This window comes from Polyangiaceae bacterium (assembly GCA_015075635.1).
Taxonomy (GTDB): Bacteria; Myxococcota_A; Polyangia; order Polyangiales; family Polyangiaceae; genus JADJKB01.
Genome location: JABTUA010000001.1, coordinates 3,084,167 through 3,139,539, shown reverse-complemented (window position 1 = coordinate 3,139,539; position 55,373 = coordinate 3,084,167). Strand labels below are relative to the sequence as shown.

General features: G+C 70.4%; 57 protein-coding genes (2 of these 57 running past the window's edge). 28 read left to right on the top strand and 29 right to left on the bottom strand.

The annotated features are described in order from the left end of the window. Both HS104_14225 and HS104_14220 read left to right on the top strand, forming a co-directional pair. Positions 1-331, top strand: the 3' portion of a protein-coding gene (locus HS104_14225) for a hypothetical protein (protein MBE7481128.1). The gene continues 104 nt to the left of window position 1, outside the view; only the last 331 of its 435 coding nucleotides appear in the window; its start codon lies beyond the left edge, outside the window; it ends in the stop codon at positions 329-331. Beyond that, complete coding sequence (locus tag HS104_14220) at positions 332-1,132, top strand: SDR family oxidoreductase (GenBank protein MBE7481127.1); 801 nt, start codon at positions 332-334, stop codon at positions 1,130-1,132. A gap of 3 nt (positions 1,133-1,135) precedes the next feature. Here HS104_14220 and HS104_14215 read toward each other — a convergent pair whose 3' ends face one another. Further along, entirely contained in the window at positions 1,136-1,762 is a 627-nt protein-coding gene (locus tag HS104_14215; protein MBE7481126.1) for a DUF502 domain-containing protein, read from the bottom strand. A 99-nt stretch (positions 1,763-1,861) separates the two neighbouring features. Here HS104_14215 and HS104_14210 point away from each other — a divergent pair, with 99 nt between their 5' ends. Then, positions 1,862-3,046, top strand: coding sequence for an MFS transporter (locus tag HS104_14210; GenBank protein ID MBE7481125.1), 1,185 nt, complete (start codon positions 1,862-1,864; stop codon positions 3,044-3,046). Here HS104_14210 and HS104_14205 read toward each other — a convergent pair. From HS104_14205 to HS104_14180, 6 genes are all read right to left on the bottom strand, one after another. Then, positions 3,027-4,157, bottom strand: a complete 1,131-nt coding sequence (locus HS104_14205; GenBank protein ID MBE7481124.1) for an amidohydrolase family protein — start codon at positions 4,155-4,157, stop codon at positions 3,027-3,029. The genes HS104_14210 and HS104_14205 overlap by 20 nt on opposite strands. Before the next feature lie 15 nt (positions 4,158-4,172). Further along, positions 4,173-5,021: an FHA domain-containing protein gene (locus HS104_14200; protein MBE7481123.1), complete on the bottom strand. Its 849-nt coding sequence runs from the start codon at positions 5,019-5,021 to the stop codon at positions 4,173-4,175. 119 nt (positions 5,022-5,140) lie between these two features. Next, the gene (locus HS104_14195) at positions 5,141-5,467 is read right to left on the bottom strand and encodes an SCP2 sterol-binding domain-containing protein (GenBank protein MBE7481122.1); all 327 of its coding nucleotides are present in this window, start codon (positions 5,465-5,467) and stop codon (positions 5,141-5,143) included. Between the two features lie 67 nt (positions 5,468-5,534). Next, positions 5,535-6,284, bottom strand: coding sequence for a FadR family transcriptional regulator (locus HS104_14190; protein MBE7481121.1), 750 nt, complete (start codon positions 6,282-6,284; stop codon positions 5,535-5,537). A 144-nt stretch (positions 6,285-6,428) separates the two neighbouring features. Beyond that, positions 6,429-6,704, bottom strand: coding sequence for a hypothetical protein (locus tag HS104_14185; protein MBE7481120.1), 276 nt, complete (start codon positions 6,702-6,704; stop codon positions 6,429-6,431). A gap of 97 nt (positions 6,705-6,801) precedes the next feature. Beyond that, on the bottom strand, positions 6,802-9,003 hold the full coding sequence (locus tag HS104_14180; GenBank protein ID MBE7481119.1) for a S9 family peptidase: 2,202 nt from the start codon (positions 9,001-9,003) through the stop codon (positions 6,802-6,804). Between the two features lie 74 nt (positions 9,004-9,077). Between HS104_14180 and HS104_14175 the strand changes: the two genes are divergently transcribed. Next, positions 9,078-10,205 (top strand): hypothetical protein, encoded by a 1,128-nt coding sequence (locus HS104_14175; GenBank protein MBE7481118.1) that lies wholly within the window; start codon positions 9,078-9,080, stop codon positions 10,203-10,205. Beyond that, positions 10,202-10,525 carry a gamma-glutamylcyclotransferase gene (locus HS104_14170; protein MBE7481117.1) on the top strand — a complete coding sequence of 108 codons (324 nt, stop codon included), beginning with the start codon at positions 10,202-10,204 and terminating at the stop codon, positions 10,523-10,525. The genes HS104_14175 and HS104_14170 overlap by 4 nt, the downstream gene beginning before the upstream one ends. On the opposite strand, the gene HS104_14165 is transcribed toward HS104_14170, so the two are convergent. Together HS104_14165 and HS104_14160 are read right to left on the bottom strand one after the other, a co-directional pair. Beyond that, positions 10,471-11,229 carry a hypothetical protein gene (locus tag HS104_14165; GenBank protein ID MBE7481116.1) on the bottom strand — a complete coding sequence of 253 codons (759 nt, stop codon included), beginning with the start codon at positions 11,227-11,229 and terminating at the stop codon, positions 10,471-10,473. The two genes, HS104_14170 and HS104_14165, sit on opposite strands and share 55 nt — an antisense overlap. A 6-nt stretch (positions 11,230-11,235) precedes the next feature. Next, complete coding sequence (locus tag HS104_14160; protein ID MBE7481115.1) at positions 11,236-12,558, bottom strand: citrate synthase; 1,323 nt, start codon at positions 12,556-12,558, stop codon at positions 11,236-11,238. Between the two features lie 119 nt (positions 12,559-12,677). Between HS104_14160 and HS104_14155 the strand changes: the two genes are divergently transcribed. Beyond that, positions 12,678-14,300, top strand: a complete 1,623-nt coding sequence (locus tag HS104_14155) for a L,D-transpeptidase (protein ID MBE7481114.1) — start codon at positions 12,678-12,680, stop codon at positions 14,298-14,300. 111 nt (positions 14,301-14,411) lie between these two features. Here the strand turns inward: HS104_14155 and HS104_14150 are convergent, their stop codons facing one another. Continuing rightward, positions 14,412-16,244 carry a zinc-ribbon domain-containing protein gene (locus HS104_14150; GenBank protein ID MBE7481113.1) on the bottom strand — a complete coding sequence of 611 codons (1,833 nt, stop codon included), beginning with the start codon at positions 16,242-16,244 and terminating at the stop codon, positions 14,412-14,414. A 110-nt stretch (positions 16,245-16,354) separates the two neighbouring features. Here HS104_14150 and HS104_14145 point away from each other — a divergent pair, with 110 nt between their 5' ends. Further along, on the top strand, positions 16,355-17,065 hold the full coding sequence (locus HS104_14145; protein ID MBE7481112.1) for a 1-acyl-sn-glycerol-3-phosphate acyltransferase: 711 nt from the start codon (positions 16,355-16,357) through the stop codon (positions 17,063-17,065). Positions 17,066-17,314: 249 nt separating this feature from the next. Here HS104_14145 and HS104_14140 read toward each other — a convergent pair whose 3' ends face one another. Further along, positions 17,315-18,331 (bottom strand): NAD(P)-dependent glycerol-3-phosphate dehydrogenase, encoded by a 1,017-nt coding sequence (locus HS104_14140; GenBank protein MBE7481111.1) that lies wholly within the window; start codon positions 18,329-18,331, stop codon positions 17,315-17,317. Continuing rightward, on the bottom strand, positions 18,328-19,959 hold the full coding sequence (locus HS104_14135; GenBank protein ID MBE7481110.1) for a 1-acyl-sn-glycerol-3-phosphate acyltransferase: 1,632 nt from the start codon (positions 19,957-19,959) through the stop codon (positions 18,328-18,330). The genes HS104_14140 and HS104_14135 overlap by 4 nt, the downstream gene beginning before the upstream one ends. An 85-nt stretch (positions 19,960-20,044) precedes the next feature. On the opposite strand from HS104_14135, the gene HS104_14130 reads away from it, so the two are divergent. The 4 genes from HS104_14130 to HS104_14115 all read left to right on the top strand — a co-directional run bounded on the left by HS104_14130 (position 20,045) and on the right by HS104_14115 (position 22,730). Then, positions 20,045-21,007 (top strand): sel1 repeat family protein, encoded by a 963-nt coding sequence (locus HS104_14130; GenBank protein ID MBE7481109.1) that lies wholly within the window; start codon positions 20,045-20,047, stop codon positions 21,005-21,007. A gap of 243 nt (positions 21,008-21,250) precedes the next feature. Beyond that, a complete protein-coding gene (locus HS104_14125) occupies positions 21,251-21,640 on the top strand; it encodes an acyltransferase (GenBank protein ID MBE7481108.1) in 390 nt (129 codons plus the stop codon). Positions 21,641-21,915: 275 nt separating this feature from the next. Then, on the top strand, positions 21,916-22,554 hold the full coding sequence (locus HS104_14120; protein ID MBE7481107.1) for a hemolysin III family protein: 639 nt from the start codon (positions 21,916-21,918) through the stop codon (positions 22,552-22,554). Then, positions 22,521-22,730 carry a CPXCG motif-containing cysteine-rich protein gene (locus HS104_14115; GenBank protein ID MBE7481106.1) on the top strand — a complete coding sequence of 70 codons (210 nt, stop codon included), beginning with the start codon at positions 22,521-22,523 and terminating at the stop codon, positions 22,728-22,730. The genes HS104_14120 and HS104_14115 overlap by 34 nt, the downstream gene beginning before the upstream one ends. A gap of 10 nt (positions 22,731-22,740) precedes the next feature. Here the strand turns inward: HS104_14115 and HS104_14110 are convergent, their stop codons facing one another. The 4 genes from HS104_14110 to gltB form a co-directional block, all read right to left on the bottom strand. Further along, positions 22,741-22,935, bottom strand: coding sequence for a hypothetical protein (locus HS104_14110; GenBank protein MBE7481105.1), 195 nt, complete (start codon positions 22,933-22,935; stop codon positions 22,741-22,743). 116 nt (positions 22,936-23,051) lie between these two features. Continuing rightward, positions 23,052-23,789, bottom strand: coding sequence for a hypothetical protein (locus HS104_14105; GenBank protein ID MBE7481104.1), 738 nt, complete (start codon positions 23,787-23,789; stop codon positions 23,052-23,054). 13 nt (positions 23,790-23,802) lie between these two features. Beyond that, positions 23,803-25,224, bottom strand: a complete 1,422-nt coding sequence (locus HS104_14100; GenBank protein ID MBE7481103.1) for a glutamate synthase subunit beta — start codon at positions 25,222-25,224, stop codon at positions 23,803-23,805. Then, on the bottom strand, positions 25,224-29,807 hold the full coding sequence (gene gltB / locus HS104_14095; protein ID MBE7481102.1) for a glutamate synthase large subunit: 4,584 nt from the start codon (positions 29,805-29,807) through the stop codon (positions 25,224-25,226). The genes HS104_14100 and gltB overlap by 1 nt, the downstream gene beginning before the upstream one ends. Positions 29,808-29,947: 140 nt before the next feature. Between gltB and HS104_14090 the strand changes: the two genes are divergently transcribed. After that, the gene (locus tag HS104_14090; protein MBE7481101.1) at positions 29,948-30,697 is read left to right on the top strand and encodes a hypothetical protein; all 750 of its coding nucleotides are present in this window, start codon (positions 29,948-29,950) and stop codon (positions 30,695-30,697) included. A 3-nt stretch (positions 30,698-30,700) separates the two neighbouring features. Here the strand turns inward: HS104_14090 and HS104_14085 are convergent, their stop codons facing one another. After that, positions 30,701-31,183, bottom strand: coding sequence for a hypothetical protein (locus HS104_14085; GenBank protein ID MBE7481100.1), 483 nt, complete (start codon positions 31,181-31,183; stop codon positions 30,701-30,703). On the opposite strand from HS104_14085, the gene HS104_14080 reads away from it, so the two are divergent. Together HS104_14080 and HS104_14075 are read left to right on the top strand one after the other, a co-directional pair. Beyond that, positions 31,182-31,367, top strand: coding sequence for a hypothetical protein (locus HS104_14080; GenBank protein ID MBE7481099.1), 186 nt, complete (start codon positions 31,182-31,184; stop codon positions 31,365-31,367). The genes HS104_14085 and HS104_14080 overlap by 2 nt on opposite strands. A 7-nt stretch (positions 31,368-31,374) precedes the next feature. Further along, positions 31,375-32,967, top strand: a complete 1,593-nt coding sequence (locus tag HS104_14075; GenBank protein MBE7481098.1) for a hypothetical protein — start codon at positions 31,375-31,377, stop codon at positions 32,965-32,967. Here HS104_14075 and HS104_14070 read toward each other — a convergent pair. Both HS104_14070 and HS104_14065 read right to left on the bottom strand, forming a co-directional pair. Next, complete coding sequence (locus HS104_14070) at positions 32,945-33,457, bottom strand: hypothetical protein (protein MBE7481097.1); 513 nt, start codon at positions 33,455-33,457, stop codon at positions 32,945-32,947. The genes HS104_14075 and HS104_14070 overlap by 23 nt on opposite strands. Before the next feature lie 53 nt (positions 33,458-33,510). After that, positions 33,511-34,119 (bottom strand): SRPBCC family protein, encoded by a 609-nt coding sequence (locus HS104_14065; GenBank protein ID MBE7481096.1) that lies wholly within the window; start codon positions 34,117-34,119, stop codon positions 33,511-33,513. 334 nt (positions 34,120-34,453) lie between these two features. Between HS104_14065 and HS104_14060 the strand changes: the two genes are divergently transcribed. The 4 genes from HS104_14060 to HS104_14045 all read left to right on the top strand — a co-directional run bounded on the left by HS104_14060 (position 34,454) and on the right by HS104_14045 (position 39,607). Continuing rightward, entirely contained in the window at positions 34,454-35,149 is a 696-nt protein-coding gene (locus HS104_14060; GenBank protein MBE7481095.1) for a hypothetical protein, read from the top strand. A gap of 100 nt (positions 35,150-35,249) precedes the next feature. After that, positions 35,250-37,010 (top strand): hypothetical protein, encoded by a 1,761-nt coding sequence (locus HS104_14055; GenBank protein MBE7481094.1) that lies wholly within the window; start codon positions 35,250-35,252, stop codon positions 37,008-37,010. 19 nt (positions 37,011-37,029) lie between these two features. Continuing rightward, positions 37,030-38,181: a diguanylate cyclase gene (locus HS104_14050; protein ID MBE7481093.1), complete on the top strand. Its 1,152-nt coding sequence runs from the start codon at positions 37,030-37,032 to the stop codon at positions 38,179-38,181. A gap of 37 nt (positions 38,182-38,218) precedes the next feature. Further along, positions 38,219-39,607 carry a TolC family protein gene (locus tag HS104_14045; GenBank protein MBE7481092.1) on the top strand — a complete coding sequence of 463 codons (1,389 nt, stop codon included), beginning with the start codon at positions 38,219-38,221 and terminating at the stop codon, positions 39,605-39,607. 22 nt (positions 39,608-39,629) lie between these two features. On the opposite strand, the gene HS104_14040 is transcribed toward HS104_14045, so the two are convergent. The 3 genes from HS104_14040 to HS104_14030 all read right to left on the bottom strand — a co-directional run bounded on the left by HS104_14040 (position 39,630) and on the right by HS104_14030 (position 42,720). Continuing rightward, positions 39,630-41,282 carry a Fic family protein gene (locus HS104_14040; GenBank protein MBE7481091.1) on the bottom strand — a complete coding sequence of 551 codons (1,653 nt, stop codon included), beginning with the start codon at positions 41,280-41,282 and terminating at the stop codon, positions 39,630-39,632. Between the two features lie 170 nt (positions 41,283-41,452). Further along, a complete protein-coding gene (map, locus tag HS104_14035; GenBank protein ID MBE7481090.1) occupies positions 41,453-42,265 on the bottom strand; it encodes a type I methionyl aminopeptidase in 813 nt (270 codons plus the stop codon). Between the two features lie 5 nt (positions 42,266-42,270). After that, positions 42,271-42,720: a hypothetical protein gene (locus tag HS104_14030; GenBank protein ID MBE7481089.1), complete on the bottom strand. Its 450-nt coding sequence runs from the start codon at positions 42,718-42,720 to the stop codon at positions 42,271-42,273. Between the two features lie 238 nt (positions 42,721-42,958). Here HS104_14030 and HS104_14025 point away from each other — a divergent pair, with 238 nt between their 5' ends. Then, positions 42,959-43,834, top strand: a complete 876-nt coding sequence (locus HS104_14025) for a hypothetical protein (protein MBE7481088.1) — start codon at positions 42,959-42,961, stop codon at positions 43,832-43,834. A 4-nt stretch (positions 43,835-43,838) separates the two neighbouring features. Here the strand turns inward: HS104_14025 and HS104_14020 are convergent, their stop codons facing one another. Further along, positions 43,839-44,105, bottom strand: a complete 267-nt coding sequence (locus tag HS104_14020) for a NifU family protein (protein MBE7481087.1) — start codon at positions 44,103-44,105, stop codon at positions 43,839-43,841. A gap of 173 nt (positions 44,106-44,278) precedes the next feature. Here HS104_14020 and rpsP point away from each other — a divergent pair, with 173 nt between their 5' ends. The 5 genes from rpsP (at position 44,279) to HS104_13995 (ending at position 46,618) form a co-directional block, all read left to right on the top strand. Then, positions 44,279-44,530 carry a 30S ribosomal protein S16 gene (gene rpsP / locus HS104_14015; protein MBE7481086.1) on the top strand — a complete coding sequence of 84 codons (252 nt, stop codon included), beginning with the start codon at positions 44,279-44,281 and terminating at the stop codon, positions 44,528-44,530. Positions 44,531-44,634: 104 nt separating this feature from the next. Beyond that, entirely contained in the window at positions 44,635-44,871 is a 237-nt protein-coding gene (locus HS104_14010; protein ID MBE7481085.1) for a KH domain-containing protein, read from the top strand. Continuing rightward, positions 44,868-45,368: a 16S rRNA processing protein RimM gene (rimM, locus tag HS104_14005; GenBank protein MBE7481084.1), complete on the top strand. Its 501-nt coding sequence runs from the start codon at positions 44,868-44,870 to the stop codon at positions 45,366-45,368. The genes HS104_14010 and rimM overlap by 4 nt, the downstream gene beginning before the upstream one ends. Before the next feature lie 3 nt (positions 45,369-45,371). Next, positions 45,372-46,070: a tRNA (guanosine(37)-N1)-methyltransferase TrmD gene (gene trmD / locus HS104_14000; protein MBE7481083.1), complete on the top strand. Its 699-nt coding sequence runs from the start codon at positions 45,372-45,374 to the stop codon at positions 46,068-46,070. Beyond that, positions 46,067-46,618, top strand: a complete 552-nt coding sequence (locus tag HS104_13995; protein MBE7481082.1) for an RNA methyltransferase — start codon at positions 46,067-46,069, stop codon at positions 46,616-46,618. The genes trmD and HS104_13995 overlap by 4 nt, the downstream gene beginning before the upstream one ends. On the opposite strand, the gene HS104_13990 is transcribed toward HS104_13995, so the two are convergent. Beyond that, the gene (locus tag HS104_13990) at positions 46,587-47,324 is read right to left on the bottom strand and encodes a methyltransferase (protein ID MBE7481081.1); all 738 of its coding nucleotides are present in this window, start codon (positions 47,322-47,324) and stop codon (positions 46,587-46,589) included. The two genes, HS104_13995 and HS104_13990, sit on opposite strands and share 32 nt — an antisense overlap. Then, complete coding sequence (locus HS104_13985) at positions 47,321-48,571, bottom strand: hypothetical protein (GenBank protein ID MBE7481080.1); 1,251 nt, start codon at positions 48,569-48,571, stop codon at positions 47,321-47,323. Before HS104_13985 ends, HS104_13990 begins: the two co-directional genes overlap by 4 nt. Positions 48,572-48,797: 226 nt before the next feature. Between HS104_13985 and HS104_13980 the strand changes: the two genes are divergently transcribed. Genes HS104_13980 through HS104_13965 form a run of 4 tightly spaced genes read left to right on the top strand, consistent with a single transcriptional unit; the run spans position 48,798 to position 52,762 of the window. Continuing rightward, positions 48,798-50,069 (top strand): tetratricopeptide repeat protein, encoded by a 1,272-nt coding sequence (locus HS104_13980; GenBank protein ID MBE7481079.1) that lies wholly within the window; start codon positions 48,798-48,800, stop codon positions 50,067-50,069. Between the two features lie 59 nt (positions 50,070-50,128). Beyond that, positions 50,129-50,950, top strand: coding sequence for a lysophospholipid acyltransferase family protein (locus tag HS104_13975; GenBank protein ID MBE7481078.1), 822 nt, complete (start codon positions 50,129-50,131; stop codon positions 50,948-50,950). Positions 50,951-50,996: 46 nt separating this feature from the next. Next, positions 50,997-51,794: a DUF72 domain-containing protein gene (locus tag HS104_13970; protein ID MBE7481077.1), complete on the top strand. Its 798-nt coding sequence runs from the start codon at positions 50,997-50,999 to the stop codon at positions 51,792-51,794. Next, positions 51,791-52,762, top strand: a complete 972-nt coding sequence (locus HS104_13965; GenBank protein ID MBE7481076.1) for a hypothetical protein — start codon at positions 51,791-51,793, stop codon at positions 52,760-52,762. The genes HS104_13970 and HS104_13965 overlap by 4 nt, the downstream gene beginning before the upstream one ends. A gap of 6 nt (positions 52,763-52,768) precedes the next feature. Here the strand turns inward: HS104_13965 and rpmB are convergent, their stop codons facing one another. From rpmB to HS104_13945, 4 genes are all read right to left on the bottom strand, one after another. After that, positions 52,769-52,996, bottom strand: coding sequence for a 50S ribosomal protein L28 (gene rpmB / locus HS104_13960; GenBank protein ID MBE7481075.1), 228 nt, complete (start codon positions 52,994-52,996; stop codon positions 52,769-52,771). A 35-nt stretch (positions 52,997-53,031) separates the two neighbouring features. Beyond that, entirely contained in the window at positions 53,032-53,871 is an 840-nt protein-coding gene (locus HS104_13955; protein ID MBE7481074.1) for a hypothetical protein, read from the bottom strand. A 99-nt stretch (positions 53,872-53,970) separates the two neighbouring features. Further along, positions 53,971-54,741 carry an N-formylglutamate amidohydrolase gene (locus HS104_13950; GenBank protein MBE7481073.1) on the bottom strand — a complete coding sequence of 257 codons (771 nt, stop codon included), beginning with the start codon at positions 54,739-54,741 and terminating at the stop codon, positions 53,971-53,973. Between the two features lie 69 nt (positions 54,742-54,810). Next, positions 54,811-55,373: the 3' portion of a tyrosine recombinase XerD gene (locus HS104_13945; protein ID MBE7481072.1), read on the bottom strand. The gene runs 334 nt beyond the window's last position; 563 of the gene's 897 nt are visible here — the last part of the coding sequence; its start codon lies beyond the right edge, outside the window — the gene reads right to left on this strand; the stop codon is at positions 54,811-54,813.

Genomic DNA, 55,373 nt, shown 5'->3' with positions numbered 1-55,373 from the left:
GACCGGCCCGAACCAATGGTCCGGGCGCGGGACCCTGGCGAGCTACGGCATGGTGCCCAAGGTGTTGGTGTCGATGCTGCCGATTCAGGGCGGCTTCTTCCTCGAGGTGAGGGTCATCGCGGACTTCGAGTCGAACGCCATCGTGATCTTGATCGTGCTCTGGTTCGTCTTCTTCCCGGTGGCGCTGATCCTCGCGCTCATGGGCTACCAGGAGTGGGAGCGGCGGCAGGTCCAGCTGTTCCAGGCCGTGTGGATGCCGCTCTCGAATCGCATCGCCGCGCCACCCGGTCCGCAGTTCGGGCCGCCGGGGCCGGGATATGGAGGCAGGTAGATGAGGGTCTTCGCCGAAGACTTGCTGGCGGGGCAGGTCGCTTTGATCACGGGTGGTGGCAGCGGCATCGGCGCCGGCGTGGCGCGGCGCCTGGCCGAACAAGGGGCCAAGGTCGCGCTGGTCGGCCGCAAGCTCGACAAGCTCGAGTCGAGCGCCGCGCGGATCCGCGACGCCGGCGGAACAGCGAGGTGCTTTGCCGCCGACGTGCGGGACTACGCGGCGCTCGAGGCGGCGGTCCGGAGCGTGGTCGCCGAGTGGGGTCGGCTCGACGTCTTGATCAACTCCGCGGCCGGCAATTTCCTGGCGCCGGCCGCTGGTCTCTCTGCCAACGGCTTCAAGAGCGTGATCGAGATCGATCTGGTCGGGACCTTCAACGCCTCCCGGGCCTGCTTCGAGCCGCTCGCGGTACGCGGAGGCAGCATCGTCAGCATCACCGCCACGCAGGCTTGGGTGCCAACTCCCTTGCAGTGCCACGCCGGCGCCGCCAAGGCCGGCATCGCCAAGCTCACCCAAGATCTCGCGCTCGAGTGGGGCGGCAGCAAGATCCGGGTGAACGCCGTGGCGCCAGGGCCCATCGCCGACACCGAGGGCATGCGTCGCCTCGCGCCGGCGGACTCCGAGGCGCAGAAGCGGCTCGAGGGCAGCATGCCCATCGGGCGCTGGGGCAGCGTCGCGGAGGTCGCCGACGCGGTCCTGTTCCTGGTCTCGCCGGCCGCCGGCTTCATCACCGGCACGACCTTGGTGGTGGACGGCGGGCAGTCGTTGCTCGGGGCGGGCAACCTCTTCTCGCTCGGAGGCTGATCGTCACTCCTTGGGCTTGTCCGGCGCGTGCATGATCAGCGTCTTGTCGGGGCCGCCACGGCCCGAGACCGGTGGTGGCTCGATGCCCAGGCCGGAGACGCCGCCGGAGACGATGAACGCCATCACGTCGCTGCTCGTAGCGCTCAGCGTCTCCACCTGTTCGCGCGGCACGAGCAGCACGTTGCCTGCGAAGTTGTAGGACTGCGGGAAGTAGACCGCGAGGTGCCCCTTCATCTCGATCTGCGCCAGCGACTCCCGGGTCACGAAGCCCAGCGCCTTGGCCTGGCTGCCCGGGACGAGCGCGACAGCCACCGGACGGTCGAACTTCTTCTTGTCGCCGACGAAGGCGCCGACCAGATCGCGGATCGAGGTGTAGAGCAGCTTGATCAAGGGGACCTTGGCCAGCCACTTCTCCGTCTCGCGCACCACCGCTCCGCCGATCACGTTGGAGGTCAGGAAGCCGACCAGCGTGATGAGCCCCAGGGTGAGGACGAAGCCGAGCCCGGGCACGCCCACCGGTAGGATGCGATCGACGGTGGTGAAGACGAGCCACGCGATGTAGACAGTGATGCTGACCGGAGCGAGCACCAGGCAACCACGCCAGAAGTAGCCGAGCAGGGTCTTCGTCATGGCCGACGGGATAGCGTATTTTTCGATCGGAACTAGCGTCGACTTCGTCGGCACGGCCGGGAGCGCGGCTTCGCTGGGGGTGGTGCGGGGTCGTCCCGAATGAGCCCAGCACCTGCCGCTCGGCCGGCCGAGCGCGTGATCACGCGGCGCTTCGCCCTGGCGACGCTGGCGAACCTGGTCTTCTTCGTGGGAGTCACCAGCTTCTTCTCGCTGCCGGTTCACCTGGAGGCGCTCGGTGCCAGCCGCGCCGAAGTCGGGCGGACGATGGGCGCCTTCGGCGTCGCGGCCCTGGTCGCCATCCCGCTCACGGGCACCCTCGCGGACCGCTACGGACGCCGGCGCTTCATGCTGGCCGGTGCGCTCGCCTGGTTCGGGCTCTCCCTCGCGTTCCTGTGGGTCGATCGCGTCGGCCCTCTGGTCTACGCGCTCCGGCTCGGTCAGGGCTTCGCTTTCTCTCTGGCGTTCGTCGCGACCAACGCAGTGATCGTCGATCTGGCTCCGCCAGCCTCGCTGGGTCGGGCCATCGCCTGGTTCGGCGCGACCACGCTGGTGTCGCACGCGGTCGGGCCTTCGCTCGGGGAGTGGGTCGCCCACGAGCTGGGATTCCACCGGCTGTTCCAGCTCTCGGCGGCGGTGTCGCTCTTGGCGCTGCCGCTCTACCTGGCGGTGCCCGACGTGGCACGGCCGGCGGCGCGCGACCTGGCCGGCGACATCGGCATGCGCGGCCTGGCGCTGCGGCGCGGCGCCATCGGCTCGCTCCTGTGCGCGCTCGGCACGGCCGTCACCTTCGGCACCGCGCTGAACTTCATGCCGGTGTTCGTGCGCGCGCGCGGCCTGCCGAGCCACGCGCCCTTCTTCGTGGCCTACGTGGCGGCGGCGATCTTGGTGCGGCTCACGGCGGGCGGGCTCGGCGACCGCGTGGGGCACCGTCCGGTGGGCGTCGCCGGCGCGCTGGGCTTCACGCTGGCGGCGCTCGGCTTCGCCTTCGTGCACGCGCCCTGGCAGCTCGTGGTGTTGGCCCTGTGTTTCGGCGTCTCGCACGGGCTGGCCTACCCGAGCATGAACGCCACGTTCGTCGAGGGCGCTCCGGCGTCCGCCCGCGGGCGCGCCATGGCGCTGTTCAACCTCTCGTTCAACGTGGGCGTGACGCTGAGCGCGTTCGTCGCCGGGGAGATCGCGCAGCGCTTCGACTACGGCGCGATGTGGGCGGTGTCGGGGCTGGTGTCCCTGGCAGGCGCGCTGGCCTTCGCGCTCGATCGCGCGCTCACTTCACATCCAGCTTGATCAGCCGGCGCGCGTTGTCGCCGTAGATCTTCCGCAGCACCTCGGGCGGCAGCCCGACCCCGCTGATTCTCCACTTGCCTTGGATCGGCGTGGGATGGTCGAAGTCCCGCTCAGTGGTCTCGAAGTAGCGGCGAGTCGCGGTGAAGAAGCGCTCTTCGTCTTTCGCCCCGGCCGGCTCCTTGCCTTCGGAGCCCAGGAAGAGCGGCTCGGGCTCGGCGCTCACTCCCAGGTCGCTGCCGTACAAAACGCGGTCCTGGAACTCGACGAAGAACGCCCGCATCTTCTCCGGCGGGTGCCGCCCCAGCTCGGGGACGCGCGCCGCGGTGTCCACGTAGAGGTTCGGGTACTTGCGCAGCCATTTGGCGACGCGCTCGGGGTCTTCCGCGCAGTTGCCGAAGTGCACCGAGATGAACGTGGTCTTGGGGTGGCGCGCCACGCGGCGCTCGAGCTGCTCGAGGATCTGATCGAAGCTCGGCACCTCCTGGCCGTGTTGGGACCAGCCCGGGTGGGCCTCGAGCTCGTCTTTGCGCTCGTTCTTTTCGTCGATGGGCAGCCAGAACGCACGCGGATCGCCGCTGTGGATGGAGACTGGCAAGCCGAGCTCAGCCGCGGCCTCGAACACGGGGTCGAGCCCGGGGTCGTCCACCGGCAGGAGGCGCCCGTCGGGGGCCGGCAAGCCGAGGCCCAGGAGCTTGGAGATCTTCAGCCCACGGGCGCCCATCGCGTGGGCGCGCCGCAGGCTCTGCGCCATGCGCGCGCCGTAGTCGGGGAAACGCACGTCGTTGAAGCTCAGCGTGGTGAACACGGTGACGCGCCCGCCCGAGGCGCGTGCGGCGGCGAGCTGCTCGGGTAGCCCGCGACCGGGGAGGCCCCCGGAGAGGTTGACGACGTGATCGAACTGCCAGCGCTGCATCAGGCGGCCCAGGCGCTCCACTCCGTCCGGAGCCAGGTGCACGTGAACGTCCACGACGTGGAAGCGCTCGCGTCCTCCGGAGCCCCGGTCGGGCGCGGCGGGCGGAGGCGGCGGAGCGCGGAAGGCGATCCAGCAGCCGACCGCGATGGCGAGCGCCCCGAGGACGAAGGTCAACCAGGGGTGCCGGCGCCGGGACACGGGCGCGATGCTACTTCAGCGTCCGCTGACGGCGCCCATCATTCTGGCCAGGGCTTGCAGGCGCTGGACCACGAAGCGCTCGCTCGGCCCGAGCCGCTGCTCGTCGAGCAGCGCAACGTAGCGGTGGAGCAATGGCAGGTCCAAACGCGGCGCCCGGCGCGCGACGTTGAACAGCTCGTCCACCGTCGCCAGTGGCAGCGGCGCCTGGAGCGCGAGGTAGAGCCGGATCGGGTACTCGACCCACTGGCTCTTCGAGGTCGCGCCGGCGAGGCGGACGGCGGCGCTCGCGGCCGCCTGGGCCACTTCGCGCGGGAGTTGGCGGGTGCGCTGCGCCTCGTCGAGCACGTCGGCCATCAGCGTCCCGAGCAGGCGCTCCGCCTCGTCCGCTTTGCCCATGGCGATGGCCTTGTCCACGACGCCGGCCATGAGCTGGAAGGCGTGGGTGCGCCGCGTGGTGGCGTCAGCCGGGCCCTCGTCGGCGGGGTCTCGGGTCGGAACGCGCTGGGTGGCGCGCACGGCGTCGCCGCTCTCCGAGCGCAGCAGGGTGAAGACCGCGTCAGCGACCGAGATACGCGCGCCTGGGCTCACCAGGAGCTTGCCCTGGACCGCCTCGCCGTCCACCCGCACACCGTTGACGCTGCCGAGATCTTCGACGAACACCGCGGCGTCCGTCACGGTGATCTTGGCGTGCCGGCGCGAGACCATGTGGTTGTCGACCACGACGTCGGCGTCCGCAGCGCGGCCGATCACGGTCTCGCCGAGACCGAGCGGGATGCGCTGCGCGCCGCGCTGGAGCACGTAGCGCTCGCGCGCCCCGGCGGGCTGCTCGAAGCGAGTCAGAGTTCTTGCCGGATCTTCGCCCAAGGAACGCCCCTCGAAGCCGAAACGATACGCGAGATCGCCGCCGGGGCAAATGGATGGAACACCAACGCCACGCGACCGCCCTTCGGGAGGAGCAGCCGCGTGGCGTGGCTCTCGGCTTCCTACTTCAGGACCTCGGTCAGCTTCTGCAGCTTCATGGCCAGGCCCATGTCGCCCTCGATCTTGAGCTTGCCCGAGAAGAACAGCTGCTGGCCGTTGGCGCGGCCCTCGAGCATGTCGACGTAGTCGCTGGCCGCCATCTTGATGGTGCAGGCCGCAGTACCGTCGCCCTCGGTCACGCCCGGAGCGTCCTTCAGGTTCATCACCCAAGTGCCGCCGCCGTCGCCGGCGAGCACGAACTTGTAGACGGCGCCGATCGCAGCAGCCTTGTCCTTGTGCTCGGCAATCTTGGTCGCGGCCTCGTCCATCTTCTCTTTTGCAGTCGCCATGCTCGTTCTCCTGTTTTCGTTTCGTTCTCTGCGAGTTCCCCGCCGGACGAGCCGACGGTGAGATCGTTCAAGGTCCTGGCGGGCGGCTCTTCCGGCCCACGGAGTCGACGAAGCGCTCGTGCCGGCTGCTCCAGATCCAGAGCAAGAGCGAGCGCGCTCGCTCCGCATCGCCCGAGCGCACCGCCTCCACGACGTGCTCGTAGCCTTCGGTGATGGTCCCCGGAGAGACCCACAGGGTCTCCAGGTAGGGCGTGTACTTCTTGAGCAGGCCGCGCACGCTGTTCATGAGCAGGCGGGGCACGACGTTCTTCGCGGCCCCAGCCAGCGCCCAGTTGAAGTCGAAGTCCAACCACAACAGGCGCGAGAGGTTCTTCTCGCTGCGCATCTCGGCCACGATGTGGTCGAGCGCGCGCAGGTCGTCGTCGTTGCGGCGCTTGGCGGCGAGCTCGGCGATGTCGGCGGACAGGATGCGGGCCACCTCGAGCAGGTTCTTCAGCACCTCGGTGTTCACCACGCCTTCGGGGGTGACGGCCAGGTACTCGATCACGTCCACGCTGGCGTGCTCGCTGTAGTCGAGCACCTCGGTGCCGACCCCGGCGCGCCGCTCGATCAGGCGTAGCTGCTCGAGCTGGTTCATGGCCTCGCGGACCGTGAAGCGATTGACCGCCAGATCCTCGGCCAGGGCGAGCTCGGGCGGCAGCATGTCGCCGGGGGCGTAGGCGCCGGACAGGATGCGCCGCTTGAGCAGCTCCGCCACCTGCGTTCCCAGCTTGGGGCTCGGGGCGAGGGTCTTCTTCTTGCGGACTGCGGCCACCACGCGGCGCAGGTCTTACCCCGCGTAATGTCCAACAATCAACAGCAAATGTTGAACAATTCCAGGGCGGCAACAAACCAATTGAAATCACAAAGCAAAAGCGAGGCCCCAAGGGAACCTCGCTCTTGCCTCGAAGCGAGGCGCGCTTCAGGTACCGCCGTCGGCGGCGGCGGGGTCCGCGGCCTTGGGCTGCTTCATCACCTTGCCGGCGGGGGCCGCCGTGGTCGTGGTGGTGGGCGCCGCCGTGGCCGTGGTGGTCGCCGTGGGCGCCGCCGTGTCGGTCGTGGCCGGGGCCGGCGTCGCGGTCGGGGCCGCCGTCGCCGTCGGGTTGGAGTCAGCCGGGCGGTTTTGGACCACGCAGCCGATGAACACGACCGCGAGGGTCCCGAGGATCGCAACACTCGAAAAAGCCTTGGACTTCATGAAGAACCTACCTTGTGGAGCGACGGGAGCTTACCGGAAACCCCGCGGCGTCGCGAGGTTTGACGTCCCGGGGCGGGAATCGAAGCACTGATTTCGCTCACTTCGCCCCCAGCTCCGAGAGCACGAAGGCGAACAGGTCCGCGTACTCGTCCGCGATCTTGCTGATCGGCTTGCCGGCGCCATGACCCGCGCGGATCTCGGTCCGGAGCAGGATGGGGTGTGGGGAGCTGGTCGCATGCTGGAGCGCGGCCGCGAGCTTGCGCGCGTGCATGGGATCGACCCGGGTGTCGCTCTCCGCGGTCATCAGCAGGACGGCGGGGTACGCCGTGCCCTTCTGCACGTGGTGATAGGGCGAGTAGGCGTGGAGCCACTCGAACTGCGTCGGGTCCTCCGCCGAGCCGTACTCGGGGATCCAGAGCTTGGCGATCTGGAAGTGGTGATAGCGGAGCATGTCGGTGAGCGGGACGCCGCTGACCGCGGCCCGAAACAGGTCGGGGCGCTGAACCAGCGTGGCCGCGACGAGCAACCCGCCGTTGGAGCGACCGTGGATCGCCAGGCGCTCCGGCCGGGTGACCTTGGTCTTCACCAGATCCTCCGCCACGGCGATGAAGTCGTCGAAGACGTTCTGCTTCTTCTCGAGCTGCCCCGCGCGGTGCCACTCCTCGCCGAACTCGCCACCGCCGCGCAGGTTGGCCTGCACGGAGACGCCGCCGCGCTCCAGGAACGCGTAGGTCGAGCGGGAGAAGCGTGGCAAGAGGCTCACGTTGAAGCCGCCGTACCCGTAGAGCAGCGTGGGATTGTCCGCGCTCCGGAGCGAGACGTCCTTCTTGTGCACCATCAGGTACGGCACCAGCGTGCCGTCCTTGCTCTTGGCTTTGCGCGCCGTCACCGTGAAGTCGCCGGTGGGGATGTTCGCCTTCACCTCCTTCCAGGTGCTCACCTGGCCGGTCTTCAGGTCGAGCCGGCGGATGCTGGGCGGAGTCACGAACGACTCGAAGTCGAAGAACGCCTGGTCGTCGTCGTGCAGCCCGGCGAAGCCGTTGCTGGTGCCGAGGGTTGGCAGGGCGACGGCGCCCTTGCTCTTGCCGCTCTGGTCGAAGCGCTCCAGCCGGCTCACCACCTCGTGGGTGTAGGCCAGCAAGAGCTCGCCGCCGATCACGTTGAAGTCGCCCAGCACGTCCGCGGCGTGCTCGGCGATCACGCGCTTCCAGCTCGCACGCTCCGGGCGCTTGGGATCGACCGCGTAGATGGCGTAGCGCGGCGCGCCTTCGTTGGTGCGGACCCAGAGCACGTCGTCGAGCGGCAACGGATCGTAGACGTGGTCCTTGCCCTCGGTGATTTCCTGCCAGTTGAGCTTCTTCTCGCGGGTATCGGCGATGAAGAGCGCGCTCTTGCTCCAGCCCTGGTGCACGCGCACCACCAGCCAGCGCCCGTTCGGCGAGATGGCGCAGCTCGGGAAGTCGGTCATCACCTTGGCCTTGAACACCACGGGGTCGGTGTCTGGCGAGCGCCCCAGCTGGTGCTCGAAGATGGTGCGGTGGTACTTCTCCTCGCCCTCCGGCACGCTGCCCTTCGCCGGGAAGCGCGAGTAGTAGAAGCGCTTGCCGCCGGGCAGCCAACACACCGACGAGTAGCGGGCGCGCGTGATCTGGTCGGGCAGCTCCTTGCCGGTCTGGACGTCGCGGATGCGCAGCGTGCTCTCCTCGCTGCCGCCTTCGCTGACGCCGTAGGCCAAGAGGTCCCCCTCGTTCGAAGGCTGGTACCAGTCGAGCGCGGTGGTGCCGTCCGCGCTCATCGCGTTGGGGTCCAAGAGGGCGCGATCGCTGCCCGAGAGGCCGTCGCGCACGTAGAGCACCGGCTGGTTCTGGCTGCCGTCGCGGCGGCTGTGGAAGTAGCGCAGCGTGCGCTTGCCGGTGCGGCGCACGGCGGGCAGGGACTCTTCCCCGATGGCGAGCAGCTCTTCGAGCCGAGTGCGGAGCGCCGCCCGCAGCGGCACCTTCTCGAGGTAGGCGCCGAGCTCGCGGTTCTGCGCCTCGACCCAGCGCGCCACCTCGGGGTCGTCCGAGCCTTCCAGCCAGCGATAGGGGTCGGCGATCTTCACCCCGTGTACGGTTTCAGTGAGATCCTGTCGGCGGGTCATGATTTTGGGTCTCTGAGCGCTGCTCTCGACGAAGATGGGGGTGACCTCTGCGGGGCCGGCGGGTGGGGGCGGGGGCTCGGCCGGCAGCGGCGTGGCCCCGCAGCCGAGCAGGAGCGCGAGGCCGAGGCCGAGGGCGAGGCGCGCTTCATACCCGAGCATTCGGCGGCAGAGTGTAGCCTGCCTCTCCCGGCAATTGGACGGATCGCGAGGGCTGGGGGAAGATTCTCGCTCGCGTGCGTCTCCTCGGCCTGTGCCTCGTCGCGTGCTCGGCGTCCCCGGTGGGCCCGCCTGCCAAGCCGGCCGAAGCGAGCCCGCCGCCGAGGCTCGCCGTCGCGTCCCCGATGCCGCCGTCCGCGGCAGCCGTCGCCGAGCCGGTGCGGGCGCCCGCGGAGCTCGGCTTCCTGAAAGGGCAGACCCACGTCCACACCAGCCGCTCCTACGACGCTCGCACGCCGCCCGAGGAGGTGGTGCGCTTCTACCGCGAGCGCGGCTACGACTTCCTGGCGCTGACCGATCACAATCGCGTCACGACGCTCCCCGCGCCAGACGGGATGCTGCTCTTCGCCGGGGTCGAGCTCAGCCAGAACTCGACTCAGTGCGAGCCTAGACCTTCGCCGGGATACCGCTGCCTGTTCCACCTGAGCGGCCTGTTCTTGGATCCGGCGCGTGACGCGCAGAAGGGTGAGCGCATTCCGCTCACGTTCCGTCCAGGGCGCCTCGACGCGTATCGCTCGCAGCTCGAGGTCGTGCGGAGCCTGGAAGGGGTCCCGGTGCTGAACCACCCGCTGTTCCACTTTGCCGCCGATGCCCGCCTGATCCGCGGGCTCGCCAGCGAGGGCGTGCACCACGTCGAGCTCTGGAACGCGAGCCTCGATCAGCAGCACCCGGGCAGCCGTAGGAGCGCCGAAGACCGCGCCGAGGCGCTCTGGGACGACGTGCTGAGCCAGGGCACGCGCGTGTTCGGAGTGGCCACCGACGACGCTCACCACTTCGCCGACGCCGCTCAGCGGGCCAGGCTGGGGAAGTCCGCCTACGTCGGCGATCGCGCCTGGATCATGGTGCGCGCGGACAAGACGCCGGAGTCGATCCGGTCGGCGTTCAACGCCGGGGATTTCTACGCCTCCACGGGGGTGACGCTGGCCGCGCTCGAGAGCCATTCGGGCGCGCTCGCGCTGTCCGTGGCGCCGGCGGCCGGGAGCACCACCATCCGCTTCGTGGGAAAGAACGGGCGCGAGCTCGGCCGCGTCTCGGGGCCGCGCGCCCGACGCGAGCTCGCCAAGGGCGAGGGCTACCTGCGAGCCGTGGTGGAGGACTCCGCGGGGCGCAAGGCATGGACCCAGCCGCTCTGGGAGAGCCCGTGATCTTGTGGGTGTACGGCTCGCTCAAGCGCGGCGAGCGGCACCACGACGAGCTGGGCGGCGCGGAGCTCTTGGGTCACGGACGCACGTTGCCGCGCTACGCGCTATCGCGCAGCGGAGAGTACCCAGCGCTGGTTGCCGGCTCCGAGGTCGTGTCCGGCGAGTTGTACCGCGTGACGCCGGAGCTGCTCGCGCGCCTCGACGTGTTCGAGGGCGCCGGGTACCAACGCGGCCGCGTGGTGCTCGAGGATGGGCGCGAGGTGCTGGCCTACGTCGCCTCGGGTTGGACTGGCTCGCCGAGCCCGACGCGCTCGAGCTCCTGATCGAAGCGCGCGTCGAAGGCGGCGATCTCCTGCAACACCCCCGGGCTCTCGAGCGCGTGCTCGACCCGTTCGGCGCCCTCGTTGACCGCGGCGCGATCCGCCTCCGGTAGCTCGCCCTGTCCCGCGTCGGCGCGCTTCTGGAACATGGCAGCCACGGCCCTCCCGGCGGCGCCGAGGCCGCGCTTCGACTGCCGGACGACGGCCGCGAGCGCGCTCTTCGAGATCGACAGCTGACTCTCGCCGAGCGCGCGATCGAAGGCGCCGCGGATCAGCTTGGCCTGACCCCCGAGGCCGCTGCCGCCCTCGGGCAAGAGCCCGCGTACGAGGCAGCGCTCCACGCTGCGCCCGAGCAGCAGGGCCGTCACCAGATCGCGGCTGATGCCGCGCACCGCGCCGATCCACGCCAGGAGCTTGCGGATGGGGAAGAGGATCAGCTTGGCCAGGAGCTTCGGTAGCGCCGTGAGGCAGCCGGCAAGACACCCCACTGGCTCGGAGTAGAGCGCCGCGACCTCCTTGGACGAGAACGTGCGGCCGTGCCGGTCCAGAGCCTGGCTGACGATCAGCCGCGCCACCGCGTTGCGGAAGATGTCGTCCGCGAACGGCAGCGGGACGAAGCGGCACGCGGAGTAGAGCAGCGCCGACAGGACGAGCGCACGCTCGAAGCTCGGCGCGCGCGCATGGGCGAGCGCGGTCGGTTCGCTCACGGTCCGTCAACCCCCCGGGGGCACCACGCTTTTTTCGCGCCGCTGTTCGATGGCGACGAATTCTCGCTCGCCGTAGCCGGTGTAGATCTGACGTGGGCGGGCGATCTTCTGCTCCTTGTCGAGCAGCATTTCTTCCCACTGCGCCAGCCAGCCGGCGGTGCGAGGGATCGCGAACAAGACCGGGAACATGTCGACCGGGATGCCCAGCGCCTCGTAGATCAGGCCCGAGTAGAAATCGACGTTCGGGTAGAGCTTGCGCTTGACGAAGTAGTCGTCGGAAAGCGCGATTTTCTCCAGCTCGAGCGCCACGGCGAGCAGCGGGTTCTTCTTGCCCACCACGTCGAACACCTGGTCGGCCAGGTGCTTGATCACCCGCGCCCGCGGGTCGTAGTTCTTGTACACGCGGTGACCGAAGCCCATCAGCCGGCCGCCGACGCCGCTCTTCACTTCCTTCACGAAGGCGGGGACGTGGCTGACGTCGCCGATCTCGCGCAGCATGCGCAGCACGGCCTCGTTGGCGCCGCCGTGGAGCGGCCCGTAGAGCGCAGCCGCCGCGCCGGCGACCGCCACGTAGGGGTCGGCCTGCGAGCTGCCGATGGAGCGCATCACGTTGGCGGAGCAGTTCTGCTCGTGGTCGGCGTGCAGAATGAAGAGCACGTCGAGCGCGCGGGCGATCTCCGGCTGGATCTCGAAGCGCGGCTCGGCGATGCGCTTCATCATCGCCAGGAAGTTCTCCGAGTAGCTGAGCTCGTTGTCGGGGTAGACGAACGGCATGCCGACGCTGTGCCGGTAGCTCCAGGCCGCGAGGGTCGGCATCTTGGCGATCAGCCGAACGATCTGCATGCGACGGATCTCGGCGTCCGAGACGTGCTTGGCCTCGGGGTAGAAGGTGCTGAGCGCGCCGACGGTGGCCACCAGCATGCCCATGGGGTGCGCGTCGTAGCGGAACCCGTCGATGAACGTGCGCACGTTCTCGTGCACGTAGGTGTGCGTGGTGATCTCGCGGGTGAACTCGCTGAGCTCGTGCTTGCTGGGCAGCTCGCCGTTGAGCAAGAGGTATGCGACCTCCAGGTAGCTGGCGCGCTCGGCCAGCTGGTCCACCGGGTAGCCGCGGTAGCGCAGGATGCCGCGGTCGCCGTCGATGAAGGTCACCGCCGACCGGCACGACGCCGTGTTCATGAAGGCCGGGTCGTAGGTCATCAGGCCGAAATCCTCGTCGTCGACGCGGATCTGCCGCAGGTCCATCGCGCGGATGGTCCCGTCCACGATTGGCAGCTCGTAGGTCTTGCCGGTGCGGTTGTCGGTGACAGTCAGCGTTTCTGCAGGCATGTTCGCTCCCTCCGCTCCTCGCCCACTCTTGTCGTCGGGCCGCGGCCCGAGGGCAAGGGAAGTCGGACCGGGACCGCCGTTTTCTGGGCCGGATGCGGTCGATTTGGCAAACCGGGAGCATGGCTCCCCGTCTGCCCGAGATCCTGCGCCCGGTCGCGGGCTTTTTTGGCGTGATTTCTCTGCTGAACGTCGCCGCCTGCGACGGCTTCTTCGGCAAGTCCGATCCCGGCGCCGCCAAGGTGAAGCCGGAGAACGGCGGCGTGAAGCTGGACGAGGACGACTGGTCCGGCGTGCCGGTCCCGCCCGAGGACGGTCCCAAGCTCGCCCCCGTCGCGATGGTGGTGCCCATCTACCCGAAGCCGAGCAAGCAGGCCGAGGTCATCGGCTACCTGCGAGTCGGCGCGCGGGTCTCGCGCTCGCCGGAGCCCGTCGATCGACGCGACTGCCCGGACGGCTGGTACGCCGTACGGCCGATGGGGTTCGTGTGCGCTGGCCCCGATGCCACCGTCAAGCTCGACCACCCCATCGCCAAGGCCATCAACCACGAGCCGCACCGCAACTGGGCCATGCCCTATCGCTACGCGTTCACCCGGGCCATCGCGCCGAACTACCTCCGTGTGCCGAGCAAGGACGAACAGTTCCAGTACGAGATGCGCCTCGAGCGCCACCTGCGCAACTGGGCCAAGCTGCGCGAGCGCTGGGACGAGCTCACCGTGGGCGCCAACGACGTGCCGCTGGACGAGGCCGGCTACGCCATCGGCAAGATCCCGGATCACGCCGAGCCGCTGGATCAGAGCGCGCGCTTCGGCGGCGACGGCAAGGACGAGGTGCCGTGGTGGTTGGTCGGCGAGCGCCGCATCCCGAACATCTCGAGCTTCCGTGCGCCGCCCTACGCCGTCATCGCCAACCGCGTGAAGCGTCACACCGGCGTCGCGCTGATCGGCACGTTCGTCGCCGGGCCCGAGGCCCAGAACCGTCGATTCGCCATCAGCACGGACGCGCGCCTCCTGCCCGCCGACAAGCTCAAGGCGGACAGCGGGTCGCCGTTCCACGGCTACTCGGTGCGCGACATCGGCCTGCCCGTCGCGTTCGCGCGCAAGGCCGGGGCCACCTGGTGGGACGTGAAGGACGGCAAGCTGGAGAAGGGGGAGCGGCTCGGCTGGCGCGAGTTCATCCCGCTCACCGGGACGGTCAAGATGATGCAAGGCGTGCGCATGGTGGAGGCCAAGAGCGGCCGCTGGCTGCGCAGCGAAGATCTGAAGACCGCGGCCAAGCCCAGCCAGCTGCCCTCCTGGGCCAAGAAGGGCACCAAGTGGATCGACCTCAGCATCGTGAGCCAGACGCTCACGCTCTGGGAGGGCGATCGGCCCGTCTACGTCACGCTGGTGTCGAGCGGAAAGGACGGCCTGGGCGAGCCGGGCAAGACGCTGAGCACCCCCCGCGGCACCTTCCGCATCTACCAGAAGCACATCACCACCACGATGGACTCGGACGTGGCCGATCACGAGTTCGAGCTGCGTGACGTGCCCTGGGTCATGTACTTCAAAGGCGGCTACGCCTTGCACGGCGCTTACTGGCACGACGACTTCGGCCGCGTGCGCTCCCACGGCTGCGTGAACCTGGCGCCCATCGACGCGCGCTTCGTGTTCATGTGGGCGAGCCCCGAGGTCCCCGCCCACTGGCACGCCGCGTACTCCACGCCGGCGACCGAACAGGGCACGATCGTGTACATCCACCCCTGACTCGAGCGTCACCGCTGTCGCGCGATCGACAGCAGCACCGCCAGCGCTAGGAACGCGGCCGCGACGAGGAGGACGTTTGCCATCGCTGCTCCGGCCGGGGAAGAGCTCGAGTCAGCGGCTGAGCCCCGGGATCTTGGGCATCCCGTCCGCGCCGTAGAGGCCGGGCGGTTGCTTCAGGACGAACGAGGCCGCGGCGCCGCCGCCGATGACGAGGAGCACGAACAAGAGCCCCAGCACGCAGCCGAGCCGAGACTTCTTCTGTGGCACGCCCCTCGCAGACAGCGACCCCGGGCCCGCCATCTGCGGAAGAGCGGCGGGATACCCGCCGGAGATCCCCGCCGGCGACGCCATCGGGTTCGACGCTTGCTGGATGCTGGTCGGCTCCCAGAGCGAGTCGAGCGGACGATCGCGTCCCGGCGGCGGCGGGGCGAGGTCGACTCCGGCGAACAAGTCCTGCGGCTGTCCCGGCGGTGCCTCCGGCGCCGGCCCGCCCATCAGGTTCTCCAGCGAGAACGACTCGCCGGTGGCGGGCGCGTGGCGCTCTGGGATCGTTCGATCCTCGCCGGTCATCAGGTCCGCGGTCGACAGCGGACGCGAGTCGGCTCGGAAGTCGTCCTGCATCGCCAGCGTGCGTTCGTCCATGTCCGACAGGAGATCGTCGACGTCATGCCCGCCGACGCTGGGCGGCGGTGCTTCTATCTCGTCCTGAAGTCGAGTCGGCACGTCGTCGAACTGCTCCGCGAGCAGCTCGGGCTTGGACTTCTGCGCCGGTCGTGCCGCGCCCGCGCCCCCGATCGACGCGAGCAGATCCTGGGCGCTCTTGCCGTCGAGCGATACGGTCACGTCCTCGAAGCCGACCTCGTTGTCGTCGCGTCCGGGCTCGTGCCAAACCCCGGACGGGATGCGGCCGCGGCTGGACGGCGCCATCAGCGAGTCGGCGGACGCGACGATGGTCGCGTCCTCTTCGGCCGGCTCGTCCATCGGATACTCCGAGTCCGATATGGCCGCTTTGGGCTTCAGGCCGCGAGCCGCGAGCGCCGCGGCGATCATCGGGATTTCCCAGGGCCGCTTCCAGTCCTCCATCCCGTCGGCCCAGATGAAGGTCTCCTGATCGATGCTGCCGCGGGCGTACAGCTGCACGACCTCCGCGGTTCGCATCTCCTCGTGTTGATCGTCGGTGAGCGCCACCGTCCACTCCGGCTCCGCTTCTTCCGGTTCCGGCGCGCTCGGTCGCGGCGCGGGCACGGCCGGACGCGCGGTGCCGAGCTTGTCGGTGGACGGCGGGGCTGGCGCTGCGCCTCGGGGCGCCTCGAGCCCGCCCAGCATCGTCTTCTTCGCGAACCCTCCGACCTTCGGTTGCTGAGCCCCGGCGGGACGCGGCACGCTGGACGATGGCGGCACCGCCGACGCCGGCTCTCGCCAGGTGCCCGTCTTTCCCTCGCCATCCGAGAGCGCGCTCCAGTCGTTGTCCTCCGCTGGCGGTTTGGCGGTCGCGGCAGGCCGCGGTGCAGCCGGCGCGGCGCCCGGTCTCGGAACCGGCGCGGGCGTCGCCGCCGGCTTGGGAGCGGCGGCCACGACCGCGGGTTTGGGAGCGGCGGCGGCTGCGGGCTTGGGAGCGGCGGCGGCTGCGGGCTTGGCTGCGGGCTTGGGAGCGGCGGCGGCGGGCTTGGGAGCGGCGGCGGCGGGTTTGGGAGCGCCGGCTGCGGGTATGGGAGCGGCGCCTGCGGGCTTGGGAGCGGCGGCTGCGGGTTTGGGAGCGGCGGCCGCGGGTTTGGGGGCGGCGGCGGCGGGGCCGGGTGCCGCGGCCGCAGCGCCGCCGAGCGCGGTGCCGTCCACGATGATGGGCGAGCCGCACCGCTTACACGCGATCCGCACCTTGCGGCCTCGGACTTTGTCGTCGGGGACGGCGAATCGCGCCGGGCAGCTCGTGCAGGAAACTTCCATCGATGGAGGCGAGTCGAGCCTATGCCAGGCGCCCCAGCGACGCCAGCCCATACCGCGGCAGTGCGTGCGGCCTTGGCGCGGGCGTGTTGTCCGTGGTTTTGTCGAGTCTCATGACGCTGTGGCACCTGAGCCGAGCCATCGCGGAAACGGCCTGGATCTCCGTTCCGACGGTCGTCGAAGGCGCGCTGGGACGGCTCACGCCGGAGACTTGTGATCGGCGTCTCGATTCTTGGTCACGCCGATTGCTCGAGCACGCACAGATCGAGGTCACGACCCATGGGCTCGAGAACGCGCCCGCGGGAGAGAGCTTCGTGATCATGAGCAACCACCAGTCGCTCTACGACATCCCGGTGCTGTTCCAGTCGCTCGAGCGGCGGCTGCGCATGGTGGCGAAGACGGAGCTGTTTCGGATCCCGGTTTGGTCCACCGCGATGCGCGCCGCGGGCTTCGTCGAGGTGGATCGCCAGAACCGCGAGCGGGCCATCGCCAGCCTGAACCGCGCGAAGCGTGCGCTGGCCGAAGGCACCAGCATCTGGATCGCGCCGGAAGGCACCCGCAGCGACACCGGCAAGCTCGGCCCGTTCAAGAAGGGCGGCTTCCACCTGGCCCTCGACACCGGTGCGCGCATCCTGCCCGTCACCGTGCTCGGCACCCGACAGGTGCTGGTGGCGCGAGGCGGGACGGTGAATCCGGGCGCGCGTGTGACGGTGACCGTGAGCGCTCCCATCGACGCCGAGCACTACGGCGAGGAGCGCAAGGAAGAGCTCATCGCGGCGGTGCGCGCGGCCATCGCGCAGCACATGCCGGAAGAGCTCAGATGACCTCGGGCTCGAGGCCGCTCGGTCGCACACCGAGCTAGTGTGCCGAGTCCGCAAATCGGGCCCAATGTGACCTCGGCACACTAGCGAATTCGCGGAGCGAATTCCGCGGGGTGAATCGCGCGAAGCGCGAGAGGGGCGCGCGGCGCCCCTCCGAGGAAAATAGTGTCCGCGCTGCGATAGCAGCGCCGCGCGGAGCGCGGTCCGCAATTCGGTTGCGAATTGCGGACTCACGACACTAGGGACACCCCCTTAGACCGTGAGCGCCGCGAACTCCGGGCCGGCGGGGATGCTCATCAGCTCCTTGAGCAGGAGCGGCACCTCGTGGTGCTCGTAGAGCAGGTGGTAGACGGCCGCGACGATGGGCAGGTCGATGCGCTTCTTCTTGGCGAAGTCGTGGGCGGCTTTCGCCATCTTCACGCCTTCGGCCACCATGCGCATGTCGCGCTGGATGTCCTCCAGCTTCTCGCCCCGGGCGAGCCGGGCGCCCACTTGGTGGTTGCGTGAGAGCGGCGACGAGCAGGTCGCGATCAGATCACCCATGCCGGCCATGCCGCCGAAGGTCATCACCTCCGCGCCCATGGCCACGCCGAAACGCGCCATCTCCGACAGGCCACGGGTCAGGAGCAGCGCCTTGGTGTTGTCCCCGAGCCCGAGGCCGGCGGCCACGCCGGCGGCCAACGCGATGATGTTCTTGAAGCCGCCGCCGATCTCCGCGCCGACGACGTCGCGGCCCTGATAGACGCGGAAGTAGTCGTTGTGCAGAGCAGCGTGGGTGCGCGTGAACACCTCGTCGTAGCGGCTGGCGACCAGCGTGCCCGTGGGCTGGCGCGCCGCCAGCTCCTTGGCCAGGTTGGGGCCGCTGATCACGCCGATCTTCCTGAGGCACGTCTCCTCGCGCAGCACCTCGCTCATGCGCTTGAAGCTGCCTTGCTCGATGCCCTTGGTGGCGTGAACGACCACGTGCTCGCCGTTCAGGTGGTTTCCGAGCTCCCGCGCGGTCTCGCGCATGGTGTGCGACGGTACCACGGCGATCAGGAGCGACGCGCTCTGGCAGATGTGCTTCAGGTCGTGCGTTGCCTCGACGCTCTCGGGCAGGGTGAAGCCGGGCAGATAAGCGGAGTTCTGGCGAGTCTCGTTGATCTCGCGGCACAGCTCCTCGCGCCGCGCCCAGAGCAAGGTGCGTTTGCCGTTCTCGCCGAGCACCTTGGCCAGCGTGGTGCCCCAGTTACCGGCGCCGATTACGCCGATACAGCTGTCGGTCGTCATGCTGCGGCTCCCTCGGCACCGGCCGTTGCGCTCGGCCCGAGCCGCGAGCGCGAGAGGTCGTAGCCGCGCAGGCGGTTGCCGTAATAGAGTAAGAGGTTGCGATCCTCGTGGAAGACCCGCTCGCCGCGGCGCACCGCGGCGGGATGCGCGTGGTAGCTGCCAAATGCGCGCAGCGCGTCGTCCACGACGAGCTCGGGGTCTCGGGAGAGCTCGTCCGCGAGCCGCGGGCCGCGCGTCGAGCGCCGGAGCGCGTCGATCACCCGCTCGGTCTCCCGCGCGAGGTCGGCCCGGGTGACGCTCGGGGATCTGCCGCCGGTCCTGAGCAGGCGGTAGAGGTCCATCTCGGGGTTGTCCCGCTGCAGCATGTCGAGCAGCGCGTACCCGACCACGTGGGTGCTCATCGCGACGTTGTCGCGCAGGAACTCCCGAGCGATGGCCGCGCTGAGCTCGTTCGTGTACTCCTCGTCGCGCTGGTGGTCGTGGACCGGGTCGCCGGCGTCGCTCACGTAGGAAGCCGCGTCGACCAGCCGGCCGCGGGGGTCGAGGCTCCGGCCGTCCTCGTCCACGTAGTTGCCGACGAAGTCCAGGGGCCGGCTGAAGGTGATCACCACGCGGCTGTCGAGCGACACCAGGTTCGACATGAAGTTCAGCACCTGGCGCGGTCGGCTGAACTCGTCGTCCTCGATGATGTAGCGGTTCTTCCCGACCTCCTTCAGGTGGTCGTCGATCAGCGTCTCCGCCTCGAGCCCCAGCTTGTAGGAGATGGTGCAGGGGACGACGTACAAATTGGGCTTGTCGCGGTGGCTCTGGAGGTTGCCGACGTAGGCGCGCACGGCCGTCCCGAGCAGGCCGCGCTTGAGCTTCTGCTCCACGGCGCCGCTGCGCGAGCGCGTGCCGCCGGGGAAGAAGAGGTTGTTGTAGTCGAGCTCGAGCGCGACGGTGGCGAACTCCTTCAGCACGTCCTTGTAGAGCGCGGCGGTCTTCTTGCGGTCCACGCGGTAGGCGCCGAGGTTGTTCATGAAGAACGACGTCACCGGGTTGTTGAACAGGTTCAGCCCCGCGCCGTAGAGCAGCGGGGGCAAGCCCATCAAGTGGACGGCGTAGCCCAGCACGATGCTGTCCAGATGGGACGAGTGCGTGGGGACCACGACCAGCGTGCCCTTGTCGAGGAGCTTGCGCACGTGATCGACCGAGCCCTGGATCTGCACGTGATCGGACAGCCCGTGTCGGAGCGAGCCCAGCGAGCTCAGCTTGCGCGGCGACATCGCCGTCAAGAGCACGCTCAGGCCGGTGGGCACGACGGTGGTGGACAACCTGTAGACGCGGTCGTCGAAGTTGCCGACGATCTCCGAGGCGAAACGCAGCGCGATTTGGTCGAGCATCTCCCGGAGATCCCGCGCCGAGGCGTGGCGCAGCCGACGCTGCACCTTCTGGTAGAAGGCGTGGTCGGCGGCGAGTCGCGGATCGCCGCCGCGCTCGCGCTCGAGCCGGCGGCGTTCGTGGTAGAGCGTGTCGTTGACCAAGGCTTCGAGGCCCACCTCTTCGGGCGGACGCAGCGTTGCCACGTGCCGATCGACGACACGCGTGGCAGCTTCGATGCGGGCGCGCTCGCGGTGCTCGGGTCGCATGGGAGGCCGAGCCTACAACGCCCGCGGGCGGCCGGGGACACCCGTGCCGTCACCGCCGACGGAAAAGTGTGCTCTAGTTCGGGCCGTGTCGAAGCCCGAGCTCGAGCCCGAAGACCCCAGCGAAGCAGCGCCGCGAGATCTCGACGCCTCAGCCGCGAAGCCGGTGACCCGTCGCGCCCCGCCGTCCCGGTTGCCGGCGAAGGAGTCGGTGGCCCGACCCCCGTGGGTGCCGTTCGCGCTCGGCCTGCTGGTCGGCGCATTGGCGGGACTGTCTACCTGGGCGCTCGCACCTGCCGCGCCGAAGAGCCTGAACCAGGCGCTCGCCGCCCGCTGCGACAAGGGCGACAAGCTCGCCTGCCGGCAGCTCGGGCTCTCGCACCAAGTCGGTCTCGAGGCCGAGCGCGACGCCAAGCTCGCGGCCGAGCTGTTCGAACGCGCCTGCAACGCCGACGACGCGCCCGCGTGCCTGCACCTCGCCAAGCTGCTGGAGGCGGGGCAGGGCGGCAAGCTGGATGCGGCTCGCGTGCTCGGCCTGTACGAGCGGGCCTGTCAGGGCTCCGAAGGCGAAGCCTGTGCGACCCTCGGCAAGCGCCACGAAAAGGGGCGCGGCGTCCCGAAGGACCCGGCGAAGGCCGTCGAGCTCTTCCAGAGAGGCTGCGATCTGGGCAGCGCGGAGGCGTGCGGCGGGCTCGCGCTCGCCAAGTTCATCGGCATGGGCACCGAGGCGAACGTGGAGCAGGCCGTCGCGCTGTTCCAGAAGGCCTGCGACGGCGGCGACGCCGAAGGCTGCCACGGCTTCGGACGCATGTTGCTCGGCGGTCGCGGCATGCCCAAGGACGAGGCGCGGGCGGTCCAGCTCTTCGAGCGGGCTTGCGACGGGGGCTCGGTGATGGGGTGCCGCGCGCTCGGGCTCCTCTACACCGACGGCTCGAGCGGCGTGACGGCCGACCTGGCCCGGGCCCGCCAGCTGTTCGAGCGCGGCTGCGCCCTCGGCGATCAGCTGTCGTGCGAGCGGGTGGAGCGCCCAGCTGCGCGGCCGCGGGAGTGAGACGAAATCCGGACCCCGCTGGTCGCCGCGTCGGCGTCGAGCTAGGCACGTTCGATGTCGATCACGCTGTCGCTGTTCAAGGCGTGTGCCGACCGCCTGGGCCAGCGACCCGCGCTGGGGCGCGCCGACGCGCGCAACGCTGCATCGCGCAAGGAGCACGGGCTCGAGCCCTGAGCCGAGCGGTCGAGCACGATTGCTCGTCCCCCGGCTCCCTCACGTGATAGGAATGCCCAGGAGGATTCGATGAAGACGGCAGATCTCCTGACCCAGTCGCTCGCCCCCATCGCGCTCGGGCTGCTCCTTCCGCTGGGGTTGCTGGCGCACTCCGGCTGCACCAAGAAGGACGAACCGCCGCCGCCGCTGCCTTCCGCCGCGCCGGTCGCCACGCCGGCCGCTCCGCTGGTGCTCGAGGTCGAGGACGCGGGGGAAGACGTCAGCGACGCGGATGCCGACGCCAAGAAGGTCGGGGGCGGGAGCTCGGCCAGCATGAAGAAGTGCTGCCAGGCGATCTCGCAGAACGCCGAGAGCGCGCCGGAGCCGACCAAGACGTACATGAAGCAGCTGGCCGCGGCGTGCTTCGCCGCCGCCGGTTCGGGTCAGGGCTGGAGCGGCGGCGGCTTCAGCTGCAAGTGACCGCTCTCGAGAGGGCAGGCTCGGAGCTCGTTGGACGAGCCCCGTCAACAGGCGTGCGGGACCGTCGAGGGGCCGGCCGAGCAGCGCGGGTCCAGCAGCGATGGTGCGGTGCATCTCCTCGACGAGCGCGGTGACGCCGTGGGTGGCCTCGATCGCCAGCCGGCTCGCCCCCCGCAGGTTCCTCAACGTGCCCGCGCTTGCGCTTGGCCATGTCGAGAGTCGAGCGCGGTTCGCCAAAGTTGACAGTGTAAACTGTAACGGTTATTGGTGTAAGCATGAGCTCCGAGGTCGCGACCGGGACGAACCGCGCAGAAATCGCCAACAGCGTGAGCCACGGGCTCGGCCTCTTGGCGGCGCTGGCCGCGCTGCCGCTGCTCGTGACGAGCGCCGCTCGGCGCGGGTCCGTCGCGGCCGTCGTGGGCGCGAGCGTGTTTTCGGCCACGCTGGTGCTGCTCTACCTGTGCTCGACCCTGTACCACGCGCTGCCGGGGCCCAAGGCGAAGCGCGTGCTTCGGGTGCTCGATCACGCGGCGATCTTCCTGCTCATCGCGGGCACCTACACGCCGTTCACGCTGGGCGTGCTGAGCGGTGTTTGGGGCCAGTCGCTGCTCACAGTGGTGTGGGTGCTGGCCATCGCCGGGGTCGTTCTCGAGGTGGTCGGCGGCATGCGTTTCCCGCGGCTGTCGATGGCGCTGTACCTCGGCATGGGTTGGTTGGTGTTGACGGCGATCCGTCCGCTCTGGCAGCTGATGGAGCCGTGGGGGTTGTTCTGGTTGATCGCGGGCGGTCTCGCCTACACCTCGGGGGTGGCCTTCTACGCCGCCAAGCGCCTGCCTCACGCGCACCTGGTCTGGCACCTGTTCGTGATCGCGGGCAGCGCCTGCCACACGATTGCGGTGCTAGAGTACAGCTAGTGCCGAGCTTCGAGTGCCCCTACTGCGGCGAGCCGACGGACGCGTTCCCGGATCTCGACGGCGGGGAGCGACAGATACTGATCGAGGACTGCGTGGTGTGCTGCCGCCCCATTCGAGTCGTCGCTACCTACTCCGAGGCGAGCGGGGAGTTCGGGATCGAGGCGAGCGCCGCCTAGAGCCGGGAGCCTACGCAGCGGGGCGACCGGTGCGCCGGACCACCACCTCGACGCTCGCGTTCGAGATGCGGACCTCGTCTCCGACCGCGAGGGTCGTGAGCCCGCCTAACACGGCGCTCTCGTGGAACCGGACGGTGTGACCGTCGGAGGTGCGGGCGACGCCGTAGCGTGCCTCATGGTCGACGTAGGTGATCCGAGCGAGCATGGGCTCGCGACGTGCAGGCCGCGTTCCATCGCAGGATCTCGGGGAGTCGTGCCGTCGCGCGACGCAAGCGTTTCGGGCGAGGCACTCTGGCATGCAGAGGTTGCGTTCGCCGAGCGTCACTTCAGCTTCGGCCGGACCTTGCACCAGACGCGCAGGATCAGCGTGCCGCGCACGGTCCAGGGCGTGACGTCGACGCGATCGATCTGATCGACGGCGGCGATGGGCAGGCGGTGCATCAGGCGTTCGGCGACGAAATCTCGGCGCGTCGCCTCCGTGGAGAGCTGGCCCAGGTCGTCGCCTTTGACCACGAAGGTCACGAGCTCGAAGACGTCCAGCGCGAGCGCGCGCTGCCGCGCGCTCGAGGGCGGAGGGACGGGATCGAGCATGGCCGAGGCCAGCGCATCGATGGTGTCCTTGCTGACCCGTTCCGCCTTCTGCGGGCGGGGCGCGTTGGGCGGCGGCGCCACGCCGGGCATGGTCATGCGCGGGACCGGCACGGGCTCGGCTGGGGGCTCCGAGTACCCGTGGGTGCGCAGCCGCTGACGGACCCCGGTGTTCGGCTCCGAAGCGTCGTCCGCGCGGCTGATGCGCGCCGAAGGCGGCACGAGCTCCGCCGTGATGGCGGCCAGGGTCTCGCGACCGGCTGGCACCAGGTGGAACTCGAGCTCCGGGGTGTCGCCGCCGGGCGCGACGTCGCTGGTGATGGCCGCGAGCGTCTCGCGACCGGCCGGCGCGAAGCCGACCTGGATCTCCGGCGACGAGTCGTCGTCGCGTTCCTCACGCCCGGTCGAGGCCCCACGCGGCGCAGGGCGCGGCGGTCGTTTGGGGGGGCGCTTCTTCGGAACCTGGGCCAACCAGAGAACAGTATTACAGGAGCTCGCTCTTGCCCATCAGGTACTTGTCGATGCTGCGCGCGGCGCGCCGGCCGTCGGCGATGGCCCAAACGACCAGGCTCTGGCCGCGCTGGCAGTCACCTGCCGCGAACACTCCGGTCGAGCTGGTCATGAAGCTCGGATCCACGGCCAGGTTGCCGCGGCGGTCGAGCCCGAGCCCGAGCGCCTCGACGAGCCCGGGTTTCTCCGGATGTAGGAAGCCGAGCGCGAGCAACACCAGATCGGCGTCGAGCTCGATCTCGCTGCCTTCGACGCGATCGAAGCGGCCGGCGCGCTCGGTGACGCGGACCAGGTGGAGCTTCTGGACGCGGCCGTTCGCTCCGCCGAAGCGCTCCGTCGAGACGCTCCACTCGCGATTGCAGCCTTCTTCGTGCGAGGTGGAGGTGCGGAGAACGAGCGGCCAGAGCGGCCAGGGCGTGCTCGGATCGCGCTCCGCCGGCGGACGCGGCAGGATCTCGAGGCTGGTCACGCTCCGCGCTCCCTGACGGATGGCGGTGCCGATGCAGTCGCTGCCGGTGTCGCCGCCGCCGATGACCACGACGCGCTTGCCCGTGGCCAGGATCGCGCGCTCCTCCGGCACGCGGTCCCCGGCCAGGCGGCGGTTCTGCTGCTCGAGGAAATCCATGGCGAAGTGGATGCCGCCGAGCTCGCGACCCGGCACCGGCAGATCCCGGGGCTTTCGCGCGCCGATGGCGAGGCAGACGGCGTCGAAGCGCGAGCTGAGCTCCTCGGCGGCGAGCGTGACGCCGACCTCGACGCCGGTGCGGAACTCGACGCCCTCCGCGCGGAGCTGCTCCACGCGTGCCTGCACCCAGCGCTTCTCCAGCTTGAAGTCCGGAATGCCGTAGGTGAGGAGCCCCCCGATGCGGTCGTCCCGCTCGAGCACGACCACGCTGTGGCCGGCGCGGTTGAGCTCCTGGGCCGCAGCCAGGCCCGCGGGACCCGAGCCGACCACCGCGACCTTCTTTCCGGTGCGCTCGAGCGGCGGCTCCGGGACGATGCGCCCGCGCGCGAAGGCGTGGTCGGCGATGGACTTCTCCAGCAGCTTGATGCTGACCGGGTCGCTGTTGATGCCGAGCACACAGGCGGCCTCGCAGGGCGCCGGGCAGACGCGTCCGGTGATCTCGGGGAAGTTGTTGGTGGCGTGCAGCGCGGCGGCGGCGTCGTCCCAGCGCCCGCGGTAGACGTGGTCGTTCCACTCCGGGATCAGGTTTCCGAGCGGACAGCCGGTGTTGCAGAAGGGAATGCCGCAATCCATGCAGCGCGCGCCCTGCTTCTTCAGCCGCTCGTCCACGACCGGCAGCTCGAGCTCGCGATAGTCCTTCACGCGCTCGGCGACCGGGCGCTTCGGCGGCTCCTCGCGCGAGTACTCGACGAAGCCCGTCGGCTTTCCCATCACTCCGCCTCCGTGGCGTGGCGGTTGCCGCGCGGCACCGGCAGCGGCTCGCCGTCGGTGGGCTCGTCGCCCAAGCTCGTGCGTTTCTGCTCCTCGAGCCGCTCGAGCACGCGGCGGTATTCCAGCGGGACCACCTTCAAGAGGCGCGGCAGCGTCTCTTCCCAGCGCGCGACGAGCTCGGCGGCCTTGGCGCTGCCTGTGGCGCGGCGGTGCTCGTCGAGCAGCGCGGCGACGAACGCGGCGTCGTCCGGGCCGAGGGGCTCGAGCGCCACCAGCTCGGGGTTGCAGCGCGACTCGAAGCGCCCGTCTTCGTCCAGCACGTAGGCGTAGCCGCCGCTCATGCCGGCGGCGAAGTTGCGCCCGGTCCGGCCGATCACCACCACGCGCCCGCCGGTCATGTACTCGCAGCCGTGGTCGCCGACGCCCTCGACCACCGCGGTGGCGCCGCTGTTGCGCACCGCGAAGCGCTCGCCGGCGACACCGCTGATGAACGCCTTGCCGCTGGTGGCGCCGTAGAGCGCGACGTTGCCCACCAGCACGCTCTCGTCGGAGCGGAAGGTGGCGCCGCGCGGCGGTCGCACCGAGAGCGTACCGCCGGACAGACCCTTGCCGACGTAGTCGTTCGCGTCCCCCTCCAGGGTGAGGTGCATGCCGTGGACCGCGAAGGCGCCGAAGCTCTGCCCGGCGCTGCCCTCGAAGTCGAGGCGCAGCGTGCCTTCCGGCAGCCCCGCGCGGCCGTGGCGCCGGGCGATCTCCCCGGCCAGCATCGCGCCCACCGTCCGGTGCACGTTGCGGATGGGAACCGCCAGGGCGATGGGCTCCTTGGCCTCGATGGCCGGGAGTACGCGCGGCAAGAGCTGGTGGTCGAGGGAGCGCTCGAGGCCGTGCTCCTGATCCAGGCTCTTGCAGACCTCGACTCCGGCGCCGCGCTCCGCGACGGCGAGCACGGCGCTCATGTCGAGCTTTCTGGCCTTGAAGTGCTCGCTCAAGTCGCGGGGGCGGATGCGATCGACCCGGCCGATCATCTCCTGGATGGTCCGGAAGCCGAGCTGGCTCATCAGCTCGCGCGCCTCCTCGGCCACGTAGAACATGAAGCGAATCACGTGCTCGGGCTGGCCCGCGAACTTCTTCCTGAGCTCGGGGTCCTGCGTGGCCACCCCGACCGGGCAGGTGTTGAGGTGACACTTGCGCATCATGATGCAGCCGCTGGCGACGAGCGGCGCCGTGGCGAAGCCGAACTCCTCGGCGCCGAGCAGCGCGGCGAACACGACGTCGCGCCCGGTGCGCATCTGCCCGTCGGTCTGCACGATGACGCGGCTGCGGAGGTCGTTCTTGACCAACACCTGGTGCGTCTCCGCCAGACCGAGCTCCCAGGGCACGCCCGCGTGTTTGATGCTGGTCAGGGGCGAGGCGCCGGTGCCGCCGTCGAAGCCCGAGATCAGGATCACGTCGGCGCGCGCCTTGGCCACTCCGGCGGCGATGGTGCCGACACCGGCCTCGGCCACTAGTTTCACGCTGATGCGCGCCTTCGGGTTCACCATCTTCAGGTCGAAGATCAGCTGCGCCAGATCCTCGATGCTGTAGATGTCGTGGTGGGGTGGGGGAGAGATGAGCGTGACGCCGGGCGTGGAGTGCCGGGTCTCGGCGATCACCACGTCCACTTTGTGCCCCGGCAGCTGGCCGCCCTCGCCGGGCTTGGCGCCCTGGGCGATCTTGATCTGCAGCTCGTCCGCGTTGACCAGGTAGTGGGCGGTCACGCCGAAGCGACCGCTCGCGACCTGCTTGATGCTGCTCCGCTTGCTGTCTCCGCTCGGAAGCCGGGCGAAGCGCTCCTCGCGCTCGCCGCCTTCGCCGGTGTTGCTGCGCCCGCCGATGCGGTTCATGGCGATGGCGAGGTTCTCGTGGGCCTCGGCGCTGATGCTGCCGAAGCTCATCGCGCCGGTGGCGAAGCGCCGCACGATCTCGCTGGCGGGCTCGACCTCGGACAGGGAGATCGGCGCCTCCGCCGGGAGCAGGTTCCACAGCCCGCGCAGCGTGATGGGGCCGCGGGACTGCTGGTTCACCAGATCCGAGTACTCGCGGTAGCTCTTCACGTCCTCTTCGCGCACGGCCCGCTGCAGCGCGCTGACGACCTTGGGGCTCCACAAGTGGCGCTCGCCTTGGGCGCGATACTGGTACTCGCCGCCGGTCTCCAAGACGGGGCTCGGGCTGCGGCGCCGGGGGAAGGCCGCTTCGCTCCGCGACCGGCACTCCTCCGCCAGCTCGTCGAGGTCGATGCCGCCCAGGCGCGAGGTGGTGCCGGTGAAATAGCGCTCGATCAGATCGGGGCCGAGGCCGATGGCCTCGAAGATTTGCGCGCCCTGGTAGCTCTGGAGCGTGCTGATGCCCATCTTGCTCATCACCTTCAGCACGCCCTTGTTGACCGCCTTGACCAGGTTCTTCTGGGCGACGGCCACGTCGCTGACGCCGCGGAGCACACCCGCTCGGGCCATCTCGGCGACGCTGTCGAGGGCGACGTAGGGGTTCACGGCGCCGGCGCCGAAGCCGAGCAAGAGGCAGAAGTGGTGGACCTCCCGGGCCTCGCCCGTCTCTACCAGGATGCCGACGCGCATGCGCGTGCCGTTGCGCATCAGGTGGTTGTGCACCGCTCCCAAGCCGAGCAGGCTCGGCACCGGCGCCATGTGCGGCGTGGCGCTCCGATCCGAGAGCACGATCACGCTGTGGTTGTTGAGCACCGCCAGCGAGGCCTGGCGGCAGAGCTCGTCGAGCGCCGCCTTCAGGCCACGCCCGCCTTCGGCGACCGGGTACACCATGGGCAGGCGCGCCGGGCGGCGGAAGTGGATCTGGTGGGTCTCGCACAGCGTCGCCAGCTCCTCGTTCGTGAGCACGGGGCTCCCGAGCTCGAGCATCTGCGCGTGGTCGGGCAGCTCGAAGAGCAGGTTGTCCTCGCCACCGACGAAGTTCCGGAGGCTCATCACCAGCGCTTCCCGGATGGGGTCGATGGGCGGGTTGGTGACCTGGGCGAAGTGTTGCTTGAAGTAGTTGAAGAGCAGCTGCGGCCGCTCGGAGAGGACCGCCAGCGGAGTGTCCGTGCCCATGCTGCCGACGGGCTCCTCGCCCTTCTCGGCCATGGGCGCGAGCAGCAGGGTCAGGTCTTCGGTCGTGTAGCCGAACACACGCTGCCGCGTCAGGAGCTCGTGCGGGTCGGCGAGCGCCGGCGCCGCTGGCACGTCGTCGATCTGGTCGAGGTGAATGGCGTTGTCGCGCAGCCACTTGCCATAGGGCTTCTGGTGGCAGACCTCGCGCTTCAGCTCCGCGTCCTCGACGATGCGTCCGCCGGCGAGGTCCACCAGGAACATGCGCCCCGGCTCCAGCCGGCCCTTGCGCGCGATCTGCTCGGGCGGGACGTCCATCACGCCGGTCTCGCTCGAGAGCACGACCAAGCCGTCGCGAGTCTCCAGCCAGCGCGCCGGCCGAAGGCCGTTGCGATCGAGCAGCGCGCCGATCTGCCGGCCATCGGTGAAGGTCAGCGCCGCTGGTCCGTCCCAGGGCTCCACCAGACAGGCGTGGTAGGCGTAGAAGTCGCGCTGGTAGCCCGGCATGCTCGGATCGTTCTGCCAGGCTTCGGGCACCAGCATCATCAGCACGTGGGGCAGCGAGCGACCGGCGTGGAGCAACAGCTCCGCGACGTTGTCGAGCTGGGCCGAGTCGCTGCCCCCGGGGGTGATGGTGGGCAGGATGTGGCGCACGTCCTCGCCGAAGACGCGGCCGTCGAACAGCTGCTCGCGAGCCCGCATCCACTGAGCGTTGCCGCGCACGGTGTTGATCTCGCCGTTGTGCGCCAGGAAGCGGAACGGCTGGGCCAGCTGCCAGGTCGGGAAGGTATTCGTGCTGAAGCGCTGGTGCACCATCGACAGCGCGCTGACCGCGCGGGGGTCCTCCAGATCCCGGTAGAACTTTGCGAGCTGATGCGCGAGGAGCAGGCCTTTGTAGACCAGCGTCCGACAAGACAGGCTCGGGATGTAGAAGGCGTCGCGGCCCGGGATGTCGCTCTCGCGGACGGTGCGCTCTGCCCACTTGCGGATCACGAACAGCTTGCGCTCGAAGCTCGCCTCGTCCTCCGTGGTCGAGCCGACCAGCACTTGCAGGATCAGCGGCGCGCTCTGGCGGGCGATGGGGCCCAGCGCCGATTCGTCCACCGGCACCGGTCGCCAGCCGAGCAGGCGCTGCCCGGTGCCGAGGATCTTGTCCTCGAGGATCTGCTGGCAGCGCGCCCGATCCGCCGCGTCCCGCGGCAAGAACACGCAGCCGACGCCGTACTTTCCCGGCTCGGGGAGCTCCAGGCGTGCGGCCATCTCGGCCGCCAGGAGCTCGTGCGGGACCTGGAGCAGAATGCCGGCGCCGTCGCCCGACTGCGGATCGCAGCCGGTCGCCCCGCGGTGCTCGAGGTTCAGCAGGATGCCGACCCCGCGCTCGACGATGTCGTGCGAGCGCACGCCCCGCAGGTTGGCGATGAAGCCCACGCCGCAGGCGTCGTGCTCGAAGCGCGGGTCGTAGAGGCTGCTGGGGCGGGGTGAGATCATATGGCGCCCGGTCTGAACGGATGGCGGGGCATGGGACCTTGGAAGGCCCGGTATTGGGCCACGAATTGACGCGCCGCGCAAGGCGCGCGGCACGTCGCGTGGCGTTGCAGGAAGCGCCGAGCCGACGTTTGATGCGGGCGATGACCGCCTTCGACCGCACCGCGGCGCTCGCCCTGCTGTTCGCCGCGCTCCTGGCCTGCAAGAGCAAGTCCGACAACCCTGCGCCGGCACCCGTGGCCGCGCCCACCGCCACGACGGTGACGCCGGGAGTGTGCCCGGGCGGGACCAGCATGGACCCCGGTCAGGGCGAGTTCCGCCCCGCGGTCACCGCATTCAAGGACAAGGACTACAAGACCGCCCAGCGCCTGCTCGAGCACCTGATGAAGCAGTATCCGAACAGCGCCACGGTGCGGGTGTGGCGCGGCGACGCCGCGCTCTTCGACAAGGGCTTGAAGGAGAGCGAGGCCGCCGAGGCGAGCATCCCGTTCTACGAAGAGGCCGAGAAGCTCCACGACAAGGGCTGCGCGCTGCCGGAGTACGAGCACTACTACCTGCGCATGGGCGTCGCCTACGCGCTCTTGCGCAAGCGCTCGCAGGACGACGCGATTCGTCACCTCGACATCGCCAAGAAGAACTGGGACAACAGCGCGGAGGTCTTCTATCACCTGGCGCGCGGCTACTGCCTGAAGAACGACGTCGAGCAGTGCGTGCAGAACTTCGAGAAATCGCTGGAGGTCGCCAAGTCGCTCCGGCGACCGAAGTTCCTGCGCTCGCACAACTCGCTGGACGACTGGATTCGCCGCTCGCGCACCCAGAGCGAGTTCGGCCCGCTGCGCAAGGACAAGCGCTACGCTGCGATCATCAAGAAGATGAAGGCGGAGGACGAGTAGGCGCTACTTGCAGCCGCCGCTGACCGCGAACTCCACGACCGCGTCCGGCGAGCCGTGGTCGTCCAGGTAGAACTCCCAGGCGTATTTCCCCTCCGGCAGCGGACCGAACTTCTGGTCGCCCACGGGCGGCCCGAGCTGCTCCCAGGAGATCTCGAAGTCGCCCTTGCCCGGCGCGAGGTTGCCGTACTCGAGCAGCTCGTCCGACTGCGGCTCGGTCTCGGTCCACGCCATGTAGCGACTCTCGCCCGTGTTCCGCAAGACCGGCGTCAGGATGGTGTCCTCCTTGAAGCTCAAGAGCTCGATGAACACCCAGTAGTGGTTTGGGCTCGCCCCATCCAGCTTCGTGGGGCGTACGCAGGCGTCTTCGGGCACGCGGCGGCCCTCGCCGTCGAGGGACACGTAGGCGTCCTTGATGTGTGCTGACTCGCAGCCGGTGGCCCCCGAGGTCGCGAGCAAGGCGACGGTGACGAAAGAGCCGAGTCGCATGGCCGGAAGCGTACACGTCCCGGGGGCGCTCGCCAATCACCTCGCGCGGAGCTTGCGGCGCCGCCGGGACCCGGGCAAAGGCCAGCGGGTGACCGAGCGCGGACGGCGCAGCTTGAGCTATTTCTCCTGGGCCATCGTGGTGGTGGCGGTGGCGGAGTCGCTGTCGACGCTGCTCGGGAGGTGATTGTCCGGTGGCGCGTACCGAGTTCCTCCGCTCCGTGCTGCTCGCGCTGGCGGTGTACGTGCTCGGCCTCGGGCTTCTGGTTCACCTGTCGCGCCAGACCGGGCCCGCGCAGGACGAGCTCGGGACGCTCGCCGCCATCGAGCGGAGCGGCGACCTGATCAAGCGAGTCGCGAGCGGCGGGCTCTCGGTGTTGCTCCTGCCCGAGCACCGCGCGACGCTCGACTCGGGGCTCTTGGTGCTCGCCGGCGCCTGGTCGAAGCTCAGCTTGGGACGTCTGGGCGTGCTCGATCCGCTCACGGCGATGCGCTTGCCGTGGCTCTTGCTCGGAGCGCTCGCGCCGCTCTCCGTCCACCTGATGCTCACGCCGTCGCGGGGCCGCGGCGCCGGCGTCGTCGGCGCGCTCGCGTGCCTGGTGATGCCGCGCTTCGGCCACGCGGTGGTCGTGCAGCGCGACGGCGCGCTCGTGGCCTCGCTGGTGTGTCTCGTGCTCGCGGCCCACGTGCGCGCCATGGGCCCGGGGCGCTCCGGCGCGCCGGGCGCGCGCTCCACGCTCGGCTGGGCGCTGTTCGGCGCCGTCCTCCTGGGTTTCGGCGCTGCGCAGTCGTTGGCGGTGCTCTGGGTGCTTCCGCTGATGCTCCTGCACTTCGCCTGGGCGCGTCGATCGAGCCTCCGGCGCCTGCTCCGGCGCGGTCGACTCCCGATGCCGGCGCTCGTCCTCGTCGCCGTGCCCGTGGCGCCGCTGGTGCTGCTGCTGCTCCGGCCCGGGCTCTGGAAGACGACCCCGGCGACCATCGCTCGCTTCTTCCTGGCGCCGCTCGAGCCGAGCATCGCGCGGACCGAGCTCGCGGGACGGGTGGTGGACCGCCTGCCGGTGCCGGGGGGCTTCGCCTGGACTCACCTCTGGCACACGCTGCCGCTCGCGATCGGGCTCGCGGCGCTCGTCGGCCTGGGCGTGCTCGCCCACGAGCTCTTGGCGCGGCGCTTCGCCTCCGGCTCGCGACGGCCTCGGCCCGAGCGGCACGCCGTCGGCGCGCTCGCGGTCCTCGTCATCGGCTTTGGCCTGATCGGCCCGGCGCTGACGCCGGACGTGCTCACGACCTTCCCGCCGCGCGTGGAGCTCGTGATGCCCTTCGTCGCGCTCCTCTCGGCCATCGGGCTCGAGCGCCTGGCCCGCGCCACGGGCTCGCCGCGCACCGGGAGCGTGCTCCAGGCCGCCACGCTGGGCGCGCTCGGGGTGGTCGTGCTGCTCCGCGCGCCGACGGCGGGCTCGAGCGCCGGCCCGCTCGTCCCGAGTAGCCGCCGCGCCGTGCTGCCGCTCGGCGATGGCAGCGAGCTCGGCGCTCTCGCCAGCCGTATCGACGCGCTCGGGGTTCCGAGCGTGACGCTGTCGGCGCCAGCCGACCTGTCTCCGGAGCTCTGGCGCTGGCTCTTCGAGGCGCGTCGTCTGCGCACCCGCGTGACCCTCGCTGCGGGCGGTGAGCTCTCGCTCGAGCGCGGCGCGGCGTCGGGTGGCGAGCGGATCGCCGAGGTCCGGCGCGACGGCGTCGTGCTCTGGTCGCTCTCGCGTGCTCGCCCGGTCAGCGCGCGCGCCGAGCGCTGACGACGACCGCGCCGCCTCCCGGCGTCTGCCCGACCTTCGCGGTCAGCGCGCCGGCGCTGCCGAAGCACACCGGACCGCTCGGCCCGACCAGGGCGATGGAGCCCGGCAGCGAGTCCTCTCCGCGCGCGTCACCCGAGGCGTCGAGGAGCACGAGGCTGACGTCGGCGTCCGCCCGCTCGGCGACGGCGATCAACCGCACGCACGCGGCATCCGGCAGGGAAAATCGGAGCTCGCCCGAGCCGTCGAGGGATTTGGGCTCGCCGAGCGGCTCCGTTCCGGGCGCGCACGCCTCGGCCACGCGTTCGGCTCGCGCGAGCGCCGTGCCGCTGGTGCCGACGCCGGCGTGGCAGCCGTCGCCGAGCCAGCGGGGCGGGGCGGCTGCGGCGCTCGGAGCGGCGCTCGTCAGAGCGCTCGCGCTCGCGCTCGCTGGCGGTCTGTGCTCGGCGGGGGCGGGGGTCTTCGCGCAACCCGCGCAGAGGACAAAAGCCAAGAGGCGAGCCCCGCAGCGCGGAGCTCGCCTCGCTCCCCGTGGGGAGCCGTCGCTCACTTCTTCTTCTTGTTCCAATCGCTCTCGGTGCGATTGCGCGAGCCCATCACCGCCTCGTCGGCAGCGTACTTCACCTGCCCGGTGACGATGGAGCCCGGCACAGGCATGTTCGGCACGATCGTCATCTCGAGGTGCAGCTGGGTGTTGTCGTCGTCGATCTTCTTGACGCGCCAGCGCGCGTCCATCCGCTTGACGTTGCCCTTGACCATGTGACCTTCGAGCACCTCTTCGCCGTTCACCGTCTTGATCGGCTCGAAGCGCATGACGGCCCAGATCTTCGCGGCGCCCTTGAGGATCGGCACCTGCAAGTAGACGTCGGTCTTGTCGCCGTCGCGCCCGACCACCTTGGCCTTGTCGAACTTGGAGATGAACTTGGAGTAATTCTTGAAGTCGGAGATGGTCTTCTTCACGTGCGAGACCGGGGCGGCGACGTGCACGCGAGCAGCGCCCGCCTTGGCGCTGCCGGAGTCGACCTCGTAGCGCTCCGCGTCCCGGAGCTTCATCAGGCGCTTGGCCTCGTCGTTCGGCTCGGCGCCGGCGCTCGGCGCGAAGAGCGAAAGGCTCAGCGTGGCCATCAGAACCGTCAGGGTGTGTCGCGTGTTCATTTCCCGGTCTCCCTCACCAAGAAGCAGCTCTTCGCCTCATACGGCCGGAAAGCGAAATTGCTTCCAGCGTGACCGCTCTGGCGAGTTCCGTAAAGTCCGTCGGTCACGCCCGGAAGCCCTGCACATCGCGTGCCCACGACGAGTGCCGAAGCGCATCTCTCGTCGTCACGCGGGTTTATGCGGCGGTCGGCGGGCCGGCGGGCGGCGGGGCGTGTGCCAGCGGGGTCGCGGAGAATCCATCCGTTTACGCCGGGTGGGCCAGGCGTGCCACACCCCTCGGGGGTGGATCGCCACAAGGTGGCCGGCCCGCTTTCGGCGTGCTCCAATGCTCTGCATGCGCGTGCGCACCAGGAACGCGGGAGCCGTGGCTGCGCTCCTTTTGGCGGCGACCACCGCCGGGGCCCAGGACAAAGCGCCGGGACCCGCACCGGCGAAGGGGGATGCGAAGGCCGAGGGCAAGCCCGGCGACAAGGGCGCAGATGCCGCCGCCGACGAGAAGGAGAAGAAGCCCACCACCACGCCCGGCTACTCCTGGACGGACAAGCCGGTGAAGGCGGGTAAGTGGCGGCCCAAGAAGAAGCTCGATCCGAACGCGCCGATCGCGATGTTCCCCGGGTTCCGCATGCTCGGCGACGGTTCGAGCCAGCTCTGGGTCCACGTCACGAAGAAGGTGAACGTCAGCGCCGCCGCGACGTCCTTCGCGCTGGTCGGCGCCCAGGTGAACGTCCGCAACAACACCAACGCGCTGGTGACCGAGTTCTTCGACACGCCCCTGGCCCGAGCGCGGCTCAAGCCCGACGCGACCGGCGCGCAGCTGGTGCTCGAGCTGCGCGAGAACGTGGTGGTGAAGCACCGAGTCGTGGACGGTCCGGGCGGCAGCATGGTGCTCTACGTCGATCTGCCCAAGGCCCAGCGGTCCTACGCGGCGCGGGACGATTTCGCGCCGGACTCGCGCCGGACGCGCGGCACCGGCAAGGTACTCCCGGGCAAGGGCACGAAGACTGCACCGAAGCGCGGACCCAACCAGTGAGGGTCGAAGAGCGCGTGTGAGCCGGACTCGGGCCTCGGCCGTGCTCCTCGGGCTCGCGGTGTTCGGGCCAGCGCGTGCTCTGGCCCAAGAGGCCGGGCCCGTGCCCTACTGGGTCGACTTCGAGGCGGGGCACGTGGAGCTCGATCCCGAGCTGATGAAGCTCGAGCTCTCGCGCCGGGTGACGATCCGAGTCGATCGCTACCGCCTGACCAGCGAGCGGCTGACCTTGCGTCGCACCGCGCGCGGCGTGGAGATCGACGGCGAAGGTCGAGTGGCGTTTTGTCCCTGCGAGAACGCGCCGCTCTCGTTTGGCTTCCAGCGCGCGGTCGTCGCGCCGCCGACCGATCTGTTCGTGCGGAACGCCACGTTGCGGCTGGGCGACGTGCCGGTGTTCTGGACGCCGATCCTGTGGCTGCGTTCGCCGGATCGGCTGGGCTTGCTGCCGCCCCGGCTCGCCTGGCGCGGCGACGACGGCCTGCTCGTGGGCACCGGCGTCCACGTGCCGCTGGGCGGGCGGCGCGGAGCGACGCTCTCCGCCGCCGACGTCTCGGTGGCGGGCTACCTCGAGGGTGGCGTCGAGGTCGACACGCGGCTGACCACCCCGACCACCAGCACCCGCGTGCGCTGGGACCACTTGGACCGGAGCCTGCTCGCCGTCGACGCCCACGGGTCGTCGGCGAGCCGCGGCGGGGCCGTGGGCGCGTTCCGAATCGATGCGCTGCGCGGCGAGCGCGGCCTCTCCGCCACGCTCGACCTCGAGCCAGCGGCGCGTCGCTTCGATCACGCGCGCGCGAGCGTCGGCGCGGCCGGCGCGGGCGTCGTGGGCTCGCTCGGCGCCGCCCTCGGCTCAGAACGCGGCGCCGCCATCGATGCGCGGGCAGCCGTCGGGCCCGTAGCGAGCCTGGGGTTCGGCGATGCGCTCGGCAGGACCGGCAGCATGGATGCTTTCGTCGAGGCGAGCAGCGTGAAGGAGCGAGGCTTGCCGGCCGAGAGCCTCCTGGCTCACCACGCCTTGCTCGATGCCTCGACCAACGCCGGGCCGCTCTTCTTGGGCGTGCGCCTGGACGAGCACGCCGTCTTCGCCGGCAACGACGCGGCGACGCGCGGCTCGGCCTTCGTGGGCGCTCGCGCCCAGGCGAGCCTGCCGCTCGCGCGCGCCTTCGGCGGCGGGCTCGACCCACTCGTTCACCGGGTGGAGCCGCTCCTGGACGTGGGCGTGCGCGCGGCGGCTTCTCGCGGCGACGAGGTCCCCCGCTCGAGCGCCCTCGAGGCCGCGCCGCCCGGCCGCCTCGCGCTGGCAGCGCTCGGGGTCGACAGCGCGCTCGGTCGCTTCGGCGCCCGCGAAGCGCTGGAGGTCGAGGCCCGTGCCGGCGGCGTGGGGGACCTCGACGGCGCGCTCGAGCCGGCGGCCGCCGCTCGGCTCGCGCTCGACAGCGAGTGGGTCGGCGCCGCCGGCGAGAGCGCCGCGCGGCCCGACTCGGAGCGCACGCTGCACGCCGCGGGCCGCCTCAGGGTCGGGCGCGCGGACGGCCTCCACGTCGAGAGCCACGCCACGGGCAGCCTGGACGAGGAACCGGTGGCGGCGCGCACGCTGCTCGTGGATCACTTCGACGGCACGGTTCGCCCGTTCCTGGACGGCTCGGGGTGGTCGGCTGGCTCCCGGCTCGGCGTGCCGTGGACGCGGCAGATCGCCACGGTCTTCGCCACGGAGGCCGACGTGACCCGGGCGCGCTGGCTGGCCTGGCGCGTGGCGCTCGCCTACCGGCACCCGTGCGGCTGCTTCGCCGTGCTGGGGCGGACCGGTCAGCGCGTCGGCCGGGACGGGCTCGACGCCGAAGTCACCCTCGATCTGATGCCTTGAGGGGGCTAGTCTCGAGCGAGTGCCCGAGCCCGAGCCGCGAATCAGTGAGCCGCCGGCCTCGGCCGGGCCGCGCAGCGTGCTCGGCTCGACCATCGTGATCGCCGACGACGAACGGCTCACGCGCGAGCACCTGGCCTCGCTGCTCCGCAGCAACGGCTACGCAGTGGAAGCGCTGGAGGACGGCCAGGCGGTGATCGAGCGCGTGGGCAAGGGCGGCGTGGACCTGGTGCTCCTGGACGTGCTGATGCCGCGCCTCTCCGGCCTCGAGGCGTGCCGCATCATCAAGAGCATGTCGCAGGAGAGCTTCTTGCCGGTGGTGTTGCTCACGGTGCGCACCGACACGCAGAGCCGCGTGGACGGTCTGCGCATCGGCGCCGACGACTACGTCGGAAAGCCGTTCGACGAACGCGAGCTCCTGGCGCGCGTCGAGGCCATGCTGCGCATCAAGAAGCTGCACGACCACGTGACGAAGTCCAAGGCCAAGCTCGAGCAGCTCAGCGTGCACGACGAGCTCACCGGGCTCTACAACTACCGCTACCTGCACACGCGGCTCGGCGAGGAGTTCAAGCGCGCCGAGCGCTACCACGACCCCTTGGCCTGCGTGGTGATCGACGTCGATCGCCTGCAGGGGCTGAACGAAGCCGGCGGTCGGGCGCTCGGCGACAACGTCGTGCGTGGAGTGGCCGAAGTGGTTCGGCGCAGCGTGCGCGAGGTGGACGTGGTGGCGCGCTTCGGCGGCGACGAATTCTTGCTGGTCCTGCCCAGCACCCATTTCGCGGGTTCGGTCACGGTGGCCGAGCGCATCTGGCGCGACGTGACGGAGCGCCCCTTCTTCGGCGACCAGACCGGGCCGATGCGCGTCACGCTGTCCATCGGGGTCGCTCTCTACCCGTCCCGCGACGTACGTTCGAAGGACTCGCTCCTGCGCGCCGCCGACTCGGCGCTGCACCAGGCCAAGCGTGACGGTGGCAACCGCATCTGCGTGTTCCAGCAGCACGGCTACCTGTACACGCCGGTGGTCGGGCCCAGCGCCAAGGAGACCGCCGACGACCGGCCACCGCGCTCGACGCGCCTGGTGCCGTCGAGCCTGCCGCCGCCGCCGAGCCGCACGCCCTCGAGCCCGCCCAGCCGCCGCCGGCCGTCGGAACGCCCGAGCGGGAAGCGGAGCTGAGCCCACGCCGCCCCGAATTCGATTAGGCTCCTTGCCCATGCGCCGCCTGACCGGACTCGTGCTCGCGGGCGCGTTCCTGTGGTCGGTCGTCGCTCGGGCGGAGGAGCCGGCGAAGCCACCCCCGCGCGTGAGCTCGGCGCTCCCGGCGCGGGCCCCGGTGTACACGCTCAGGCGTTGCCTGGAGCTGGCCGAGCAGAACTACCCCAAGGTGAGCGAGGCCAAGGCGCGGCTCCGCAACAAGGAAGCGCAAGCGTCTCAGGCCTACACCGCGCCCTTCAGCGAGTGGACGCTGACCGGCGGCATTGGCCCAGCACCCACCGTGCGCGGGACCAGCGTCTACAGCCCAAACACCGACGTGGCGCTCACCTCGAACATGGCGCTGGCGTGGCAGATGGGCATCGACGGCGTCGTGCCGCTCTGGACCTTCGGCAAGATCAGCAACCTGTGGGACGCCGCCGAGGCGCAGATCAAGGTCGGCGAGCACGAGGTCAAGAAGGAGAAGAACGACGTCAAGCTGTCGGTGCGCCGGGCCTACTACGGCGTGCTGCTCGCGCGGGACTCCCTGGCCTTGGTGCGCGAGGCCGCCAAGCAGATCGACAAACACCTTGGGCGGCTCGAGGCGCGCGTGGACGCGGGGGAAGGGGACGACATCGAGCTCTTGAAGCTGAAGATGTACCGCGCCGAGCTCGAGGCGCGGGAGAGCGAGGCCCAGAAGCAAGAACGCATCGCGCTGGCGGGGCTGCGCTTCTTGACCGGAGTCAAAGGCCCGCTCGACGTCCCGGACAAGCCGCTCACCCGCGTCCGGCACACGCTGGCGCCGCTCGGTCGTTACCTGGACGCCGCCCGCTTGTTCCGGCCGGAGGTCAACATGGCGCGAGCCGGCGTGCTGGCGCGGCAGGCTCAGGTCCGGCTGGAGCAGTCGCGCTACTTCCCGGACTTGGGCCTCGGGCTCAGCGCCCGCTACTCGCGGGCTCCGGAGGTGACCAACCAGACCAACCCCTACGTCAACGACAGCGCGAACCGCTTCATGTACGGCGCCGCGCTGGCGCTGAAGTGGAAGCTGGACTTCTTGCCGCAGAGCGCGCGCGTGGCCCAGGCTCGGGCGCAGCTCGAGGAGATCCGCGCCACCGAGCGCTACGCCCTGGGCGGGGTAGGGACCGAGGTCGAGCAGTCCTTCGCCGAGGCGACCGACGCCGCCAAGCGAGTGGACGCCTATACCCGGGCGCAGGGCTACGCCAGACAGTGGTTGATCAAGGTGCAGCAGGGCATCGACGTCGGCACCTTCGACGACGAGGACATCGTCTCACCGGCCAAGGAGTACGCACTCAAGCGCTTCTCGCAGATGAGCGCGGTGTACGAGTACAACATCGCGATCGCGAAGCTGTCGCAGGCGACGGGCTGGGACGCGATCGCGCCGGTGGAGTGACCCGGCGAGCCTCGGGCCGCGCTCAGCCCCCGAACGAGCGCACGCGCGTGTCGTGCTCGTCGAGGCGCTTCTCGACGCTGGCGAGGCCGTTGTTGATCGACTCCGTGATCATCTGGATCAGCGTCGGGAGGCTGTTCTTCAGCGCCTCGTAGTAGCGCTGGCGCTCCGTCGAGTGGACGATCGCCGGCGGGTGGCCGGCGCGGAGCAAGATCACGTTCATCAACATGCGCGCGACCTTGCCGCTGTCGTTCGAGAACGGGAACACGCGCAAGAGGTCGTAGTGAACGCGCGCTGCGATGCGGATCGGGTGTTTGATCTTCTTGGGCTCGGGGCCGTTGAGCCAGTCGATGACCTGACGGACCTTGTAGGCGATCTTGTCTGGGGGCGCGTACTCGTGGAAGTACAGCCGGTGCTGCGGGATGTCCTTCCGGTACTTGAGGTTCTTGATGTCGCCCTCGTCGGGGTGAAGCGTCAGGTAGAGCTTCTTCACCGTGTCCACGGTGAGCGGCGCGCGCTTCTTTTCCCCCAGGTCGCGCACCAAGGCGAGGGCCTGGCGGTGGCGACGGATCTCGTCCACCACGGGTTGCAGGCTCGAGTCCGCGACCACGGTCACCGAAGGGTCGATCGCGGTGCGTAGCTCCTGGTAGGTGTAGACCACGCCTTCGAGCGCGCTGTCGTGGTAGACCCACGACATCTCGAGGCTCTCGGCGTATTCGTCGCGGAAGGACTGCTCGGCCTCGCCGAGTCGCTTCAGCACCGAGGCGTAACGCTCCTCGATGTTCTGCGGCACCGGCTCCTTCGGCGGAGGCGGTGGAGGCGGCGGGGGCGGCGGGGGCGGCGCGACGGGGCGCTGCACGATGGGCCGCGGCAGCTGGCCCGGCTCGGCGCGCCGGGTCGTCCCGGCCTGATTCGGGATGGCGTCGGGGCGGTACACGCGCGTCGTGGACGCCTTGGCGCCCGCGCGCAGCGCGCGCTTGGTCGCCCGAGCGACCCGCCCCTCCAGAGCGCGGCGAGCCGCCTCCTTCTCCGCCCTCAGGCGCTCGCGCTCCGCCTCCTTGGCCTTGCGGTAGGCCTCGCGCTCCGCGTCCCGGCGGGCTCGCTCTTCCTCTTTGACGCGCCGGGCCTCCTCGCGGACCCGCTCACGCTCGGCCTCGCGGGCCAGGCGCTCGGCTTCCCGGGCTCGACGGGCGTCTTCCTTCTGCCGAGCGCGCTCCGCTTCGCGGGCCTTGCGCTCCGCCTCGCGCGCTCTGTCCCGCTCCTTCTGGGCGCGCTCGCGCTCTTTCTGGGCGCGGGCCCGTTCCTTGTCGCGCTCCTTCTGGGCGCGCTCGCGCTCCTTCTGGGCGCGAGCCTTGTCGCGCTCGCGTTCCTTCTGGGCGCGCTCGCGCTCGCGTTCCCGCTGCGCGCGCTCGCGCTCGCGCTCTTTCTGGGCGCGGGCCCGTTCCTGCTCCCGCTGCTTGCGGAGCGCCTGGGCGCTCTTGGCCGGGCCGCGGGTCTTGGGCTTGACCTTGACCTTGGGCTTCGGCTTGGGCTTCGCCTTCGGCTTGACCTTGATTTTCGGCCGCTTGGCCGGACGGGGCGTGGCGCGGGCCGGCTTGGCACGCACTCGCGCCTTCTTCTGGGTCGCCGGAGCTTTCTTGGCGGATTTGTTTGGTTTTTTCTTGGTGCGGGCCGGCATTGCCGAAGCCTCGGCCGCGCGCAGAGCGAGTCATGCGGGGCGAAAAAGTCGGCCTGCACGCTAGTCGCGCGGGACGCGTTCCGTCAACAGGCTTCGTTCACTTCCAGGCTCGTGTTCCGCGCTTCGGCGCCGAGCAGATCCCGTCAGGTCTCGATTTCCCCGAGTCGAGGCTAGGCCCCGAAGTAGCTCGGGAAGATCTCGCTGTTGGCCAGGACCTCCGTGCGAGCGGTCAGGACCTCCACCCCGGTCTCGGTGACCAGCACGGTGTGCTCGAACTGGGCCGAGAGCGAGCCGTCCGCGGTGACGGCGGTCCAATCGTCGTCGAGCACGTCGACCTCCCAGCCGCCCAGGTTGATCATCGGCTCGATGGTGAAGGTCATGCCCGGCTTGAGGCGGATGCCGCGGCCCCAGGTCCCGTAGTGGCTGACCTTGGGCTCGTCGTGGAACTGCCGGCCGATGCCGTGACCCACGAAGTCGCGAACCACCGAGCAGCCCTGCGCCTCGGCGAACTCCTGGATGGCAGCGCCGATGTCACCGAGCCGACCGCCAGGGCGGACCTGCGCCACGCCGAGCTCGAGCGAGCGCCGGGCGACCTCGGTCACCCGCTTGGCGTCCTCGCTCGGGCGGCCGACGTAGAACGTCGCCGACGTGTCGCCGTGGAACCCCTTGTAGATGTGGGTCACGTCCACGTTGATGATGTCCCCTTCCTGGAGCACCCGCGGGCCGGGGATGCCGTGGCAGACCACCTCGTTGATGCTGGTGCAGACGCTCTTGGGGAAGCCCTTGTACTTCAGCGGCGCAGGACGCGCGCCGCGCCGCAGCGTGTCTTCGTGGACGAAGCGGTTGATGTCCTCGGTCGTGATGCCGGGGCGCAACATCTCACCGACCAGACACAGCGTCTCGGCAGCCAGCCGGCACACCTCCCGCATGTGGTCGATCTCCCTCGGCCCTTTGATCTCCACCGATCCTGTGCGAAATCCCATGATCTTCAACGCCCGAGCTCTCCCATGATCCGCGCTCGATCGACGGCTTGGAGCACCCGCGGGTTCTCGGCCTCGATGTGCCAGCGCAACGTCGCCTGGCCGCCTTCGGAGAAGCGTTTGTAGATCACGATCACCGGTCTGCCCACCAGCTCCGCTTCGAAGCTCTTCACGAAGGCGAAAGACGGGTTCGAGGTCGGGATGGTCAAGCTCAGGCGCTCGGAGATGTCGGGGCCCTTGAGCGCCGGGGGAATGGGCTGGATGTCCAGCACGAAGCCCTCGCTCTGTCCGCTGGTGTCGCGGGTCACGGTGGTGAGACGGGCGCGCACGATGCCGTCGCCGAGCGCGGCCCGCCGCCCCACGGGGTCCGATGGATCCACCTCGGCGCCGAACACCTCGGGGCTCAGCCGGTCGTCCAGCAGCGCAGCGTCCGCAGCGGTGTAAGGTGGCAGATTCACGACAGAAGCTCCACCCGGTGGGGTCTGCCGCGGGGGGCCACAAGCGGCGAGGGACACGAGCACGAGCGCGGCGAGTCGCGGGCGGAGGTTGGGCATGGCGGTCGGGCACGCGGAGCTTGCTCCATCGTCCGCGGTCGTCCAACGTCTAAGCAAAGCGGTGGCTTGAGCGCTCGGCTTTTTCGGTGATAGCGTCCCGCCACCCACTACCGCACCACCAAGGATTTCGGGAGGATAGCCAATGAAGCTCCGCGTCTTCGGGATGCTCGCCACGATCAGCGCCGTCGCCATCGGCCTTTCTGCGGAGCCTGCCGCGGCCCAAGGGAAGGGCAAGGCCGCCAAGGAGAAGAAGGCGGAGGAGCCGGAGCCCACCGGGCCCGCGAAGATGAAGGGCAAGCTGGGCCTCTCCCCCAAGGGCCTGGGCTGGAACGTCACGCTCGAGGCGCTCGCGAAGGTCTACGACAAGGTCTTCGACGACGAGTTCATGCCCCTCTACAAGAAGGCCCAGCCGGGGCCCGCGATGGACGCGCTCGACGCCGAGGTGGCGGACAAGAAGCAGCTGCTCCGCCGCAACAAGATCCTGTTCGGCGATCTCCCGACGGGCGTCGACTACAGCGCGCTCAAGGGCGAGTACACCTACGGCAACAAGGAGAGCATGACCAAGCTGACGCTGCGTACGGGCGTCACGCGGAACTTCTTCTTCTTCGACGACAAGCTCTGGAAGGTCTACGACGAGCACAAGCTGCGCAAGGGCGGCCCCTACGGCGAGACTTGGGAAGAAGCGACGGAGCTCCTGACCAAGAAGTTCGGCGCCAAGCCCTACAAGCTCGAGCCGGATTTCCCCAAGGGCCGCAACTTCGAGGAGCTGCTCTGGACGGACGGCACGACGGTGATCCGCGCCATCAACCGCGCGCCGATCATCGGGCTCGTCTACCAGGACGCGATCATCTTCGCGAACTTGCCGAAGCACCGGCCCAACAAGCCGAAGAACCCTCACGCCATCGACAAGGACGTAGCTGCCGCGACCGCCAAGCCCCCGCCGGAGGAGAAGAAGCCGCCGGAGGAGAAGAACAAGGGCAAGAAGGTCGAGAACAAGCCCAAGGGCAAGGGCAAGTAACGGCTCAGCCCTCCAAGCGCTCGGCTCCCGGCGGCACGATCGCGCCGGACGACACGGTGACCACGGCGTGCGGCGCGACCGCGCGGATCGCGGGCTCGATGATCTGACGGCGCGCCAGCGCGTTGCCGGGGCAGCCGGCAAAGCGGCCGCCGAGGTGGAGCAGGACCTGGTCGTCCTCGACCCGCACCAGATACAGCACGCCGCCGTCGGCCCGGACGAGGGGAGCCAGCACTTCCCGCACCACTTGCAGGATTTCGTCTCGAGCACCCATCGAGGAAGGCGACGCTACCACGGCGCTTGACCTGCCTCCTACCCTTACTCTACGTTCCCGCCCCCGCTGGCCGGCCGGGCCCCTGACCGGTCGCGGCCACTCGCTGGCGCCTTGGGCGCCGGGTGCTACCTTCCGAGGGTCCGGGCGACCCGCAATTCGAAGTTTCAGAGGAAATCATGGTTACCATCCGTCTTGCCCGACACGGCACCAACAAGGCGCCGTTCTACCGCATCGTCGTCACCGACCACCGCCAACCGCGCGACGGCCGCCACATCGAGAACATCGGGACCTTCGACCCCACGAAGACCCCGGTGCGCTTCGAGCTGGACCGCTCGCGACTGGCGTACTGGACGGAGCGCGGTGCGCGTCCGTCGGACACCGTCACGCGCTTGATCAAGCGCAACCCGGCGCCCGCCGCCGGGTGAGTGAAGCTTCGGGTCGCACTTCGTCCGCGCTCCTCGACATCCTCCCAGCACCTTTTCGGGCGCGCTGCCCCGAGCGCGCCAGCGACCTCGGAGTTCTTTCACTCATGGCTCTCAAGGAACTGATCACCACCATTGCGCGCGCGCTGGTCGACGAACCCGACGCGGTCGAAGTGACCGAGATCGAGGGCGACCACAACTCCCTCATCGAGCTGAAGGTGGCCAAGAGCGACATCGGCAAGGTCATCGGCAAGGACGGCCGCACCGCTCAGTCGATGCGCACCATCTTGACCGCTGCCTCCACCAAGCTCGGCCGCCGCGCCCACCTCGACATCGTCGATTGAAGACGCTCGAGCTCGGACGCGTGCTCGGGCCCCACGGCCTGCGAGGCGAGCTCAAGGTGCGGCTGCACTGGCAGGGCAGCACCGCGCTCTTGGACGCGGAGAGCGTGGAGATCGGCGCGGGCGCCGCGTCGCGGCCCTACCGAGTCGAGTGGGCGCGCCCGGGGCCGCACGGAGTGCTCGTCAAGCTGGTCGGCATCGACGATCGCGACGCCGCCTCGGCGCTCGGGGGCGCGCCGCTCTCGGTGCCCAGGAGCGCGCTCCCGCCCCTCGAGCCCGGTGAGTACTACCTCTCCGATCTGGTCGGCGCCGAAGTGGTCGGCCCCGACGGCCACGTGGGGGAGGTGGTCGAGGTGCGTACCCACCCGAGCGTCGACTGCCTGGCGGTTCGCCTGCCCGACGGGCGCGTGCTCGAGCAACCGCTGAGCGCGCCGTGGGTCGAGGCGGTCGACGCGCAGGCGGGGCGCGTCGTCCTGTCGAGCACCGAGGGGTTGGTCTAGGGCATGCGGGCCGCAGTCGTGACGCTGTTCCCGGAGCTGTTCACGCCGTTCTTGGCCACCAGCTTCGTCAAGCGCGCCATCGACGGCGGACAGCTCGAGGTGTCTGCCCACGACCTTCGCCCTCACGGGCTGGGCAAGCACCTGTCGATCGACGACACGCCTTACGGCGGTGGCTCCGGCATGGTGATGCGCGTGGACTGCGTGGTAGCGGCCATCGAGGCGGCGGAGGCGGAGCTCGGAGCGCGCGCGCACCGCGTGCTCTTGACGCCGGGGGGCGAGCGGCTCTGCCAGCGCCACCTCCAGGAGCTGTCGAGCTGCGATCCGCTGCTCTTGATCGCCGGCCGCTACGAGGGGTTCGACGAGCGCATCTCGAGCTTCGTCGACCAGGAGCTCTCGCTGGGCGACTTCGTGCTGACCGGTGGCGAGGTCGCTGCCATGGCGGTGATCGAGGGCACCGCGCGGCTCCTGCCCGGAGTGCTGGGAAACGCCGAGTCGGCCCGGGAGGAGTCCTTCAGCGCGAGTTGGGGCGGCCTGCTCGAGTATCCGCAATACACGCGGCCGGCGGAGTTTCGCGGCCTCGGTGTGCCGGAGATCTTGAAGAGCGGGGACCACGCGAAGATCGCGGCCTGGCGCCGCGAACGCGCGCTCGAGCGGACGACCGAGCGCCGGCCGGATCTGCTCCGGCCCGAGGACGAAGCGTGAGGCGCGTCGCGGTCTTGCTCGCGCACCACCCGGTGCTCGACCGCCAGGGAGCCGTGGTGACCACGGCGATCACGAACCTCGATCTGCACGACATCGCCCGCAGCGCGTTCACCTTCGGGCTCGGCGACTTCTTCGTGGCGCACCCCGTGGCGGCTCAGCGCGAGCTGGCGCTCCGCGTGCGCGAGCACTGGACGACCGGCAGCGGGGCGCGGCGCATCCCCGACCGAAAGCCGCCGATGGAGTGCGTGCGCGTGGTCGAGTCGCTGGACCGAGCACTCGACGAGCTCGGCGAAGCCGAGATTTGGGTGACGAGCGCGCAAGCGGCAGAGGGGGTGACCAGCTACACCGACGCCCGCGCGCGCCTGACGAAGCCCGGGCCGGCGGTGCTCCTGGTGTTCGGGACCGGGTGGGGCCTCGCGCCGGGGATCCTCGGTCGCGCGACGCTGCGCCTCGCGCCCATCGAGTCGCCGCGCGCCGACGGCTTCAACCACCTGAGCGTCCGCGCGGCCGCGGCCATCAGCTTCGACCGCCTGCTCGGCCTGCGCTGAGCCGCGCCAGCTCCGGGCTGGGTACGCCGGCCCGCTGCCACTCGACGACGGGTGGCTCGACCACCAGGCCGCCGGGCTTCGCGCGCCGGAGCTCCACCAGCGCTACGCGCGCCGGTTCCGCGGCGAAGGCGTGGACGAAGCGCAGGCGCTTGGCCACGAGCCCGCTCCGTTCGCCCAGCGCGAGCAGCCGTCCAAGGCTCCGCGCCGGGTAGACGAACGCGGCGCGCGAGCGGTTGTGCCCGAGCGCCAGCGCGGCAGCACGCACGAACGGCGCGAGCGCGCCCGCGCGGGACGGCTCGCGGTCGGCGCGCGCGGGGCGCCGCTCGCCTGGCTCGAAATACGGGGGATTCGCCACCACCAGCTCGGCGCCTTCCCGAGCCGCCTTCGGCAGGCCACGCCCGAGGTCGGCGCAAAGCACACGCGCGGCGAGTCCGGCGCGCTCCAGGTTGCGCTCGCACAGCTCGGCCAGCCGCGCGTCGCGCTCGACGAGCACGGCGCGACTCACTCCGCCCAGATGGTGCAGGCACAGTGTGACGACGCCGACGCCGGCGCCCAGATCGAGCACCTGGCGCACGCCCTGTCCGCGCCCCGCGAACGCGGCGAGCCAGAGCGAGTCCACGTTGAAGCGATAGCCGGTCCGAGGCTGCACCACCGAGAGCGTGCCGCCGAACAGCGCGTCGGTGGTGGTGTCCTCGGCGGTCCTCACTTGAGCTGGAACGGGCGCAGGCCGCGCAACGTCACGCTGGTGACGCTGTCCGGAAACACGCGCACGTCGAAGTAGCCCAAGCTCACCAGCTTGGAACCTTCCCCCTCCGGGACGAGGCCCGTGCCCGCGACGCGGGCGTAGGTGCCCGTGGCGCCGCCGCCCTGGATGTCGAAGGCCGCGTAGAGCGAGGTTCGACCGGTGCCGATCTCGCGCCGGCTACCCTGCGGCAGCGGATCGTCCTCGCTGTCGTTGAAGTACTCGAGCGCCAGTCGGTTCGCCGACACGTCGACGCGGGCGAACTGCAGCCGGATGTTGTCGCAGTCGTGCACCTCTCCGCCGATCACGCCGTTGCCGTCGGTGACCGTCTTGCCGATGGCCACGGTCGGGATGGTGCCGAAGTCGTCCTCGGCCAGCGCGCGGATCTTGTAGGTGTACGTGCCCGCGCTGGCGTCGTAGTCCGGATCGTTCTCGTGCACGTAGATGTTGTACGTGTAGAGCGGCGCCCAGCCCGGCCCGTAGGTCTTGATCACGAGCTCGGTGTTCATCGGCACGTCCGGGTACTCGTACTGGCGGTCGAAGCGGATCTCGTCCACGCAGGAGTCCTTCACCGGCGTCTCGACCAGGGGCATCTTGTCGTTGGCCTCCACCGTGGTGCCGATCAGCTGATCCAGGGCGCCGTCGGTGTCCGGGTTACCGGGCGTGCGTTTGACGGTGTAGACCTCGATCTTGACGCCGCCGTGGGCGGTGGTGCTCGGACAGCCGCTGCCGGCTGCGCACCACGCGCTGCCTTCGGTGTTGATCAGGTCGTACTGGCCGCAGCCGCCGTTGGCGAACGGACGGAGGTGGCCAGTGAGCTTGACCTTCGCGCTGCTCGCGGCGGGCTTCTCGGGGTAGCCGTCGGGGTCGAAGCACTTCAGGTTCGGCGGTCCGCCGCTCGGGTCGGCGTACTCCGTGGTGTCCGTGGTGCGCTTCAGGTACTTGTTCGCGGCGCTCTGGCCAGGCTCGCCGACCACGACGCAGCAGCTGTCGATCGGGCGCTTGTCGCACTTGGGTTGGACCACGCAGGTGTCGTGACAGAAGTCGTCGTTGGCCGGCCGGGTCGAGCCCGCGCACACGCCGGCGCCGTTGTTGGCGTAGCTCCCGCCGCCCGAGCCGCCGGTGCCCGTCTCCGCCGGGTTTCGCTCCTCCGAGCAGGCCAACGGAACGAGCGCGAGCAGGCAGATGAGGACCGGATTGACGCTGCGCATGAACCACCTCTCGGGCAGCCGAGCCGCCGCCCACATGAAGAAAGCCGCGCGCCCCCTCGTCTGATGGGGCGGCGGTTGCCTGAAACTTAGCGAAAATCGCCGCGCGTCGCATGCAATTTGGGCCGGAGTCGGCCGGCCTCGAGCGGGGCCGCTTTGATGAGCGGGCCGTTCGGTGGCAGATTCCCCCGCCGTTTGGCGCGGGGGCGAGGCCGGGGGCGGAGCAATCATGAACGGAAACCGAAGGATCAAGGCAGTGTGGGCAGGGCTCCTGGCGTTCACCGTGGCCGGCGCGGTCCCGGCGGAGGACCTGAAGGAGGCCGCCAAGAAGCCGCCCAAGGAGCCGGAGGCGGCGCTGTCGCTCGGCCGCTCGCTGCGTCAAGCGGGTCTGTACGACGACTCCCTCAAGGTGCTGCGCGGCGCCGCGCTCAGGGCCAAGGGCCCGCTCGCCGTGGCGGCGCGCACGGAAGCTGCGCGGACCTTGATCTCGTGGAACCGCCAGAAGGACGCCCTGCGCGAGTGCCAGACGCTGAAGGCGCTCGACGGTGTTCGCTGGGAGACCTGCGTCGCGGAAGCGCACCTCTTGTGGAAGAGAGCGTCGCTGGCGTTGCCCGCGGCGGAGCGCGCGCTCGAGAAGTCGTCGGACGACTACGACGCGCTGGTCGCCAAGGGGCGCGCACAGCGCATGCTCGGCAAGGACTCGGAGAGCGAAGCGGCGTTCAAAGCCGCCATCGCCAAGGACGGCGCGCGCTACGAGGCGCACCGGTACTACGCCGAGCTGCTCTCGGGCATGAACAAGGGAGCCGAGGCCATCCTGTCGCTGCGCAAGGCAGTCGGAGCCGCGCCCGAAGAGCCGGAGCCGCTGCTCGCGCTCGCCGAGGCGCTACCGGCCGGACCGGAGGCGGTGACCCTCCTGGAGAAGGCGCTGAAGATCCGCCCCAAGTACGGCGCGGCGCACGCGCGCCTCGGCAACGTGCTGCTGGAGCAAGGCAAGGTGGCCGAAGCGGAGACGGCGCTCCGAGCCGCCATCGCCATCGACGCCAAGGTGGCGGACTGGCAGGCCGGCTTGGCTCTGGCGCTGGTGGCGAAGGGCACCTACGACGAGGCGCTCAAGGTCAGCGCCACCGCGCTCAAGCTCGTCGGCAACCACGCGCTCGCCAAGCTCGCGGAGGCTGACGCCATCGCGGGCAAGGGCGACATCGACCTGGCCATCGAGGCCTACGAGAAGGCCGCCAGCTTCTCGCGGGACAACCCGCTGCCGCTCTTGCACGCGGCCCAGGCGTGCCTCGCGCAGAACCGCCCCACCACCGCGCGCGCGTTCGCCGATCGCGCCACGCAGTCCTTCGCCGACTTCGGACCGGGCTGGGTGCTGCTCGGGGACGTGGCCGCCGCAGCCAAGGACCGCGCAGTGGCCAAGAGCGCCTACCAGAAGGCGCTCGTCGCTGCCAAAGGCAACGTGGACAAGGCCAGCGTGAAGAAGAAGCTCGCGGCGCTCAAGTGACGGTCGACCGAGCCCGAACGAACGGGGCACTCGGGCCAGAGAGCGCGTTCTGGCGCCGGATGGCCTACGCCGGCGCGCGCCACGGCCCCGAGCTGTGGCTCAAGTGGAGCCCGCCGCTGTTCGGAGTGGCCTTCGCGCTCGCGCTCGGCTCGGCGCGCCGGCAGGTGCGCGACAACCTGCGTCGCGCGCTGGGCAAGCGCAGCCTGGTGGAGGAGCAGCTCGACGTCGCGCGCACCTTCGTCAGCTACGCGGGCTGTCTGGCGGAAGCGCTCGGCAGCGAGCGCCCCGAGGTACTGCGAGCGCGGCGCCGTATTCGTGACGGCCAGCTCCGCGCCCTGCTCGCGGCCGAGGGCGGGCTGATCATCGGCACGGCGCACTTCGGCGCGTGGGACGCGGCAGCGCCGCTCCTCGCGAAGGATTTCGGGCGCCCCGTGATCGTCGCGATGCAAGCCGAGGCGGACTCGGAGGCGCGCGCGCTGCACGACGCCGTGCGCGCGCGCGCCGGGGTGCGGGTGGTGCACGTCGGCGGGCACCCGCTCGACGCTCTGCCCCTCCTGCACCACTTGCAGGACGGCGGCATCGTAGCCGTGCAGCTGGATCGAGTGCCGCGCGGGGGCCGAGCCGTGAGCGTCCCGTTCCTGGGTCGCGAGCTCGCGATGCCCGAGGGTCCCTTCGCGCTCGCGGCCATCGCCCAGGTCCCGCTGGTCCCGCTCTTCGTCCGGCGCGCCGGCTACTTGGACTACGAGCTCGGCGCGGGTATGCCCATCCGGCTGCCCGAGCGCGCCACGCCGGCCGAGCTTCGGGAGGCGGCCGCACGCGCCGCCGGGGAGATGGAGCGCTCGGTTCGGGCCTGCCCCACCCAGTGGTTCGAGTTCGGATGAGGAAACCCATGGCGCTTCGCGCGCGGGTTTGGCAATAAGGGGCCCCATGCGGCTCCACGTCGGAACCGACTCGCTGCGCGGCGACATCGCGGCCTACGCCCGTCGCTTCGACATGCTCGAGCTCCTGGCCGAGAAGGGCCGGCTGCCACGCGTGCAGCGCCTCGCGGAGATGAAGCGCGCGGTGCACGAGCGCTTCGTCTTCAGCTTGCGCTTGCCCAGGGCGGTGGCGTCGCTCGAATGGAACGCGGAGGCGGAGGCGGCCGTCGGCTACGCCGTCGAGGTGGCGGACGTGCTCGGCGCGGAGTTCCTGGTCCTGCAAACGCTGCCGGCGGTGATGCCCAGCGCCCGCACGCGGCGCCGACTGATCGAGCTGGCGGCGCGCCTGCCGAGCAGCCGGAAGCTCTGCTGGGAGCCGCGGGGGCTCTGGCAGGAAGAGGAGTCCGAGGAAGTCGCTGCGGAGATGGGCGCGGTGCTGGTGCGCGACGTCAGCCGCGAGCCGGCCCCGGAGGGTCCCACGCTTTACACGCGCCTGCGCGCGCTCGGTCGCAGCGGCGTGTCCCTCGACGCCATCGCGCGGACCGCCGAGGCGGTGGTGAGCGCGTCGCTCGCCTGCGTGGTCATCGAGGGCGACGGCGCCGCACGCGCCGCCACCAGCCTGCGTCAGGTCGTCAGTGAAGCGCTCGAGGAGGCGGGGCTCGACGCCGGCGAAGGCGAGCTCGACGAAGACGAAGACGAGGACGAGGACGAGGTCGAGGACGAGGACGAAGACGAGGACGAGGTCGAGGACGGGGGCGAGGACGAAGACGAGCTCGACGAAGACGAGGACGAGGACGAGGACGAATGAAGCGCCGTGCCTTCGCCGTTTCCAACGATCCGGTCGCCGCGGAGGCCGCGCGCGAGCAGCTGGGTGCCGGCGGCTCGGCGGTCGGAGCGGTGCTCGCCGGGTTCTTCGCCGCGGCGGGCGCGCACGCCGGCGTCCTGCTCGGGCCGGTCACGCTGCTGGTCGGCGGCGTCGGGGTAGGAGCGCGGGCGTTCGACGGACGCCTGCGCCAGCCCGGGTTGGGCGTGAAGCGCCCGCGGGGTGTGGTCGCGCCGAACGCGGTCCCGGACGCTGCCCGGATCGCGGTCCCGACGGCGATCAGCGCGTTGGCGGTCGCGCTCGCCTACGACGGGGGCCGCAGCCTCGGGTCATTGGTCAAGCCCGGCATCTCCCGCGCCGAGCGCAGCGGTGCCGATGCGCGTGCTGGCGTCCTCAAGCTGGTGCGCAGCGCCGGCGCGGGCGCCTTCCACGACACGACCTTCGTCCGGGCCATGCTCCGCGTCGCTGGTCCCAGCCAGGGCGGTCTGCTCTCGCCCGCGGACTTCGCCGCGGTGCCCGACGTCGATGCGGACGCGCCGGCGCGCAGCGTGGGTGAGCGCCGCCTTTACGAAGCCCCCTGGGCCCGCGAGGCGGAGGGGATGGACGCCTCGGTGCTGGGATCTGGTTGCGCCGTGTGTGCGGTCGACGTGCGCCGGGTGTTCGCGGCGCTGTCGTACCGGCGGCTCGCCGCCGGGTTCACGGTCGAGGAGCTGGAGCTCGAGGCCCCGCTCGCCGCCGTGCCGGTGATGCGCGGCGTGACTCGCGTCGCCCCCGGCGCTCGCCTCCCTGCGCCAGCGCCGGTGGCCTTGGTGGCCGACGGGTCAGGGGCCTGCACGGAGGTCTTGGCGGCTCCGGCCGCGACCGTGGTCGGTCCGGGCGAGCTCGGTCAGCCGAGCCTGCACCTGCGCTGTCACCTCGCGACCGGCGAGGTGGACGTGCTCAGCGGCGGCTGACGAAGCTCAGCTCGCCTTGGCGTTGAGCTTCTTCGCGTAGGCCAAGAGGCCGATCTTGTCGATCGTCCTGAGGTCTTTCGTGGTGAGCTTGAGCGTCACGTAGCGGCCCAGCTCGGGCACGAAGATCCGGCGCTTCTGCACGTTCACCTGCTGCCAGCGCGGCGTCTTGATGTTCGAGTGAGACACGTTCCTGGCGCGCATGCGACGCTTGCCGGTGATTTCACTTCGGGCCATGGGGGGCGCGTATCTAGCCCAGCCTGCCCGGTCGTTCAAGCGCTTCCGTTGCTGGACAGCGGCGCCGGGGGTTCCGAGCTCAGTCGGGCGCCGACCAGAGAGAGCCGCCGCGCCTCCGGGGCCCAGAACGTTGCCAGGAGCTGAAATAGGCCCAGGCTGGCCGCGACGGCGGCGCACACCAGGCCCACGGCGGTCGCCGGGTAGGTCAGGTGGCCGGTCGCGGCATCCGCGAGGGTGAAGTGCCGGAGCGCCACCTCGAGCGGGATGCCGCCCAGCACCAGCGCCGCCCAGAGCGCGCCCCAGCCGGTCGTCCCCTGGCCCATGAACCCGAACAACGAGCAGGCCACGAACGCGATGCTCAGCGCGGCGCCGGCCCGGGCCACCAGCGGGGCCCCGCTGTCGGCGAGCAGCAAGGTCTCCAGCACCACGAAGGGCAGGGCCAGGCCGAGGGCGACCGCGAGCACCACGCGAGCCCGCTTGAAGGCCGTGTACCGAGCCCGGAACATCAGCGCCGCCGGCAGCGTGGTCAGCGTCACGAGCCGTGCGATCCCCCGGCTCAGGCTGCCGTCCACCGTCAGGCCGCCGAGGGGTCCACCGCTCTGTAGCCCGAGCACCATCAGCACCAGCCCGACCAGCACCGCTACCCCGGCCCGGAGCGCATAGGGGAAGGGGAGCGCTGCGACCGCCGCCAGCGCCCCCGCCGCCGAGAACGCGATGGTGGCGCCTTGCACGCGCTCGGCGGGGACGCCGACGCCAAAGCGCATTGCCAGGCCGAGAGCGGTCAACGCCAGCGCGATCAGCAGCAGCCAGAGCCGGCACGAGCCTCGCGCGGGCTGCAGCGGAGCGAGCTCCTCGCGCAGCACTTCGGAGGCCAACAGTGGGGGCTTTGGCTCGCTGACCGCGCGGTGAATACCCGACGTCGGTCCACGCTGCACCGGCGCGGTTGAGGGCTCTGGCATCGCGTCAGCCGAGCGTCATGCTAGCGCCACGCGCCCGAGGCGCGCCACCACGGCGCGGCAGTACTCTCGGGTGTGTTCGAAATCTTTGAGCTTTTTGCCTAGCGACCGCTCGTCCATGTAGAGCCGGCGGCTCAGCTCGACCTGCACGGCGTGGACGCCCGCGCTCGGGCGGCCGTAGTGGCCGGTGCTGAAGCCACCTCGGTACGGGTCGTCGTGGGCGACCGTCCAGCCGCGTTCCCTTGCCAGCTCGTCCGGCACTGCGATCACGGCGGGGGCGGCCGTGGTCTGGCCGCGGCTGCCCGGCACCACGTCCGCTCGAGCCCGGCCCGGATCGCTGTGCCCGGCGCGGCCCCGAGAGGGCATCGAGTGCCCGCACAAGAGCACCGCGTGGCCGAAGCGCTCGCGCTTCTGCTCCAGCAGCCGGCGGAGTGTCGCATGATACGGCAGGTAGATGTCGCGCAGGCGGCGCTCCAGCTCTCTGCGAGGGAGCGGGCCGCTGATCGCGGGCAGGTTTTCGGTGGTCGAGCGCCAGACTAGGCCGTGGGGCGAGGGGCGTCCGTTGCCTCCCTCGACCGTGAGCTGATCGACGTCGTCGGCCGCGCGATTCAGATCGCACACGTAGCGGCTCACGCGAGCCACCAGCAGGGTCGCCCCCTCGGCCGGGGCATCCGCGTACAGGTCGTCCACGTACAAGTCGGCGTCCTGCCCCACGGCGCGCGCCGGAGCGACCAGCGTCGCGAGCGAGGTGGGATCGACCTCCAGGCCCGCGTGAGGGACCTCGACCACGACCGGGGTCTCCCGGGCGGTGGGCTCTCGGACCGTGAAATACACCGGGGCGGGATCTAGCACGAGGTCTCAGCCCCGGGGATGGGCCTTCTGGTGAGCCCTCTTCACGTGGTCTCGGGTGACGTGCGTGTAGATCTCGGTGGTCGAGACGTCGCTATGGCCGAGCAGCGTCTGCACGCTCCTGAGATCCGCGCCCCCGGTCAAGAGGTGTGTCGCGAAAGAGTGCCTGAGCTGGTGCGGGTGGGCCTTGCCGGTGAGGCCCGCGACGCGCGCGTAGCGGCGCACGATCTTCCAGAACGCCTGACGGGACAGGGCTCGGCCGGCGGGGCCCGGGAAGAGCACGCGGCTGGTCTCGGCGCCCCCGGCCGTGCGCTGGCGTCGTACCTCCAGATACTCCGCCAGGTGGTCGAGCGCGACCTCACCCAGCGGGACCAGGCGGCGTTTGCCGCCCTTGCCGAAGGCGCCGACCACGCCCCGGGACAGATCCACGTCCCCGAACGTGAGGCTCACCAACTCGCTCACCCGGAGGCCCGCGGCGTAGCCGACGCTCAACATGGCGCGATCGCGCAGCCCGCGCTCGTTCCGGACGTCGGGGGCCTCGATCAGCCGCAGCATCTCCTGCTCGCCGAAGG

Coding starts and splice junctions, on each gene's coding strand:
- trmD (MBE7481083.1), top strand. CDS start 45,372: ATGCGGGCCGCAGTCGTGACGCTGTTCCCGGAGCTGTTCACGCCGTTC.
- HS104_14180 (MBE7481119.1), bottom strand. CDS start 9,003: ATGCTCGGGTATGAAGCGCGCCTCGCCCTCGGCCTCGGCCTCGCGCTC.
- HS104_14140 (MBE7481111.1), bottom strand. CDS start 18,331: ATGACGACCGACAGCTGTATCGGCGTAATCGGCGCCGGTAACTGGGGC.
- HS104_13980 (MBE7481079.1), top strand. CDS start 48,798: ATGAACGGAAACCGAAGGATCAAGGCAGTGTGGGCAGGGCTCCTGGCG.
- HS104_14065 (MBE7481096.1), bottom strand. CDS start 34,119: ATGAACACGCGACACACCCTGACGGTTCTGATGGCCACGCTGAGCCTT.
- HS104_14060 (MBE7481095.1), top strand. CDS start 34,454: ATGCGCGTGCGCACCAGGAACGCGGGAGCCGTGGCTGCGCTCCTTTTG.
- HS104_14220 (MBE7481127.1), top strand. CDS start 332: ATGAGGGTCTTCGCCGAAGACTTGCTGGCGGGGCAGGTCGCTTTGATC.
- HS104_14155 (MBE7481114.1), top strand. CDS start 12,678: ATGGCTCCCCGTCTGCCCGAGATCCTGCGCCCGGTCGCGGGCTTTTTT.
- HS104_14010 (MBE7481085.1), top strand. CDS start 44,635: ATGGCTCTCAAGGAACTGATCACCACCATTGCGCGCGCGCTGGTCGAC.
- HS104_14125 (MBE7481108.1), top strand. CDS start 21,251: ATGAAGACGGCAGATCTCCTGACCCAGTCGCTCGCCCCCATCGCGCTC.
- HS104_14040 (MBE7481091.1), bottom strand. CDS start 41,282: ATGCCGGCCCGCACCAAGAAAAAACCAAACAAATCCGCCAAGAAAGCT.
- HS104_14210 (MBE7481125.1), top strand. CDS start 1,862: ATGAGCCCAGCACCTGCCGCTCGGCCGGCCGAGCGCGTGATCACGCGG.
- gltB (MBE7481102.1), bottom strand. CDS start 29,807: ATGATCTCACCCCGCCCCAGCAGCCTCTACGACCCGCGCTTCGAGCAC.
- HS104_14045 (MBE7481092.1), top strand. CDS start 38,219: ATGCGCCGCCTGACCGGACTCGTGCTCGCGGGCGCGTTCCTGTGGTCG.
- HS104_14100 (MBE7481103.1), bottom strand. CDS start 25,224: ATGGGAAAGCCGACGGGCTTCGTCGAGTACTCGCGCGAGGAGCCGCCG.
- HS104_13970 (MBE7481077.1), top strand. CDS start 50,997: ATGCGGCTCCACGTCGGAACCGACTCGCTGCGCGGCGACATCGCGGCC.
- HS104_14160 (MBE7481115.1), bottom strand. CDS start 12,558: ATGCCTGCAGAAACGCTGACTGTCACCGACAACCGCACCGGCAAGACC.
- HS104_14145 (MBE7481112.1), top strand. CDS start 16,355: ATGACGCTGTGGCACCTGAGCCGAGCCATCGCGGAAACGGCCTGGATC.
- HS104_14185 (MBE7481120.1), bottom strand. CDS start 6,704: ATGAAGTCCAAGGCTTTTTCGAGTGTTGCGATCCTCGGGACCCTCGCG.
- HS104_13975 (MBE7481078.1), top strand. CDS start 50,129: ATGGCCTACGCCGGCGCGCGCCACGGCCCCGAGCTGTGGCTCAAGTGG.
- HS104_14025 (MBE7481088.1), top strand. CDS start 42,959: ATGAAGCTCCGCGTCTTCGGGATGCTCGCCACGATCAGCGCCGTCGCC.
- HS104_14215 (MBE7481126.1), bottom strand. CDS start 1,762: ATGACGAAGACCCTGCTCGGCTACTTCTGGCGTGGTTGCCTGGTGCTC.
- HS104_14135 (MBE7481110.1), bottom strand. CDS start 19,959: ATGCGACCCGAGCACCGCGAGCGCGCCCGCATCGAAGCTGCCACGCGT.
- HS104_14090 (MBE7481101.1), top strand. CDS start 29,948: ATGACCGCCTTCGACCGCACCGCGGCGCTCGCCCTGCTGTTCGCCGCG.
- rpmB (MBE7481075.1), bottom strand. CDS start 52,996: ATGGCCCGAAGTGAAATCACCGGCAAGCGTCGCATGCGCGCCAGGAAC.
- HS104_14195 (MBE7481122.1), bottom strand. CDS start 5,467: ATGGCGACTGCAAAAGAGAAGATGGACGAGGCCGCGACCAAGATTGCC.
- HS104_14020 (MBE7481087.1), bottom strand. CDS start 44,105: ATGGGTGCTCGAGACGAAATCCTGCAAGTGGTGCGGGAAGTGCTGGCT.
- HS104_14120 (MBE7481107.1), top strand. CDS start 21,916: ATGAGCTCCGAGGTCGCGACCGGGACGAACCGCGCAGAAATCGCCAAC.
- map (MBE7481090.1), bottom strand. CDS start 42,265: ATGGGATTTCGCACAGGATCGGTGGAGATCAAAGGGCCGAGGGAGATC.
- HS104_14150 (MBE7481113.1), bottom strand. CDS start 16,244: ATGGAAGTTTCCTGCACGAGCTGCCCGGCGCGATTCGCCGTCCCCGAC.
- HS104_13985 (MBE7481080.1), bottom strand. CDS start 48,571: ATGCGCAGCGTCAATCCGGTCCTCATCTGCCTGCTCGCGCTCGTTCCG.
- HS104_14085 (MBE7481100.1), bottom strand. CDS start 31,183: ATGCGACTCGGCTCTTTCGTCACCGTCGCCTTGCTCGCGACCTCGGGG.
- HS104_14110 (MBE7481105.1), bottom strand. CDS start 22,935: ATGCTCGCTCGGATCACCTACGTCGACCATGAGGCACGCTACGGCGTC.
- HS104_13965 (MBE7481076.1), top strand. CDS start 51,791: ATGAAGCGCCGTGCCTTCGCCGTTTCCAACGATCCGGTCGCCGCGGAG.
- HS104_14080 (MBE7481099.1), top strand. CDS start 31,182: ATGGCCGGAAGCGTACACGTCCCGGGGGCGCTCGCCAATCACCTCGCG.